47 protein-coding genes, 1 tRNA gene and 1 other RNA gene (1 of these 49 running past the window's edge) are annotated in these 57671 nt (G+C 58.0%); 18 read left to right on the forward strand and 31 right to left on the reverse strand.

Translation table 11 applies throughout. The annotated features are described in order from the left end of the window. Positions 1-50: 50 nt before the first annotated feature. From ACJO5Y_RS12325 to aceE, 3 genes are all read right to left on the reverse strand, one after another. A complete protein-coding gene (locus ACJO5Y_RS12325; RefSeq protein WP_406987548.1) occupies positions 51-1304 on the reverse strand; it encodes an NADH:flavin oxidoreductase/NADH oxidase family protein in 1254 nt (417 codons plus the stop codon). A gap of 320 nt (positions 1305-1624) precedes the next feature. After that, positions 1625-3283 carry a dihydrolipoyllysine-residue acetyltransferase gene (gene aceF, locus ACJO5Y_RS12330; protein WP_406987549.1) on the reverse strand — a complete coding sequence of 553 codons (1659 nt, stop codon included), beginning with the start codon at positions 3281-3283 and terminating at the stop codon, positions 1625-1627. Positions 3284-3293: 10 nt separating this feature from the next. Further along, complete coding sequence (gene aceE / locus ACJO5Y_RS12335; protein ID WP_406987551.1) at positions 3294-5963, reverse strand: pyruvate dehydrogenase (acetyl-transferring), homodimeric type; 2670 nt, start codon at positions 5961-5963, stop codon at positions 3294-3296. Positions 5964-6601: 638 nt separating this feature from the next. On the opposite strand from aceE, the gene ACJO5Y_RS12340 reads away from it, so the two are divergent. Next, positions 6602-7966, forward strand: coding sequence for a KamA family radical SAM protein (locus ACJO5Y_RS12340; protein ID WP_406987553.1), 1365 nt, complete (start codon positions 6602-6604; stop codon positions 7964-7966). 76 nt (positions 7967-8042) lie between these two features. Here the strand turns inward: ACJO5Y_RS12340 and trxA are convergent, their stop codons facing one another. Further along, positions 8043-8906, reverse strand: a complete 864-nt coding sequence (trxA, locus tag ACJO5Y_RS12345; protein WP_406987554.1) for a thioredoxin — start codon at positions 8904-8906, stop codon at positions 8043-8045. Positions 8907-9102: 196 nt separating this feature from the next. Here trxA and lon point away from each other — a divergent pair, with 196 nt between their 5' ends. Then, positions 9103-11553 (forward strand): endopeptidase La, encoded by a 2451-nt coding sequence (lon, locus tag ACJO5Y_RS12350; RefSeq protein WP_406987556.1) that lies wholly within the window; start codon positions 9103-9105, stop codon positions 11551-11553. A 145-nt stretch (positions 11554-11698) separates the two neighbouring features. Here the strand turns inward: lon and ACJO5Y_RS12355 are convergent, their stop codons facing one another. Beyond that, the gene (locus ACJO5Y_RS12355; RefSeq protein ID WP_036190703.1) at positions 11699-12193 is read right to left on the reverse strand and encodes a MarR family winged helix-turn-helix transcriptional regulator; all 495 of its coding nucleotides are present in this window, start codon (positions 12191-12193) and stop codon (positions 11699-11701) included. A gap of 269 nt (positions 12194-12462) precedes the next feature. Here ACJO5Y_RS12355 and ACJO5Y_RS12360 point away from each other — a divergent pair, with 269 nt between their 5' ends. The 6 genes from ACJO5Y_RS12360 to ACJO5Y_RS12385 all read left to right on the forward strand — a co-directional run bounded on the left by ACJO5Y_RS12360 (position 12463) and on the right by ACJO5Y_RS12385 (position 18524). Further along, positions 12463-13419 carry a TPR end-of-group domain-containing protein gene (locus ACJO5Y_RS12360; protein WP_406987558.1) on the forward strand — a complete coding sequence of 319 codons (957 nt, stop codon included), beginning with the start codon at positions 12463-12465 and terminating at the stop codon, positions 13417-13419. Between the two features lie 162 nt (positions 13420-13581). Further along, positions 13582-14694 carry a branched-chain amino acid ABC transporter substrate-binding protein gene (locus ACJO5Y_RS12365; RefSeq protein ID WP_406987559.1) on the forward strand — a complete coding sequence of 371 codons (1113 nt, stop codon included), beginning with the start codon at positions 13582-13584 and terminating at the stop codon, positions 14692-14694. A 162-nt stretch (positions 14695-14856) separates the two neighbouring features. Next, the gene (livH, locus tag ACJO5Y_RS12370; RefSeq protein WP_406987561.1) at positions 14857-15780 is read left to right on the forward strand and encodes a high-affinity branched-chain amino acid ABC transporter permease LivH; all 924 of its coding nucleotides are present in this window, start codon (positions 14857-14859) and stop codon (positions 15778-15780) included. Further along, complete coding sequence (locus ACJO5Y_RS12375; RefSeq protein WP_406987563.1) at positions 15780-17051, forward strand: high-affinity branched-chain amino acid ABC transporter permease LivM; 1272 nt, start codon at positions 15780-15782, stop codon at positions 17049-17051. The genes livH and ACJO5Y_RS12375 overlap by 1 nt, the downstream gene beginning before the upstream one ends. A 6-nt stretch (positions 17052-17057) precedes the next feature. Further along, complete coding sequence (gene livG, locus ACJO5Y_RS12380; RefSeq protein ID WP_406987565.1) at positions 17058-17813, forward strand: high-affinity branched-chain amino acid ABC transporter ATP-binding protein LivG; 756 nt, start codon at positions 17058-17060, stop codon at positions 17811-17813. A 9-nt stretch (positions 17814-17822) separates the two neighbouring features. Continuing rightward, positions 17823-18524, forward strand: coding sequence for an ABC transporter ATP-binding protein (locus tag ACJO5Y_RS12385; protein WP_406987566.1), 702 nt, complete (start codon positions 17823-17825; stop codon positions 18522-18524). 69 nt (positions 18525-18593) lie between these two features. Here the strand turns inward: ACJO5Y_RS12385 and ACJO5Y_RS12390 are convergent, their stop codons facing one another. Beyond that, positions 18594-19028: a hypothetical protein gene (locus ACJO5Y_RS12390; RefSeq protein ID WP_406987568.1), complete on the reverse strand. Its 435-nt coding sequence runs from the start codon at positions 19026-19028 to the stop codon at positions 18594-18596. A 327-nt stretch (positions 19029-19355) separates the two neighbouring features. Between ACJO5Y_RS12390 and ACJO5Y_RS12395 the strand changes: the two genes are divergently transcribed. The 3 genes from ACJO5Y_RS12395 (at position 19356) to ACJO5Y_RS12405 (ending at position 22622) form a co-directional block, all read left to right on the forward strand. Then, entirely contained in the window at positions 19356-19820 is a 465-nt protein-coding gene (locus ACJO5Y_RS12395) for a DUF3015 domain-containing protein (RefSeq protein ID WP_406987569.1), read from the forward strand. A gap of 88 nt (positions 19821-19908) precedes the next feature. Then, positions 19909-21777: an Lnb N-terminal periplasmic domain-containing protein gene (locus tag ACJO5Y_RS12400; protein WP_406987571.1), complete on the forward strand. Its 1869-nt coding sequence runs from the start codon at positions 19909-19911 to the stop codon at positions 21775-21777. Then, entirely contained in the window at positions 21747-22622 is an 876-nt protein-coding gene (locus ACJO5Y_RS12405; RefSeq protein WP_406987573.1) for an alpha/beta hydrolase, read from the forward strand. The genes ACJO5Y_RS12400 and ACJO5Y_RS12405 overlap by 31 nt, the downstream gene beginning before the upstream one ends. A gap of 382 nt (positions 22623-23004) precedes the next feature. Here the strand turns inward: ACJO5Y_RS12405 and pnp are convergent, their stop codons facing one another. The 14 genes from pnp to rlmE form a co-directional block, all read right to left on the reverse strand. After that, a complete protein-coding gene (gene pnp, locus ACJO5Y_RS12410; RefSeq protein WP_406987708.1) occupies positions 23005-25119 on the reverse strand; it encodes a polyribonucleotide nucleotidyltransferase in 2115 nt (704 codons plus the stop codon). A gap of 375 nt (positions 25120-25494) precedes the next feature. Then, positions 25495-25764, reverse strand: a complete 270-nt coding sequence (gene rpsO, locus ACJO5Y_RS12415) for a 30S ribosomal protein S15 (protein ID WP_406987574.1) — start codon at positions 25762-25764, stop codon at positions 25495-25497. A gap of 91 nt (positions 25765-25855) precedes the next feature. Then, positions 25856-26776, reverse strand: coding sequence for a tRNA pseudouridine(55) synthase TruB (truB, locus tag ACJO5Y_RS12420; RefSeq protein WP_406987576.1), 921 nt, complete (start codon positions 26774-26776; stop codon positions 25856-25858). Next, positions 26773-27195: a 30S ribosome-binding factor RbfA gene (gene rbfA / locus ACJO5Y_RS12425; RefSeq protein WP_406987577.1), complete on the reverse strand. Its 423-nt coding sequence runs from the start codon at positions 27193-27195 to the stop codon at positions 26773-26775. The genes truB and rbfA overlap by 4 nt, the downstream gene beginning before the upstream one ends. After that, positions 27195-29765 carry a translation initiation factor IF-2 gene (gene infB / locus ACJO5Y_RS12430; protein WP_406987579.1) on the reverse strand — a complete coding sequence of 857 codons (2571 nt, stop codon included), beginning with the start codon at positions 29763-29765 and terminating at the stop codon, positions 27195-27197. Before infB ends, rbfA begins: the two co-directional genes overlap by 1 nt. 18 nt (positions 29766-29783) lie before the next feature. After that, positions 29784-31277 carry a transcription termination factor NusA gene (nusA, locus tag ACJO5Y_RS12435; protein ID WP_406987581.1) on the reverse strand — a complete coding sequence of 498 codons (1494 nt, stop codon included), beginning with the start codon at positions 31275-31277 and terminating at the stop codon, positions 29784-29786. 42 nt (positions 31278-31319) lie between these two features. Next, positions 31320-31781, reverse strand: a complete 462-nt coding sequence (gene rimP / locus ACJO5Y_RS12440; RefSeq protein WP_406987583.1) for a ribosome maturation factor RimP — start codon at positions 31779-31781, stop codon at positions 31320-31322. A 326-nt stretch (positions 31782-32107) separates the two neighbouring features. After that, positions 32108-32192: transfer RNA gene (locus tag ACJO5Y_RS12445), tRNA-Leu, on the reverse strand. Between the two features lie 7 nt (positions 32193-32199). Next, the gene (gene secG, locus ACJO5Y_RS12450; RefSeq protein ID WP_406987584.1) at positions 32200-32577 is read right to left on the reverse strand and encodes a preprotein translocase subunit SecG; all 378 of its coding nucleotides are present in this window, start codon (positions 32575-32577) and stop codon (positions 32200-32202) included. A gap of 18 nt (positions 32578-32595) precedes the next feature. Further along, complete coding sequence (gene tpiA, locus ACJO5Y_RS12455; protein ID WP_406987586.1) at positions 32596-33360, reverse strand: triose-phosphate isomerase; 765 nt, start codon at positions 33358-33360, stop codon at positions 32596-32598. Positions 33361-33435: 75 nt separating this feature from the next. Continuing rightward, positions 33436-34779, reverse strand: a complete 1344-nt coding sequence (gene glmM / locus ACJO5Y_RS12460) for a phosphoglucosamine mutase (protein WP_406987587.1) — start codon at positions 34777-34779, stop codon at positions 33436-33438. Continuing rightward, positions 34776-35609, reverse strand: a complete 834-nt coding sequence (gene folP / locus ACJO5Y_RS12465) for a dihydropteroate synthase (RefSeq protein WP_406987589.1) — start codon at positions 35607-35609, stop codon at positions 34776-34778. The genes glmM and folP overlap by 4 nt, the downstream gene beginning before the upstream one ends. Before the next feature lie 93 nt (positions 35610-35702). Further along, the gene (gene ftsH / locus ACJO5Y_RS12470) at positions 35703-37646 is read right to left on the reverse strand and encodes an ATP-dependent zinc metalloprotease FtsH (RefSeq protein WP_406987590.1); all 1944 of its coding nucleotides are present in this window, start codon (positions 37644-37646) and stop codon (positions 35703-35705) included. A 149-nt stretch (positions 37647-37795) separates the two neighbouring features. Further along, positions 37796-38416, reverse strand: coding sequence for a 23S rRNA (uridine(2552)-2'-O)-methyltransferase RlmE (gene rlmE / locus ACJO5Y_RS12475; RefSeq protein ID WP_406987592.1), 621 nt, complete (start codon positions 38414-38416; stop codon positions 37796-37798). Positions 38417-38584: 168 nt separating this feature from the next. Here rlmE and yhbY point away from each other — a divergent pair, with 168 nt between their 5' ends. Then, positions 38585-38896, forward strand: a complete 312-nt coding sequence (gene yhbY, locus ACJO5Y_RS12480; RefSeq protein ID WP_406987594.1) for a ribosome assembly RNA-binding protein YhbY — start codon at positions 38585-38587, stop codon at positions 38894-38896. A 65-nt stretch (positions 38897-38961) separates the two neighbouring features. Here the strand turns inward: yhbY and greA are convergent, their stop codons facing one another. The 7 genes from greA to grpE all read right to left on the reverse strand — a co-directional run bounded on the left by greA (position 38962) and on the right by grpE (position 49007). Further along, positions 38962-39441, reverse strand: coding sequence for a transcription elongation factor GreA (greA, locus tag ACJO5Y_RS12485; RefSeq protein WP_406987595.1), 480 nt, complete (start codon positions 39439-39441; stop codon positions 38962-38964). 4 nt (positions 39442-39445) lie between these two features. Continuing rightward, positions 39446-42661: a carbamoyl-phosphate synthase large subunit gene (gene carB / locus ACJO5Y_RS12490; protein ID WP_406987597.1), complete on the reverse strand. Its 3216-nt coding sequence runs from the start codon at positions 42659-42661 to the stop codon at positions 39446-39448. A 97-nt stretch (positions 42662-42758) separates the two neighbouring features. Continuing rightward, a complete protein-coding gene (gene carA, locus ACJO5Y_RS12495; protein WP_406987598.1) occupies positions 42759-43883 on the reverse strand; it encodes a glutamine-hydrolyzing carbamoyl-phosphate synthase small subunit in 1125 nt (374 codons plus the stop codon). Positions 43884-44331: 448 nt separating this feature from the next. Then, positions 44332-45132 (reverse strand): 4-hydroxy-tetrahydrodipicolinate reductase, encoded by an 801-nt coding sequence (gene dapB / locus ACJO5Y_RS12500; RefSeq protein ID WP_406987600.1) that lies wholly within the window; start codon positions 45130-45132, stop codon positions 44332-44334. Between the two features lie 11 nt (positions 45133-45143). Beyond that, complete coding sequence (gene dnaJ, locus ACJO5Y_RS12505) at positions 45144-46268, reverse strand: molecular chaperone DnaJ (protein ID WP_406987602.1); 1125 nt, start codon at positions 46266-46268, stop codon at positions 45144-45146. 79 nt (positions 46269-46347) lie between these two features. Next, complete coding sequence (gene dnaK, locus ACJO5Y_RS12510) at positions 46348-48273, reverse strand: molecular chaperone DnaK (protein ID WP_406987603.1); 1926 nt, start codon at positions 48271-48273, stop codon at positions 46348-46350. Positions 48274-48413: 140 nt separating this feature from the next. Further along, positions 48414-49007 carry a nucleotide exchange factor GrpE gene (grpE, locus tag ACJO5Y_RS12515; protein ID WP_406987605.1) on the reverse strand — a complete coding sequence of 198 codons (594 nt, stop codon included), beginning with the start codon at positions 49005-49007 and terminating at the stop codon, positions 48414-48416. 242 nt (positions 49008-49249) lie between these two features. Between grpE and recN the strand changes: the two genes are divergently transcribed. Continuing rightward, entirely contained in the window at positions 49250-50929 is a 1680-nt protein-coding gene (gene recN / locus ACJO5Y_RS12520) for a DNA repair protein RecN (RefSeq protein WP_406987606.1), read from the forward strand. Between the two features lie 97 nt (positions 50930-51026). Here recN and fur read toward each other — a convergent pair whose 3' ends face one another. After that, positions 51027-51437 (reverse strand): ferric iron uptake transcriptional regulator, encoded by a 411-nt coding sequence (fur, locus tag ACJO5Y_RS12525; RefSeq protein ID WP_406987608.1) that lies wholly within the window; start codon positions 51435-51437, stop codon positions 51027-51029. 122 nt (positions 51438-51559) lie between these two features. Here fur and ACJO5Y_RS12530 point away from each other — a divergent pair, with 122 nt between their 5' ends. Continuing rightward, complete coding sequence (locus ACJO5Y_RS12530) at positions 51560-51886, forward strand: outer membrane protein assembly factor BamE (protein WP_406987610.1); 327 nt, start codon at positions 51560-51562, stop codon at positions 51884-51886. Between the two features lie 6 nt (positions 51887-51892). Here ACJO5Y_RS12530 and ACJO5Y_RS12535 read toward each other — a convergent pair whose 3' ends face one another. The 3 genes from ACJO5Y_RS12535 to ACJO5Y_RS12545 all read right to left on the reverse strand — a co-directional run bounded on the left by ACJO5Y_RS12535 (position 51893) and on the right by ACJO5Y_RS12545 (position 54309). Then, positions 51893-52174, reverse strand: a complete 282-nt coding sequence (locus ACJO5Y_RS12535; protein WP_406987611.1) for an RnfH family protein — start codon at positions 52172-52174, stop codon at positions 51893-51895. Next, the gene (locus tag ACJO5Y_RS12540) at positions 52171-52617 is read right to left on the reverse strand and encodes a type II toxin-antitoxin system RatA family toxin (RefSeq protein WP_406987612.1); all 447 of its coding nucleotides are present in this window, start codon (positions 52615-52617) and stop codon (positions 52171-52173) included. Before ACJO5Y_RS12540 ends, ACJO5Y_RS12535 begins: the two co-directional genes overlap by 4 nt. Before the next feature lie 72 nt (positions 52618-52689). After that, the gene (locus ACJO5Y_RS12545; protein ID WP_406987613.1) at positions 52690-54309 is read right to left on the reverse strand and encodes a sodium-dependent transporter; all 1620 of its coding nucleotides are present in this window, start codon (positions 54307-54309) and stop codon (positions 52690-52692) included. 180 nt (positions 54310-54489) lie between these two features. Between ACJO5Y_RS12545 and smpB the strand changes: the two genes are divergently transcribed. From smpB to ACJO5Y_RS12565, 4 genes are all read left to right on the forward strand, one after another. After that, positions 54490-54969, forward strand: coding sequence for an SsrA-binding protein SmpB (gene smpB, locus ACJO5Y_RS12550; RefSeq protein WP_406987614.1), 480 nt, complete (start codon positions 54490-54492; stop codon positions 54967-54969). 150 nt (positions 54970-55119) lie between these two features. Further along, entirely contained in the window at positions 55120-56541 is a 1422-nt protein-coding gene (locus tag ACJO5Y_RS12555; protein WP_406987615.1) for a wax ester/triacylglycerol synthase family O-acyltransferase, read from the forward strand. 85 nt (positions 56542-56626) lie between these two features. Continuing rightward, positions 56627-56991: a transfer-messenger RNA gene (gene ssrA, locus ACJO5Y_RS12560) on the forward strand. A gap of 235 nt (positions 56992-57226) precedes the next feature. After that, positions 57227-57671: the 5' portion of an exopolysaccharide biosynthesis protein gene (locus ACJO5Y_RS12565; RefSeq protein WP_406987617.1), read on the forward strand. The gene runs 152 nt beyond the window's last position; 445 of the gene's 597 nt are visible here — the first part of the coding sequence; its start codon is at positions 57227-57229; its stop codon lies beyond the right edge, outside the window.

The raw sequence follows: 57671 nt of genomic DNA on the forward strand, positions 1-57671 counted from the left end.
GGAGTTTTTTACCAGACACCCCCACCCGCGCCCCACCACCAAAGAAACGATTACTCCCCAGCCCGAAGCCGAGTCCGAACCCCACGCGAAGCCATCACCCCGATCACCTCCATCAACGAAAGCACACCCCGATCATGGGTACGCGGCGCCTTTCCCTTCCCCATACGACCAAGCTGCCGGGTATACCAACTCACTTCCATCAACGCCATATCGTCAATCAAACGGATTCCCGTCCTGATCGGCTTCACCGCACTGGTAAACGACTCACCGGCCAGAATTCGCTTCGGACAATCCGGCTCCACCGCCAGCGGCCGCGCGATACCCACCAGATCCGTAGCACCAGAGGCAATGGCATTAGCCATCCCCGTTTCCGTACGGAACCCACCGGTCACCATCAACGGAACATCCACCCGCTCCCGCACCTTCTCCGCAAACTCCAGGAAATACGCCTCCCGCGCCAACGTGCTCTCCTTCACTTCGCCACCTTCAGCGCCCTTGGCCATTGCCGGATTCTCATAATTACCCCCGGAGATCTCCACCAGATCAACCCCCTGCTCCGCCAGCGCCGCAATCACCGCCAGCGACTCCTCCTCGGTAAAGCCACCCCGCTGGAAATCCGCCGAATTCAGTTTGATACCCACGTTAAAGCCATCCCCGGTCACCTCCCGAATCGCCTTATACACCTCCAGCACAAACCGCATCCGCTTCTCAGCCGAACCACCCCACTCATCCGTACGCTGGTTATGGTGAGGCGACAGAAACTGACTCACCAGATACCCATGGGCACCGTGAATCTGCACCCCACTGAATCCCGCCTTCTCCGCAATCGCCGCACTTTTCGCAAAGCGCCGGATAATATCCTCAATCTCCGGCCCGGACAGCGCCCTCGGCGTCGCAAACATACTCCGCAACTCCTTGCGAAACGGCACCGCACTGGGAGACACAGAGTCCTTGTTCAACATCTTCGGACTCTGCTTGCCCGGATGGTTCAACTGCATCCAGATCTGATTACCCCCGACCTTTCCAGCCTCCGCCCAGGCCGTTAGCAACTCCAGATCCCGCTCATCCTCCAACACCACATTCTGCGGCTCACCAATGTGCCGGCGATCCACCATCACGTTTCCGGTAATCGACAGCCCGGTGCCGCCCTCGGCCCAGGTGCGATACAGCGTTACCAGGTCCTTGGTGACACGGTTATCGATGGTGCCCAGGGTCTCGCTCATGGCGGACTTGGCAAAGCGATTGGGAATAACGGAGCCGTTCTTGAGGGTAAGCGATTGCGAAAGGATGTCGGCGGGTTTCATGGAGGCCTCTGTAGTAACCATTCGGATGACTGTAGAGGCGATGTTGGATAGTTATCAGGGTCAGAGCATTGGCCGTTATGACAGCGTGGGCGTGTAGTTGCGGACTGTTTCCAGAAGTCTGGGAGCCAGGCCGGCGAGGCACTGTTGAAATAACTCGCGGCAAAAACGAGAGAGGCGGGGAATACGATTCAGGACTGTTGAGGGCCATGGACGGCCCGAAACAAGCGCACATGGATGTGCTCGTAGCGTGTCCTGAATCGTATTCCCCGCCTCTCGCCGCCCCCCACAACCAAAAGGCTGGGAGGCGGACTTAGCAGGACTTAAAGCAACAGAGACCGAATATCCCCGAGAAGCTGACTCAGCAGCGTCGTGAACCGCGCCGCGTCTGCCCCATTCACCGCACGGTGATCATAGGACAGCGACAGCGGCAACATCAGCCGCGGCTGGAAATCCTTGCCATCCCAGACCGGCTTCATCGCCGCCTTGGACACACCAAGAATCGCCACCTCCGGCGTATTCACAATCGGCGTAAACGCCGTGCCACCGATACCACCCAGACTGGTAATGGTAAAGCAGGCACCCTGCATCTCCGCCGGCTTCAGCTGCTTGTTCCGGGCCTTCTGGGCCAGATCCGCACTTTCCGCGGCAAGCTCCCAGAGCCCCTTCTTGTCCACATCGCGGATCACCGGCACCATCAGCCCGTGAGGCGTATCCACCGCAATCCCGATGTGAATGTACTGCTTGCGGATAACCTCCTTGCGGTCCATGTCCAGCGACACATTGAACTGCGGCAACTCCGCCAGCGCCGTGGCACAGGCTTTCAGCATGAAAGGAAGCGGCGTCATCTTCACACCCTTCTTCTCGCCGGCCGCCTTCTGCGCCTTGCGGAAGTCTTCCATGTCGGTGATGTCCGCATCCTCGAACTGGGTGACATGGGGCACGTTCAGCCAGCTACGCTGCATGTTGTTGGCCGTAGCGAACATCACGCGCGACATGGACTCACGCTCAATGTCACCGAACTGGCTGAAGTCCGGCAGCTTCACGCCGGGAATGCCGGCACCACCGCCGCCCGCCACCGTGCTGCCCTGCTGCGTCTGCTGCAGCTGGCTCTTCACATAGGCCTGCACGTCATCCTTCAGGATGCGCCCCTTCGGGCCGGAGCCCTTGATGCGGGTCAGGTCTGCGCCGAATTCACGGGCCAGCTTGCGCACCGCCGGGCCGGCGTGGACCTTGGCGCCGGGTGCGGGCGGCTCGTAGGTTGCGGACGCCGGCTCAGGCTTTGGCTCTGCCTTCTTGCTTTGCGGCTTTTCTTCACCTGAGGACTCGGCCGATTCAGAAGGCGCTTCTTCATCACCTTCTTCACCACCCTCTTCGACAACGGTCATTTCAACCAGGTCGAGACCTTCGGAGATCTTGTCGCCTTCGGACACCAGGATCTTGCCAATCTTGCCGGCAAACGGAGACGGGATCTCCATGGTGGCCTTGTCGGACTCCACGGTGACGAGCGCGTCGTCAACCTCAACCTCGTCGCCCTCGCTGACGTTGATCTCGATCACCGGTACGTTATCGAAGCCATCCAGAGCCGGAACCTGAACGGTCTCCTTGCGGGAGCCGCCAGACTTCTTCAGTGCCGGCTTTTTCTCTTCAGCTTTGTCTTCCGACTTGGCTTCGGCTTTTTCGTCCTTGCCGGAACTGTCTTCTTCACCAGCATCTTTATCGTCATCCGAGCCAGCGGCGTCGCCGCTGGCTTCCATCATGCCGACAACGTCGCCTTCCTTGACCTTGTCACCCACCTTGACGGTGATTTTGGTGATCTTGCCGGCACCGGGCGATGGCAGCTCAACCGACGCCTTGTCAGACTCTACCGTCAGTATCGGATCTTCTTCCTCAACCGAATCCCCCTGGCTGACGAGCACTTCAATAACCTCGACCTCGTCTGCACCGCCGAGATCCGGAACCTTGATTTCCTGTTCACTCATGGCGGTCTCCTTAGCTCAGCACCGGGTTCTTTTTGTTGCGATCGATTCCGTACTTGCGCATGGCTTCGAGAACCACGTCCTCCTTGATCTCACCATCCCGTGCCAGCGCCGAGAGCGCGGTAACCGCCACGTAATAGCGATCCACCTCGAAGTGACTCCGCAGTTTCTCGCGGGTGTCACTGCGACCAAAACCGTCGGTGCCCAGGGTCAGGTAGGTTTTGGGAATGTAGGCACGCACCTGCTCGGACAACAGCTTGATGTAGTCCGTCGAGGACACCACCGGCCCTTGCTGTTTCTCCAGGCATTGGGTGATGTACGCCTTCTTGGGCGTGTCGTCCGGATGCAGGCGGTTCCAGCGTTCGATGTGCAGGCCGTCACGGGCCAGTTCGTTGAAGCTGGTCACGCTCCAGACATCGCTGGCTACGCTGAAGTCTTCCTTCAGCAGCTCGGCAGCGGCACGCACCTCGTTGAGAATGGCACCTGAGCCCAGCAACTGAACCCGCGGGGTTTTCTTGCGCCCTTTGGTTTCAACGGAATCCAGCAGGTACATACCTTTGATGATGCCGTCTTCCACCTTCTTGCCTTTCGGCATGGCCGGCTGTTCGTAGTTCTCGTTCTCGATGGTCAGGTAGTAGAAGACATTCTGGTTGTCCTCAAACATTTCCTTGATGCCATGCTGGATAACCACGGCCATCTCGTAACCGTAGGCCGGGTCGTAGGCCTTACAGCTGGGAATGGTCTGCGCCAGGATGTGGCTGTGGCCGTCCTGATGCTGCAGGCCTTCACCGTTGAGCGTGGTGCGCCCGGCGGTACCACCGACCAGAAAGCCACGGGCCTGGATATCGCCAGACGCCCAGGCCAGATCGCCCACACGCTGGAAGCCGAACATGGAGTAGAAGATGTAGAACGGCACCAGCGGGAAGTTGTTGGTGCTGTAGGAGGTCGCTGCAGCCATCCAGGCCGCCATGGAGCCATCTTCGTTTATGCCTTCCTCAAGGATCTGACCTTTCTTGTCTTCCTTGTAGTACATGATCTGGTCACGATCTTCCGGCACGTACTTCTGACCTTCTGACGTGTAGATGCCGAGCTGGCGGAACATGCCTTCCATACCGAAGGTACGGGCCTCGTCCGGCACGATGGGAACTACCCGTTTACCAATGCGCTTGTCCTTGGTCAGGGCCGTGAGCAGGCGTACAAAGGCCATGGTGGTGGAAATTTCACGGCCATTGGAGCCATCCAGTAATGCCTTGAAGGTGTCCAGCGGCGGCGTCTGCAGCGGCTGGCAGTCCTTGCGGCGCTTGGGATAGAAACCACCCAGTTCCTGCCGGCGCTTGTTCATGTAGACAATTTCCGGGCTGTCCGGCGCCGGACGATAGTAAGGCACTTCCTTGAGCTCTTCGTCCTTCAGCGGCACGGCAAACCGATCACGGAAGGCCTTGAGCTGCTCGATATCGAGTTTTTTCAGGGAGTGCGCGGTGTTCTGGGCTTCACCGGCGGAACCGAAACCATAACCCTTGATGGTATGGGCCAGGATCACCGTGGGCCGCCCGCCATTGTTGTGAATGGCGTGATGGTAGGCCGCGTATACCTTATAGGGGTCGTGGCCGCCACGGTTGAGCTTGTTGATGTCCTCGTCAGTGAGGTTTTCCACCAGCTTGGACAGCTCCGGATACTTGCCGAAGAAGTGTTTGCGGGTATAGGCCGGGCCGTTGCTCTTGAAGTTCTGCAGGTCGCCGTCCACGGCTTCGTCCATCACCCGCTGCATCAGGCCGTCCTGGTCCTTCTCGAACAACGGATCCCACATACGGCCCCAGACCACTTTCAGCACGTTCCAGCCAGCACCACGGAACACGCCTTCCAGTTCCTGGATAATCTTGCCGTTGCCCCGCACCGGACCGTCCAGGCGCTGCAGGTTGCAGTTAACAACAAAAATCAGGTTGCTCAGGTTCTCACGGCCGGCCATGGAGATGGACCCCAGGGTTTCCGGCTCGTCGCACTCGCCGTCACCGATAAAGCACCACACTTTGCGATCGCCCATGTCGATCAGCTCGCGGCTGTGCAGGTACTTCATCACGTGGGCCTGGTAGATGGCCTGAATCGGGCCAAGGCCCATGGATACGGTGGGGAACTGCCAGTAATCCGGCATCAGCCAGGGGTGCGGGTAGGAAGACAGACCGTCGCCGTCCACTTCTTCCCGATACTTGTCCAGCTGCGCTTCGTCAAAGCGGCCTTCCAGGTAGGAACGGGCGTAAATACCAGGCGCGGAGTGGCCCTGGAAATACACCAGGTCAGATTCCCGCTTTTCATCACCACCGTGGAAGAAGTAGTTAAAGCCGACATCGTAGAGCGTGGCCGCCGAGGAGAAAGAGGACACATGCCCACCCAGCTCACCCGGGCGCTGATTGGCTCGAAGCACCATGGCCATGGCGTTCCAGCGGATCAGTGAGCGAATACGGCGCTCCATAAACAGATCCCCAGGCATGCGAACTTCCTGGGTCACGGGGATGGAGTTACGGAATGGGGTGGTGATCGAGTACGGTAACTCGGTACCGTCGCGGCTGGCTCGTTCGGAGAGCCTTTCCAGAATATACTTGGCGCGGTCCACGCCTTCCTGTTCAATAAGAGATTCCAGTGCATCAAGCCATTCACTGGTCTCGATGGGATCATCGTCCTGGTACATCAAACCCTCCCCTTGGCATCAAAAAAGGCCACTCGGGCCACGATCAGCGGCCTGGCGCCTGCGGTGTTATTCGCTGCGGTGAATTGCAGAACCTGTTGTTTTGGTTATTTCCGCCTGACTAGTGTCATCAAGCATAGAACAGCTTGGCCAACTTTACTGCCCGGACGCCTTTGTATTAGCGGCTTTTGGCCAAAAGGTATGAGCCTGGCCTGAAACTGCTCAGATCTCGCTCGTCATCATGTAGTTTTTTTACTACAAAACCAGATAGACATGCAACATTAAAGGCTATTAAAGGATTACCAAAACCTTTTCTTGCGATTACTTACGTAATAATGACGGGTTTTCGAGCATCAAACAACCAAGTCTAGACCAAGGTCGTAGTATTCCTATCAGAGGCAACCTATCCTTATCACGCTAAAAGAATCGCCGGCGTGACATTACTGACTTTTCGCCACCTTTTGATGTTTTTTCCAGAATTTCACAGAAGTTGTTCAATAATCCCCGCCAATACAGCAGGATTTTTTAATTAGACCTGAAAATAAATATCGATTTATGTATACTTGCTGCCCGTTTTTTAACCAGAGGAGTGTTGGCGACCCCCATCCTCCTGACATTGGCATTCAACCAGAGGGCGATCTATGAACTCCATCGTCACGTTCCCGAACCGCATCCCGACTGCCGAGTTCGAAGAGCGACGCTTCAAGGTCTATACAGACCGCCAGCTCGACAAGATTGAGGTTATCCAGAATCTCCCTGAAGACACCCTGTTCGAAATGAAGGTCGTCGCCAGCGTACTGCCGTTCCGGGTCAACGAATACGTGATCAACGAACTGATCAACTGGGACAAGGTGCCGAACGATCCGATCTACCAGCTTGTCTTCCCCCAGAAAGGCATGTTGAAGGACGAACATTTCGAACGCATGGCAAAAATGCATCGGGAAGGTGCCGACAAGAAAGAAATTCAGGCCGTTGCCAAGGAAATCCGCGACGAGCTGAACCCGCATCCCGCCGGGCAGATGGAAATGAACATGCCGGAGCTGGATGGCGAGGTTCTGGACGGCGTACAGCACAAGTACCGTGAAACCGTTTTGTTCTTCCCGGCCCAGGGACAGACCTGCCACTCCTACTGCACCTTCTGTTTCCGCTGGGCGCAGTTCGTCGGTGACAAGGACCTGAAGATGGCCAGCACTGAAGCCGAGAAGCTTCATGGCTACCTGCAGGAGCACACCGAGGTTACGGACCTGCTGGTCACCGGCGGCGACCCTATGGTGATGAAGACCAAGAACCTGGTGCAGTATCTGGAACCTTTGCTGCAGCCGGAACTCGACCACATCCAGACTATCCGCATCGGCACCAAGGCCCTGACCTTCTGGCCGTATCGCTTCGTGACTGACAAGGATGCGGATGAGCTGATCGATCTGTTTGCCCGCCTGGTCGATGCCGGCAAGCACGTAGCGATCATGGCGCACTACAACCACTGGCAGGAAATCACCACCGACATCGCCGAAGAAGCGATCCGTCGCATCCGCGCCACTGGCGCCGAAATTCGCGCCCAGGGCCCGCTGATCAAGCACGTCAATGACGACGCCGAAGCCTGGGCCAAACTGTGGAAGAAAGAAGTTCAGCTCGGCATCATCCCCTACTACATGTTTGTGGAGCGGGATACTGGCGCCAAGAACTACTTCGAAGTGCCGCTTGCCGAAGCCTTCCAGATCTACCGCGAAGCCATGAAAAAAGTCTCCGGCCTGGCCCGCACCGCCCGCGGCCCGAGCATGAGCGCCGGCCCCGGCAAGGTAGAGATCCAGGGCATCACCGAGATCAATGGCGAGAAGGTTTTCGTTCTGCGCTTCCTGCAGGGTCGCAACCCGGACTGGGTGCAGCGCCCGTTCTTTGCCAAGTACAGCGAGACAGCCACCTGGCTGCACGAGCTTGAGCCCGCCCTGGGAGAGGAGAAATTCTTCTTCGAGGATGAGTACGAAGAAATGAAGAAAGGCAACGGTTAAAACCGACCAGCCGACCGAAGAAGGGCCGCAAATCAGCGGCCCTTCTTCGTTTCAGCACAGGAAACAACCAAACCGGTCAATGCATCAGCGTATACAACTTCCGCCGATAGGTCCGCACGTCCGGGTTGTTGTTGCCCAGCTTGTCGAACAGCTCGATCAAGGTGGTCTTGGCGACCTCATCTTTGTACTTGCTGTCCGACTGCATCAGGCGGATCAGCAGTTCCATCGCCTCGGCGTTGTTTTCCTGCAGGATATGGTGCAGCGCCAATTGATGCAGGGCATGGGGATCTTTCGGATCCTGCTCCAGCGCCATTTCCAGGTCCTTGACGGGCGGTAACTCCGCGGACTGTTTCAGAAACTTGATGCGGGCCGCCAGCTGCTTGGCCTGGAATTGCAACTTCTCTTCCGGCGGAAGGCTCTCAAGCACCTGCTCGGCCGTTTCCAGATCACCCATTTCCGCTTTCAGCTGCGCCAGGTCAATCAGGACCTTGAGGTCCTCCGGATCTTTTTGGTTCATTTCCGTCAGAATCGCCAATGCGCCCTCGACGTCGCCACCTTCCCAGAGGCGGTGAGCTTTTTCGTAGGGATCCTCCTCAGGGGCTTCCACGTGCTTGTCCAGCACCTTGCGAATCTCGCTCTCCGGCAGCGCGCCATTGAAGCCGTCCACGGCCTGGCCGTCTTTTACAAGGATAATGGTGGGCAGGCTGCGTACGCCGAGCGACCCCGTCAGTTGCTGCTGCTCGTCTGCATTCACTTTGGCCAGCAGGAAGGCGCCCTGGTACTCCTCTGCCAGCTTTTCCAGCACCGGCATGAGTTGCTTGCAGGGTGCACACCATTCCGCCCACACATCAACGAGGACTGGAGTGGTTGAGGAGGCTTCCATCACTTTCTGCTGGAAATTCTCCATGTTGGCTTCAAAGATGTAGGGCGAATTGTTCATCAGTAGCACCTGAACAGGTTGGGAAAGTTCGTCGAGTTTGCCATGGTTGTGGGGGCAAACTACCGGATTTCAAGGTTTAGCACATCGTCAGGGGACGTCCTTGAAATCCCCAGAACCGACGTTACATAACCTAATATGTGAGACATCGGGGCAACAGCCTCTCCTGCCAAACTTTCCGAATGGATACTTGCACGGTATGAACGAAGACAACCGTAATGACTCTCTGGAAGAATTCGAGGAAGACGTCACCGAGTACATCGGTAAAGACGAGAACAGCAAGAACCTGGCTCTGCCCCAACAGATGATGCCCCGGCGTATGTACGTACTGCCGGTGTCCAACCGTCCGTTCTTCCCGGCCCAGGTCCAGCCGGTAGTGGTCGATCAGAATCCCTGGAGCGAAACTCTCAAACGCGTGGGCGAAACCGATCACAAGGTGCTCGGCATCTGCTTTGTCGACAGCCCGGACCCGGAACGAAACATCCCCGCCAGCGAAGAGCTGGAAATCATGGGCTGCGCAGTGAGGGTTCACCATGCTCAGCAAGAGAATGGCAAGGTTCAGTTTATTGCCCAGGGCCTGCAACGATTCCGCATTGCCCAATGGCTGAGGCGCAAACCGCCCTACCTGGTGGAAGTGGAATACCCGAATGAGCCGGACGAGGAAGCCGACGAACTCAAGGCCTATACCCTCGCCATTATCAGTGCCATCAAGGATCTGCTGCGCACCAATCCGTTGTATGGGGAGGAGGTCAAGCAGTACCTGTCCCGGTTCGGCCCGGACGACAGTTCACCGCTGGCCGATTTCGGCGCCTCCATGACCAGCGCTCGCGGCCCGGAATTACAGGACGTGCTTGATACCATACCCCTGCTGCGGCGCATGGAAAAAGTCCTGCTGCTGATGCGCAAGGAGCAGGAAGTGGCTCGCCTGCAGGCGGAAATCAGCGAAGAAGTGAATGACAAGGTACAGAAACACCAGCGTGAATTTTTCCTGCGTGAACAACTGAAAGTCATTCAGCGCGAACTGGGCATGGCCAAGGACGACAAGACCGCTGACGTGGAACGCTTCCGCGCACGCATGGAAAAACTGAACCCGCCGGATCAGGTCAGCGAACGTTTCGAGGACGAAATCGAAAAACTTCAGGTACTGGAGCAGGGATCGCCAGAATACGGCGTCACCCGTAACTACCTGGACTGGCTGACCCAGGTACCCTGGGGACAGACGTCCGAGGACCACTTCGACCTCGCCGAAGCCCGGCGGATACTGGATCGTGACCACGACGGGCTGGATGACGTCAAGAATCGCATTGTCGAATTCCTTGCCGAAGGCACTTTCAAAGGCGAAGTCAGCGGCTCGATCCTGCTGTTGGTCGGGCCACCTGGCGTAGGCAAAACCTCCATCGGCCATTCGGTGGCGGATGCCCTTGGCCGCAAGTTCTATCGCTTCAGCGTCGGTGGCATGCGAGACGAAGCCGAGATCAAGGGCCACCGCCGTACCTACATAGGCGCTATGCCAGGCAAATTTGTACAGGCGCTGAAGGACTGCAAAGTATCCAATCCAGTGATCATGCTGGACGAGATCGACAAGATCGGGGCGTCCTTTCAGGGTGACCCGGCCTCTGCCCTATTGGAAACCCTGGATCCGGAGCAGAACCGCGAGTTCCTGGACCACTACCTGGACGTTCGCATGGATCTGTCGAAAGTCCTGTTTATCTGCACCGCCAACCAGCTGGACACCATTCCCCGCCCCCTGCTGGACCGAATGGACGTGATCCGGCTCTCGGGCTACATCGCAGAGGAAAAGCTGGCCATCGCCAAGCACTTCCTGATACCCCGCCTGCTGAAACGGGTGGGGTTGCTGAAGAAACAGCTGAACATCAGCGATGCAGCCGTGAAGCAGGTTATAGAAGGCTACGCCCGTGAAGCCGGGGTGCGTAATCTGGAAAAGATGCTGCACAAAATCATCCGCAAGGGCATCGTGCGATTGCTGGAGGATCCGGAGAAACCGGTGAAGGTTGGTGTGGCAGATCTGGGGACCTACCTCGGACAACCTTCCTTCCGCAAGGAAAAATCCCTCAAGGGCACCGGCGTGGTTACCGGCTTGGCCTGGACCGCCATGGGCGGCGCTACATTGAGCATCGAAGCGTCCCGCATTCACAGCTCCCAGCGTGGCTTCAAGCTGACTGGGCAGCTCGGGGACGTGATGAAGGAATCGGCAGAAATTGCCTACAGCTACGTGTCGTCAAACCTCAAACGCTTCAAGGGCGACCCCACGTTCTTCGACAAATCCTTTGTGCACCTGCATGTACCGGAAGGGGCGACACCAAAGGATGGCCCGAGCGCCGGTGTCACCATGGCCACCGCCCTGCTGTCCATCGCACGCAAGGAATCGCCACAACAGAACATCGCCATGACCGGCGAGCTGACGCTGACGGGCCAGGTGCTACCGGTGGGTGGTATCCGCGAAAAAGTCATCGCCGCCCGCCGGCAGAAGATCAATAACCTGATCCTGCCGGAGGCCAACCGCGGGGATTACGAGGAATTACCGGGCTACCTGAAGGAAGGCCTGACGGTGAATTTCGCCAAGCAGTATAGTGATGTTTATCAGGTGTGTTTCGGGGATAAGCCCAAGAGAGGGTCGTCAGTGCATTGAGGGCTGGCCACGGGAGGACAACTGAGAGTCGGATCAGTGTCAGGGTGGGGTGCCTTTTCTGCAGGGACAAAGGTGTCTGAGCGCAGCGAGTTCTTTTCCCGAAAGAAAAGGCACCCCACCCTGACACTAGCCTCCAGCCAACGACTCAGGCCTTCTCCTTCCAGCCATCGTCCTTCAGCACCGGCCCTACATCAAGCACCGGCGAAGCATCTATATCGTCGGCGTCCATCATGTTGGCCACCCGCTGCAGCGACGCGATGATCATGGTCTGCTCCCACTCGTGCAGACTCTGGAACTTCTTGATGAAATCCTCCTGCAGGGGCTGAGGCGCACGGGCCAGAATATCTGCGCCACCCTCGGTCAGGTGCGCATGCACCTTGCGCTTGTCCCGGGTACTGCGGACCCGATAGACCAGTTGACGATGCTCCAGGCGATCCAGGATGGTGGTCACAGTCGCCTGACTGAGGCTGACCTTGTCAGCAATCGTGCCAATGGTCACTTCGCCCAGATCGCGGATCGTCCGCATGATCAACAATTGCGGCCCGGTCAGGCCCGCATGCTTGCTCAGGCGTTTGGAATGCAGGTCAGTTGCACGGATAACACGTCTCAGCGCTACCAGCACCTGTTCATAGTTGTTCACGGCACTACTCCGATCCGGGCCAGCAGCCCCATTCTGGTTGAAATCGGAGGCATTGAGCTGTTTCGAGTAAAGCACTTTGTTACCCGCCATCGGCTGAAGCCCCACTGTTCCTGCACGTTATTTATTTATACCACTAACTATTAGAGGTCTTTACTCCTGCAATTGCAAGTCGGCGTTTTTACCCATCCTGTCGGTCTTCCTGCATTTTTTCCGCCAGCCACTATGCTAAGGTCACCCTTTTCAGAAATCCCGTACACGGACAAGGTTCAATGACCACGCATTTTATCCGACAGACACTTCTGGCCAACTCCCGGCTACTGCCGTTACTCGCAGGCTTCCTGCTCACTGCGCTCATTGCCACCAGCACCCAGGCACAGCAGCCCACGGAGCCGCCCGATGACCTCAGCGCAGAAGATGTTGAGCAGCGCATTGAGACTCTTGAAAAGCCCATGTATACCCCGTTCGTGGAACTCTACCTGCTGGAGGAGAGCAAAGCCCTACGCAAGGAGATGCAAAACACGCGGGCGGAGCTCATTGAAAAGGTGGTCGACAAGGAACTGTCCGTGGCCGACAAGACCATGTCCTACGCCACCGACACGGTCACCTATTTCTTCTATCTGATCGCTGGCGCCACCTCGATTCTGGTGGTCATTGGCTGGAACTCCATCCGGGACATGCGCAACCAGCTCACCAGCCTGGCCGAAAAACGGGTCAACGAACTGGTGGTGGAATACGAAAAACGGCTGAAGTCCATCGAAGAGCAACTGCAGCAGAAATCCGACATTATCCACCAGAACCAGGCGGAAATTGAGCGCACCAACGAAGTGCACTCCCTGTGGCTGAAAGCCAGCCAGGAAACGTCCCAGCAGAACAAAATTTCCGCCTACGACCATATCCTGGATTTACGCCCGGACGATGTGGAAGCTCTGAGCTATAAGGCCGATGCGGTGCTGGAAATGCAGGAGCCGCTGTGGGCCATCAGCCTGTGTCAGCGGGCCCTGAAACTGGCGCCGGACAATGGCCACGCGCACTATCAGCTGGCATGCGCTTACGCCGAAATCGGTCGCTGGGAAGACGCCGTCGCCACCCTGAAGAAGGCCATCGACATTTCCGAGGCCTACCGCGACGACGCCTCCGTGGATCCCAGTTTCCAGCAACTACGGGATCACGACAGCTTCAAGACCCTCATTTTCCCGGATACCGAAGACAACCAGCTCGACGATTAATCCGACACCGGCACAGTCTTTGCTCCCCTATCTCCTGAATTTTCAAGGCTTGATGTTCCGGAGCAAAGACTGGCCCAACTTGCTTGACAAGCAGCGAGGTGTGGTGTTTGTTTAACTATCTGAGAACATAAGAATAACCCTGAACAAAACAGGACAGACCCAATGAGAACTTCAGTAAAGAAACTCGTAACCGCTGTTAGCACCTCCATTGCCCTGATGGGAGCTGGCCACGCCGCCGCTGAAATCAAGGTTGGTATTGCCGGACCGATGACCGGCCCCGTTGCCCAGTACGGCGATATGCAGTTTTCCGGTGCCCGCATGGCGATTGAGCGTATCAACGCCGCGGGCGGCGTCAACGGCGAAATGCTGGAAGCCGTGGAAGTGGACGATGTCTGCGATCCCAAGCAGGCGGTCACCGTGGCGAACCGCCTGGTGAACGAAGGCGTTCGCTTTGTGGTCGGCCACCTGTGTTCCAGTTCCACCCAGCCGGCGTCTGACATCTACGAGGACGAAGGCATCCTGATGGTGACCCCGGCCTCCACAAGCCCGGACATCACCGAACGCGGATACGAGCTGGTATTCCGCACCATCGGCCTCGACAGCATGCAGGGCCCGGTTGCCGGGGAGTACCTCGCCAGCCTCAACCCCGAGCGCGTCGCGATTGTCCACGACAAACAGCAGTATGGTGAAGGCATTGCCACGGCCGTTCGCGACACCCTGAAGAACGCCGGCGTTGAAATCGCCATGTTTGAGGGCATCACCGCCGGTGACAAGGACTTCTCGTCCCTGATCACCAAGCTCAAGCAAGCCGATGTCGACTACGTCTATTACGGCGGCTATCACCCGGAACTGGGCCTGATCCTGCGCCAGGCGCAACAGGCCGAGCTGGATACCGTCTTCATGGGCCCTGAAGGCGTGGGCAACAAGGACATTAACACCATCGCCGGTGATGCCTCTGAAGGCCTCCTGGTCACGCTTCCGCCCAGCTTCGACCAACAGGAAGAAAACCAGGAGCTGGTTAAAGCCTTCGAGGAAAAAGGCGAGGACCCCTCCGGTCCGTTCGTGTTGACCTCCTATACCGCGGTGCAACTGATTGCCGAAGGTATTGAAGAAGCCGGCTCGACAGATCCCTTCGATGTCGCCGAAGCCCTCCGCAGTGGCTCCTACGAGACCCCCATTGGCACTGTTGAGTACGACGAAAAAGGTGACATGAAGTCATTTGAGTTCATTGTGTACGAATGGCATTCAGATGGCAGCAAAACTCCGGTAAACTGAGCCGAAATCGTTAAAAAACGGTAACAATGAGAACACCTTCTCACCGCGATCCGGGAGAAGGTGTTTTTCTAGGCTCCTGTTGATCCTTCCCGCACCCGTGCCGGTACCCCGGAGCGTCAGGTGTGGTCAGTGGAGGGGGCAGGCTTTCGGAGTCCCATAACAATGCAAGATCTCCTTTATTTCCTGCAACAGCTCATTAACGGGCTGACGATCGGGAGCACCTATGCCCTGATCGCCATCGGCTACACGATGGTTTACGGCATCATTGGCATGATCAACTTTGCCCATGGTGAGATTTACATGATCGGCGCCTACACCGCTCTGATCGCCATCACCGGGCTTGCCGCCCTCGGTATCGCCTGGCTTCCACTGATACTCATCGTTGCACTCGTCTGCGCGATGATTGTCTCCAGCACCATGGGCTGGGCCGTGGAAAGGGTCGCCTATCGACCGGTTCGTGGACGCCACCGGCTGATCCCTCTGATTTCCGCCATCGGCATGTCCATTTTCCTGCAGAATTACGTCCATCTGGCTCAGGGTTCCCGCAACATTGGCTTTCCGGCCCTGATTGAAGGCGGTTTCCGCTTCGGCAGCGTGGACTCATTCCAGACATCGATTTCCTACATGCAGATTACGATCTTCATCACCACGCTGATCTGCATGACCCTGCTGTCCCTGTTTATATCCCGCTCGCGTATCGGTCGCGCCTGCCGCGCCGTCTCCCAGGACCTGGGTATGGCCAGCCTGCTGGGCATCGATACCAACCGCATCATCTCCGCCACCTTTGTGATCGGCGCCGCACTGGCAGCGGTCGCCGGCCTGCTGCTGGGTATGTATTACGGCTCCATCGACCCACTGTTCGGGTTTATTGCCGGACTGAAGGCCTTTACGGCGGCAGTGCTGGGCGGCATCGGCAGCATTCCTGGCGCCATGCTGGGCGGCCTGATCCTCGGCGTGGCCGAGAGCATGACCTCCGGCTACCTCAGCGGGGAATACAAGGACGTGGTGTCTTTCGGCCTGCTGATACTCATTCTTCTCTTCAAGCCTACCGGGCTGCTCGGTAAACCGGAGGTGGAAAAGATCTGATGGCTGCACATAACCTGAAACACGCGCTGTTCTGCGCGATTGTCACGCTGATCGTTGCGTATCCAATCCTTGGCTTTAACCTGGTCGCCTCGGGAACCAATATCATTCTGGAGGGGGCGACGACGCAGACTGTCATCTCGGTTCTGTTGGCCGCGGTGGTGGTCTTTCTTTTCCAACTGTTCCGCGACAACATCATGGGATTGCTCGGGAAGGCCCCGGCACTCAACCCGCTGGCCAACCGCCAGCCCATGGAACAGAGCAAACGCCTGAAGCTGGAATCCACCTTCCTGACGCTGATCATCATCGGGGCATTGATCTGGCCGTTCTTCATGTCGAGGGGCGCTGTCGACCTGGCTACTCTGGTGCTGATCTACGTCATGCTGGCGCTGGGCCTCAACGTGGTGGTCGGGCTCGCCGGGCTGCTGGATCTGGGCTATGTGGCCTTCTACGCGGTCGGCGCCTACACCTTTGCCATGCTGTCCCAGTATTACGGGGTCTCCTTCTGGTTTGCACTCCCCATTGGCGCGCTGCTGGCTGCCCTGTTTGGACTGGTACTGGGGTTCCCGGTACTCCGGCTCAGGGGTGACTATCTGGCGATTGTGACGCTCGGGTTCGGTGAAATCATTCGTATCCTGCTGAACAACATGACCACCCTGACCGGCGGTCCCAACGGCATCGGCGGCATTCCCGACCCCACGCTGTTCGGCATGGAGTTCGGTCGCCGGGTAAAGGAGGAAGGCAACACCTCGTTCCACGAAACCTTCGGCATTGCCTACAGCAGTGAGCACAAAATCATCTTCCTGTACCTGATTGCCCTGGTGCTGGCCGTGATTACCGCGCTGGTCATCCGCCGCCTGATGCGCATGCCCGTCGGTCGCGCCTGGGAAGCCCTGAGGGAGGACGAGATCGCTGCCCGCTCCCTGGGACTGAGCCGCACCGCAGTGAAGCTGTCCGCGTTCACCATCGGTGCGTTCTTTGCCGGTTTCGCCGGGACCGTATTTGCTTCCAAGCAGGGCTTTATCAGCCCGGAATCGTTCGTCTTCCTGGAATCTGCCATCATCCTGGCCATTGTCGTGCTCGGCGGTATGGGCTCGCAGATCGGCGTTATCCTCGCCGCCATAGCGGTCACCATCCTGCCGGAACTGGCCCGGGAGTTTTCCGAATACCGGATGCTGATTTTCGGTGCCGCCATGGTGCTGATGATGGTCTGGCGACCGCAGGGTCTGATGCCCATGCGCCGTATCCATATCGTGCTGCACAAACAGGAGTAACGGACGATGCTTGAAGTACAGAATCTGTCCATGCGCTTTGGCGGACTCCTGGCGGTCGATCAGGTTTCCCTGGACGTTCAGGAACACGAAATCGTGTCCATTATTGGCCCCAACGGCGCCGGCAAAACCACCGTATTCAATTGCATGAGTGGTTTCTACAAACCCACCGGCGGCAAAATCCTGTTTGAAGGCAGTGAGGTTCAGGGCAAACCGGATTTCCGGATTTCCCGCCTTGGAATGGTCCGTACCTTCCAGCACGTGCGTCTGTTCAACCGGATGACCGTGGTGGAGAACCTGCTGGTCGCCCAGCACCGACACCTGAATACCAACCTGATCTCCGGGCTGCTGAAAACGCCAAGCTACCGTGAGCGGGAACAGAAATCCCTGGACCGCGCCAGCTATTGGCTGGATCGGGTTGGCCTGCTGGAGATGGCCAACCGGGATGCCGGCAACCTGGCCTATGGGCAACAACGGCGGCTGGAAATAGCCCGTTGCATGGTCACCGAACCCAAGCTGCTGATGTTGGACGAACCCGCGGCCGGTCTGAACCCGGCGGAAACCCGGGAACTGAACCAACTGATCGTCAGCCTGAAGGAAGACTACAACGTCTCCGTTGTGCTCATTGAGCACGACATGAGCCTGGTGATGGATATTTCCGACCGGATCAACGTGATCAACCAGGGTCGCCCCCTGGCCAGTGGCACGCCGGACGAAATCCGCAGCAACGACGACGTCATCAAAGCTTACCTGGGTGAGGCCTGAATAATGTCCATGCTAGTACTAGAAGATGTCCATACCCACTACGGCAAGATCGAAGCCCTGCACGGGGTGTCCGTCGAAGTTAAGAAAGGCGAGATTGTTTCGCTGATCGGCGCCAACGGGGCTGGCAAGACAACCCTGTTGATGACGGTATGCGGCAACCCCCAGGCCACTTCTGGCCGGATCATCCTGGAGGGGCGGGATATCACCCGCGAACCCACGGCCACCATCATGCGCTCGGGGATTTCGATCGTGCCCGAGGGGCGGCGTGTTTTCTCGGGCCTGACCGTAGAAGAAAACCTTCATATGGGGGGATTCTTCAACACCAAGGCCGAAATCCGCAAGAGCCAGGATCAAGTCTATGGCCTGTTCCCACGGCTGAAGGAGCGCGAACACCAGCGAGCAGGCACTATGTCCGGCGGTGAGCAACAGATGCTGGCGATCGGTCGTGCGCTGATGAGCAAGCCCAACATGATCATTCTGGACGAGCCTTCCCTGGGGCTGGCACCCCTGGTGATCAAGCAGATCTTCGAGATCATTGGCCACTTGAGGGAAGAAGGCATCACCGTGTTTCTGGTTGAGCAGAACGCCCACCAGGCCCTGAATCTGGCAGATCGGGGTTATGTCCTTGAAACCGGCAAGATCCGGCTGCACGACACAGGCAAGAACCTGTTGGCCAATCCGGATGTGCAGAATGCTTATCTTGGTGGCTAGCTGAAACCAGAAAAGCCGGAATGTGACAACACACTCCGGCTTTTCTGTATCGGGCAATCAATGCAGTGCTTACTTCACACTCTTGATGGTGCCCTTGTAACCTTCAACAGTTACGTCAATGGTGCCGTACACTACGTAGTCGTTCTTCTTGACAGTGTAGCGAGGAGCCACAATCACGTCAGCACCGGATGCCGAGATGGCGTTGTAGGCAGCCGCTGACTTAACAGCGGATACCGGGTCCAGACCACCCAGACCGAAGGCACTGCCGCCACCGTTACCGTATTCCATGCCATCCGCAAATTCGTTGTCATCACTCATGGTGAAGAACAGAACCTTGGTGGCGGAAGACTGGCCGGTAATTTTCTCGCCAACGTCGATATCGGCCTTGATATCGGTAGCTACGGAACCATTGAGCGGAACCGGGCTGGAGCTGACGTTCAGGGAGGAGCAGCCGGTCATTGCGCCGGCCAGCAGCAGGCTGGATGCGATAAGTGCTTTTTTCACAGAATGATCTCCATGTGTTGTGTGTAAGCCTTCATGGCCGCTCGCACTATACCCAAAGAACCTTTATATAACAATATTGATCCTTTTTTATTTTAGTTAGCTATTTTTGGAATATGAACACGTGATCATATTTTTTACTCTTTCCGGGACAAATCAATAACTCACATCGCCGTAAACTTGTTTTCCACGGATTTGGACTATACTCAACGGAACGGTCACACCTGTCTCCACGGGAAATTAGTCAGGGCCGTTACCGTACCGGCTCCATAAAGGCAGACACGCCGGCACGGCAAGCGACGAAAGCTAGACCACAACAAGGAGTGGATAATGAAAAAACTGATCGCAGGTGCAATTCTTCTGGGTGCTTCATCCATGGCTTTTGCTCAGCCTGGTTGCGGCGTAGGTGCCATGATCTGGAAGGGCCAGTCCGGCATTGCCCCTCACGTTCTGGCTGCCACCACTAACGGCACATTCGGCAACCAGACCTTTGGCATGACCACCGGCACCCTGGGCTGCCAGACCAACCAATCCGTTCAATCCATGGCCATGTACATGGACAGCAACATCGACAAGGTTGCCCGTGACATGTCTCGCGGTTCTGGCGAGAACCTGGACACCCTCGCGGTGCTGTTGGGCGTAGACGAAGCGGACCGTGATTCGTTCCGTCAGATCCTCCAGGACAACTTCGCAACCATCTTCCCCAACTCCGAAACCACCTCCGGCGAAGCGGTAGACGCTATCGTAGCGCTGCTGGAAAAAGATGAGGCTCTCAGCAAGTACGTGGCTGCCTGATCTTTCAACAACAAGGGACCCACTGCGCCAGGGACGGCGCACTTCCCTGACACCTCCATCCGCCCAACCCGGATTCGACTGACTATTCATGCGCACTACGCTTCAGTACGGGCTGGCCTTGATCTGGCTGGCAGCAACAGGCACCCACACATTCGCCACACCTCTACCTGATACCGTGCGGCTTCACGAACATCCCGACTGGCTAACCCTGATCCACTACCAGCCCAACCGGTATTCCGACGGATATACCAGCCAGGCCGACGATGACGCCTTTTTTCTCAGCGAGAACGGCAAGCACTCCCCCGAAGCAGAGCTACAGGCCACCCTGGAGGCCATCACTGCCCCCGGCGAAGGCGATGCTCATGCCCGTTGCCGCTTCCCCGCCAGGGATCGCTGGCTGAGAGAACAGCTGGACCTGCCCCGAAACGAGATCGACTGCCCCGGATACGATGAGTGGAAAGACACCCTGAACACCGAAACCGTCACCCTGGTGTTTGCCGCTTCCTACCTCAACAGCCCGTCCTCCATGTTTGGTCACACCTTTATCCGTCTGGACCCGCCCCAGGACGACGAGGAAGCCGATCTGCTACTGGCGGACACCATCTCCTACGCGGCAGACGCCGAGGCCCACGACAGCGAAATCCTGTTCGCCTACAAGGGCATTTTTGGCGGCTATCCCGGCATTACCTCCATCAAACCCTATTACGAGATGGTCCGACTGTATTCCGACATCGAACACCGGGACCTGTGGGAATACCAACTCAACCTGACCCAGGACGAAGTTGACGTCATGCTTGCCCACGCCTGGGAACTTCGGGAAATCAACTTCGATTACTACTTCTTCGACGAAAACTGCGCCTATCGGCTGCTGGCACTGATCGATGTGGCGCGACCGGGCACCGACCTGCTCGACGAAGTCAGCACCCACGCCATCCCCTCCGATACCGTGCGCTGGGTGGTGGACAAGGAACTGGTGGAAGAGGTGAAATACCGGCCCTCGGCGGCAACCAGCGTGACCCATTCACTGGACCACCTGCCCGCTGATCACCAGACGCTGGCCGCCGCGATTGCCAACGGCTACGTCCCCGTGGATTCCGGAGAGGTCAAGCGGCTGCCCGACGAACAAAAAGCCCACCTGCTGGATGCCACCTACGATTACGTGCGCTACCAGAGTGAAGCCGAAGCCTGGCCACGAGAGCACGCGGCGCCACTGTCGCACGACCTGCTGAGAACCCGCAGCCAGATACGCGATGTACCCGCCCCAGACAAACCGCCCGAACCAGAGGTACGTGACGATCAGGGCCACGACACCTTCCGCTTCAGCCTCGCCGGTGGCCGGATGGGAGACCGCAACTTCAGCCAGTTGACGCTGCGCCCGGCTTACCACGATGTTCTCGACCCGCCCGCCGGATACCGGGGCGGTGCCCAGCTTCAGTTCCTGCGACTGGATGCCCGCTATTACACCGACAACGACGAACTGCAGCTGGAACAGCTCATTGGCGTGGAAATCCGCTCGCTGTCTCCCCGCAACCAGTTCTTCTCGCCACTGTCCTGGCAAGTCGGCTTCGGCGGACGCCGCACCGACACCGAAACCCACCGGGTCTTTACCCCCTACCTGGAAGGCGGCGCCGGTGGCAGTTGGAACCTCGGCGCACACGTACAGGCCTTTGCCCTGGCCACCGCCGACCTGGAAATCGACGACGACCTCAGCAAAGGCTATGACGCCGCACCGGGGGCTGATCTCGGGCTGCTGCACCAGAACAACCGCTTCAGCCTGATGGCCGGGGTAAAAACCAAAGCCTGGATCGTCGGCAACCAACACCGCCAGGATCAACTCTACACCAGAGCCGGCTGGCACTTCGGACGGGACTTCAGCCTGTTCGGCGAGTACAGCCGGGAAGACCACTACGACAGGTACCGCACCACATGGCAACTGGGACTGCACGCCTACTTCTGAAGGCGCTCACCGGCGCCGTTCTGACCGCGACACTGCTGCTGCAAACCGGCTGCAGCAGCGTGTTCTTCTATCCGGACAAAGTCACCTACATCACCCCGGACAGGCTCAACCTGGAATACGAAGACATTTTCCTGGACACCGCCGACGGCGAAACACTCCACGGCTGGTGGCTGCCCGCAGAAGCTCCTGAGAGCGACCCCAAAGGCACCGTTTACTTCCTCCACGGCAACGCCCAGAACATCAGCAGCCACCTGATGAACGTCGCCTGGCTGCCCGAGAAAGGCTACAACGTCTTCCTCATCGACTACCGGGGCTACGGCCGCTCCACCGGCGCACCCGACATAGAAGGCACCCTACACGACAGCGAAACCGGCCTGCGCTGGCTGATGGAGCAGCCGCAAACAGACAACCGCCCGATCTACCTCCTGGGCCAGAGCCTGGGCGGCGCCCTCGGCATCGCCCTGGCCAGCGAATGGGTGCAACGACAGCAACAACCGCCCCTCGACGGCGTCATCCTGGACGGCACCTTCTCCGGCTTCCACGGCATCGCGCGGGAAAAGCTCGGCAGCTTCTGGCTGACCTGGCCGTTCCAGATTCCGCTGAGCTGGACCATCACCGACGACTATGAAGGCGTGGACCATATTGGACATATGAGCCCGGTGCCGGTGATGGTTATTCACAGTGTGCGGGACGGGATTATTCCATTTCACCATGGGGAGGCCTTGTTTGAGGCGGCGGAGGAGCCCAAGGAATTCTTGCCAACGGATACGCCTCATGCGGCTACGTTTGTGATTCCGGCTTATAAAGAGGCTGTGCTTGGGTTTATGGAAGGGAGTTCCGAGTAGCCTATACCGATTGTCGGATTACGCCTGCGGCTAATCCGACCTACTTCTAGAACGCTACTTTAGCGGGCGCTGACCAAGTATGGGCAGGGGTTGGGCCTCTCTTTTCAAAAGTCTTGAGGGCCAAGGACGGCCCGAAAGAAGCGCACATGGGTGAGACAAGCGATTTAGAAGCGAAGCTTCGCGCGCAGGCGAACGACAGCAATCTGTGATTGCTGTCTGGACCCGCTTGCGGGTGCTCGTAGCGTCTTTTGAAAAGAGAGGCCCAACCCCTGCATGCACCCAACCACCAGACAACAAAAAACCCGCCAGACTCCGAAGAGCGGCGGGCTTTTTTGTCGGATTACGCCTGCGGCTAATCCGACCTACCTGAAGGGGTCACTCCTCAGGCGGAAAAATCGGTCGGCACGTCGCCTTCCTTGATTTCCTTCATGGACAGCTTCACGCGACCACGGTTGTCCACATCCAGAACCTTGACCAGAACTTCCTGACCTTCGCTCAGCTCGTCAGTCACGTTCTCGATCCGGCGCTCGGAGATCTGGGAAATGTGCACCAGACCATCCTTGCCAGGCAGGAGGTTAACGAAAGCACCGAAGTCCACAATGCGCTCAACACGACCCTTGTAGATAGCGCCAACCTCGATCTCCGCAGTGATTTCCTTAACCCGGTTAACCGCCGCCTGGGCCGCTTCCTGGTTGTCCGCGTAGATCTTCACATTGCCGTCGTCATCCAGATCAATGGAAGCACCGGTTTCGTCACAGATGGCACGAATGGTGGAACCACCCTTACCGATGACGTCACGGATCTTGTCCGGGTTGATCTTGATCGCAGTGATGCTCGGCGCACGGGCTGACAGCTCGGCACGCGGCTCGGAGATCACCTTGTTCATCTCGCCCAGGATGTGCAGACGCGCCTCGTGGGCCTGCTCCAGGGCCAGTTCCATGATCTCGTCGGTGATGCCGTTGATCTTGATATCCATCTGCAGGGCGGTCACGCCCTCTTTGGTACCGGCAACCTTGAAGTCCATGTCACCCAGGTGATCTTCATCACCCAGGATGTCGGTCAGAACCGCGAACTTGTCGCCTTCCTTGACCAGACCCATGGCGATACCAGCCACCGGCGCCTTGATCGGCACACCAGCGTCCATCAGCGCCAGACTGGAACCACAGACCGAAGCCATGGAGCTGGAACCGTTGGATTCGGTGATCTCGGAAACCGCACGGATGGCATACGGGAATTCTTCCAGGGTCGGCATAACCGCCAGAACACCACGCTTGGCCAGACGACCATGACCAACCTCACGACGGCCCGGTGTACCCACACGACCGGCTTCACCTACGGAGTACGGAGGGAAGTTGTAGTGGAACAGGAACGGATCCTTGCGCTCGCCTTCCAGGGCATCAATAGTCTGCACATCGCGGGAGGTACCCAGCGTGGCAGTCACGATGGCCTGGGTTTCGCCACGGGTGAACAGGGCAGAACCGTGAACGCTGGGCAGGACACCCACTTCGATTTCAATCGGACGTACGGTCTTGTTGTCACGGCCATCGATACGCGGTTTGCCATCGATCACCTGATTACGGACGATGGATTTTTCCACCTTGCCGAAATACTTTTTGACTTCATCCGCGGCAGGCTGGCCTTCTTCTTCGCCCGCCAGCTTCTCAACCAGCGCATTCTTGATCTCGCTCAGGCGCGCGTAACGCTCCATCTTGTCGCGAATGTTGTAAGCTTCCTCGATGGCAGCGGACGCCTCGGACTTGACGACATTCAGCAGCTCGGTATTCTCCGGCTCCGGCTGCCAGTCCCAACGCGGCTTGCCGGTTTCAGCGGCAAATTCCTTGATCGCGGACACGGCGGTCTGCATTTCCTGGTGACCATACAGTACGCCGCCCAGCATCTGGTCTTCGGTCAGGCCCTTGGCTTCGGATTCCACCATCAGAACCGCATCCTCAGTACCGGCAACAACCATATCCAGCAGGGAGGTTTCCAGCTCTTCGAAGGTCGGGTTCAGGAAGTAGCCACGCTCGTTGGTGTAACCCACGCGGGAGGCACCGATCGGACCGTCAAACGGAATGCCGGAAATGGACAGCGCGGCAGAAGCCGCCAGCATCGCGGCAATATCCGGATCCTGATTCTTGCTGGAAGACATCACCGTGGTGATGACCTGGACTTCGTTCATGAAGCCGTTCGGGAACAGCGGACGGATCGGACGGTCGATCAGACGGGAAGTCAGAGTCTCTTTCTCGGAAGGACGACCTTCACGCTTGAAGAAACCACCCGGAATTTTACCAACCGCGTAGGTCTTCTCGAAGTAGTTGACGGTCAGCGGGAAGAACGGCTGACCCGGCTTCGCTTCCTTGGCGCCAACAACCGTGCCCAGCACGGAAATATCGTCAATGGTGACGAGGACGGAACCGGTTGCCTGACGGGCAATACGGCCGGTTTCCAGAGTGACGGTCTTGCCGCCGAGCTCAAAACTTTTCTTTACGGGATTCAGATCCACGGTAACTCCTGAAATTATCTTGTCCAAATTGACTCAGCCAACCCGCCCCTGCGGGGTGACCGTTATAGCCACAGGATGTTCGCAATGTGATCCGAAGGGTAACCCGCCTGAAAGCTAACAGGCTGTTGTAAAACCCCGTGCACTGACAACCGTTCCCTACGGGAACCTCAGGCCGGGCTTTTCAACAACCTGCTATCAATTTCGGCTTTCCATTACGACAGGGAATCCCTGATGATCACTGACAAACCCACTGCAGCATTGCTGATCTGAGAAAAGCACAACTGGCGGAGTGCACAAGGCACCCCGCCAGTTGATGGCCAGTCCGGTCCAACGTCGGACCGCTGACCGTCAGGTCGTTTGACGACCGGATTAGCGACGCAGACCAAGGCGCTGGATGAGATCCAGGTAACGGTCAGCGTTTTTACGCTTGAGGTAGTCCAGCAGCTTACGACGCTGGTTTACCATCCGGATCAGACCACGGCGGGAATGATGATCCTGCTTGTTGGTCTTGAAGTGATCCTGCAGCTTGTTGATGTTGTGGCTCAACAGTGCAACCTGCACTTCAGGAGAACCGGTATCACCATCACCCTGCTGAAAATCCTTAACGATCTGTGCTTTCTCGTTGGCAGAAAGTGCCATAACTCACCTCATGGTTTGCGATGCTAATGAATACGGCCGAACCACGCATCTCTACAGCCCGGCTAGCCAGCGTTCGCGATTGATAACCGCGTCAGCTGCTCTTCACCAGTCGGCGAGGCACCAGTTTGGTGTCCTCCCCTTCCGGGAATGCTTCCGCCAACCCGATGAACCGCTCATTGCCGTACAGGCGAACGAACCCATCAACGGGCTGACCCGATATTCTAACTGGTTGTCCGTTAATTATCGATACCAGTGGCTGGCCGCTCAATTCCTGCTCCGGGAACATCGACAGGGCCGCATCCGGGGCCACCAACAGGCCATCCAGACTCTCACCACGCTCACGCATTGCTTCTAGCTGATCAACGGGCCTGGCATCCGCCAGGGTAAATCCCGAAGCCATGGTACGGCGCAATGCGGTTACATGGGCACCGCAACCAAGTGCTTCACCGATATCCTCAACGAGTGAGCGGATATAAGTACCCTTGGTGCAGCTGACCGCGATATCCAGTTCATCATCGCGCACGCCCAGCAGCGTCAGTTCGTAGATGGTGACCGGACGCGCCGGGCGCTCCACTTCAATGCCTTCACGGGCGTATTCATAGAGCGGACGCCCCTTGTGCTTGAGCGCCGAGTACATCGACGGCACCTGCTGGATATCACCACGAAACCGTTCCAATATCGGCTCCAGGGTCGCGGAATCCAGGCCAGTGGGCACGGGCTTTTCCTCAACCACTGCGCCTTCGCTGTCACCGGTTTCCGTGCGCACGCCCAGCTTCGCCGTGGCGATATAGGACTTGTCGCTATCCAGCATCATCTGGGAGAACTTGGTGGCTTCACCGAAGCAAAGGGGAAGGACACCCGTTGCCAACGGGTCCAGCGCGCCGGTATGGCCGGCCTTGGCCGCACCAAACAGGCGCTTGACCTGCTGCAGGATGCCATTGGATGTCACATCCAGAGGCTTGTCGATCACCAGGATACCGTTAACGTCACGGCCTTTGCGTCTGCGACTCAAGCGTCTCGCTCCGGATCATCCGAGGAAGTATCGTCATCGGAGACCGCAGGTTTGTCACCCACAGCCTGCCGAATCAGGTTATCCATTTTGCGGCTGTAGCCCTGAAGCGTGTCGAAGTGGAACCTCAGCTGCGGCATGACCCGCAGCTTCATGGCCCGGCCCACCTGGCCGCGCAGGAAGCCGGACGCTTTATTCAGAACCGCCAGGGATTGCTTGACCTCCGGGGACTCTTCCGTTTGCTCTTCCGTAGACAGCAAAGAGACATAAATATCAGCGTAACCCAGGTCACGGCTCACCTTGACGGCATTGACCGTGACCATGCCGAGCCGCGGGTCTTTGACCTCCCGCTGGATCAGCTGGGCCAGTTCGCGCTGCATCTGATCGCCGATGCGATCAATACGACTGAACTCTCTTGGCATCAGGCCCCCGTGGACTCGAGCTTGCGCTCGACTCTGACACGATCGAAGACTTCGATCTGGTCTCCGACTTTGACGTCGTAGCCTTTAACACCGATACCACATTCCATGCCGTTACGGACTTCCGGTACGTCATCCTTGAAGCGACGCAGGGATTCCAGCTCGCCTTCAAAGATCACCACGTTGTCACGCAGCACACGGATCGGCTTGTTACGGTGTACGGTACCTTCAGTCACCATACAGCCGGCCACCTGGCCAAACTTCGGTGATCGGAAGACGTCACGCACGTCAGCAATACCGATGATGTCTTCACGGAACTCAGGCGCGAGCATGCCGGTCAGGGCCGCTTTCACATCATCAATCAGGTTGTAGATGATGCTGTAGTAACGAAGGTCCAGACCTTCCTGTTCAACCAGGCGCTTGGCTGCGGTATCCGCACGAACATTGAAGCCAAAGATCACGGCGTTGGTTGCCATCGCCAGACTGATGTCGGTTTCGGCAATACCACCGACACCGGACGATACGATCTTGACCTGCACTTCGTCGTTACCAAGATCCTGCAGGGCCTTGGAAATGGCTTCCAGGGAACCACGTACGTCGGTCTTGAGAACCACGTTGAGGGTTTTGACCTCGTCTTTGCCCATGTTCTCGAACAGGTTCTCGAGCTTGGCCGCCTGCTGGCGCTGCAGACGCTGCTCACGCTCGCGGGTCTGACGGAACTCGGCCAGCTCTTTGGCCTTCTTCTCATCGGCTACGGCAAAGAACTCGTCACCGGCATCCGGAGTACCGTTCAGGCCGAGAATCTCGACCGGAATGGACGGCCCGGCTTCCTTGGTCTGCTTGCCGGCCTCGTCGGTCATGGCGCGAACCTTACCGAAGTAAGAACCGGCTACAACCATGTCGCCCTGACGCAGGGTACCGTTCTGAACCAGAACCGTTGCCACGGAACCACGACCGCGCTCGAGGCTGGATTCGACCACCACGCCCTTGGCCGGCGCATCCGGAGACGCTTCCAGTTCAAGGATTTCGGCCTGCAGCACCAGGGCTTCCAGCAGGTCGTCGATACCCAGGCCGGTGTGGGCGGAAACCGGAACAAACTGGACGTCACCGCCCCAGTCTTCCGGAATCACGTCCATACCCGCCAGCTCGGTCTTGATGCGGTCCGGATCGGCTGCTTCCTTGTCCATCTTGTTGATGGCGACAACGATCGGTACGCCAGCAGAACGGGCATGCTGAACCGCTTCCTTGGTCTGCGGCATGACGCCATCGTCCGCCGCTACCACCAGAACCACGATATCGGTGCACTGAGCGCCACGGGCACGCATGGCCGTAAAGGCTGCGTGACCCGGGGTATCCAGGAAGGACACCATGCCGTGATCGGTTTGCACGTGGTAGGCGCCGATATGCTGGGTAATACCACCGGACTCACCGGACGCCACCTTGGTGCGGCGGATGTGATCCAGCAACGACGTCTTGCCGTGGTCAACGTGACCCATGACACTGACGACCGGTGCACGCTTGGTCTTTTCCTTGCCCTCGAAGGAGAATTCGCTGAGAACCTCTTCTTCGAACGCATCCTCACTGACGGCTTTCGGGGTGTGCCCCATCTCTTCAGTCACCAGGACCGCGGTTTCCTGATCCAGTGGCTGGTTGATGGTGGTCATCACGCCCATACCCATCAGTGTCTTGATTACGTCTGCCGCCTTGACCGCCATACGCTGGGCAAGGTCGCCAACAGTAATGGTCTCGGGAATCTGTACTTCTCTAACCATTGGTTTGGTCGGCCTCTCAAAGCCGTGACGCTTTTCTTTGGGTTTCTTTTTCGCCCGCAGTGGCTTGCGCAGCGTGGTGTCTTCCTCGTCCTCATTGATAACCAGAGGCTCTTCAACCGGACGGTTGCGAGGTCCGCGGTGACCCGCAGACTTCTTCTTGGGCTTGCCTTCATCCGGCTCATCACCGCGCTCGCGAACCTTTTCCTTTTTCTTCTTCGGCTTGCGATCTTTGCCTTCGCCTTCTTCAGGCGGCGGGATCGGCATGTCCTCAGGTGCAGGAATGGAAACTTCTTCCTCTTCCTTCTTCTTCGGCTCTGCCTTCGCCGCAGGCTTGTCAGCGACCGGGACCGATTCTTCGGTTTGCGCTGTTTCCGCAGTCGTCGCCTTGTCGGTTTCCGGCTGGGCTGCCTGCTCTGCCGTGACTTTCGGCGCTTCCTGTGCAGCTTCCTGCGGGGCAGGCGCTTCTGCTGCCGATTCTTCCGGCTGGGGTGCTTCCGACTCCGGCGCCACTTCAGCGCGCTTGATGTACGTGCGGCGCTTGCGGACTTCTACATTCACTGTCTTGGCGCGGCCAGCTTTCAGAGTGGTGGTGGTTTTACGCTTCAGCGTAATTTTGTTCGGCTCTGCGCCACCATCACCATGGTTCTTTCTCAGATAAGCCAGCAACTGCTGCTTCTCATCGCTGGACACAGAGTCGCTCTCGGAGCGGGCTTTCAGGCCAGCCTCCACGATCTGCTTCAGCAAACGATCCACGGGAGCGCCTACGTCTGCGGCCAGTTGTTTTACCGTTACTTCAGCCATACAGGTCCTCCTCCCGAATTAGGCCTGGTCTTCAAACCAGGGGGCGCGCGCAGTCATAATCAATTGTCCTGCACGCTCTTCATCCATACCTTCAATTTCGAGCAAGTCATCAACTGACTGCTCGGCGAGATCTTCCATGGTACGAATTCCCATACCCGCCAGCTTGAAGGCCAGGCTACGGTCCATACCGTCCATATTGAGAAGATCTTCCGCGGGCTCAGAGCCCTCAAGCGCCTCTTCACTGGCCAGGGCCTGGTTCAACAGGACATCCTTGGCACGACGGCGCAGCTCAGTGACGGTGTCTTCATCAAATCCGTCAATGGCCAGCATTTCTTCCATGGGGACGTACGCCACTTCCTCAATGGACGTAAACCCTTCCTCGATCAATACGCCGGCAAACTCCTCATCCACATCCAGATTGCTGGTAAAATGCTCAAGCAGGCGATTGTATTCCTGCTCCTGACGCTCACCCGCTTCCTCTTCCGTCATCACGTTCAGAGTCCAGCCGGTCAGCTCGGTGGCCAGACGCACATTCTGGCCGTTACGGCCTATGGCCTGGGCCAGGTTATCTTCCGCTACAGCCACTTCCATGGTGTGACGATCTTCGTCCATCACGATGGAAGCCACTTCGGCGGGCGCCATAGCATTGATCACCAATTGTGCGGGGTTGTCATCCCACAGCACGATGTCCACACGCTCACCGCCCAGTTCGTTGGAAACCGCCTGTACGCGGGAGCCCCGCATACCAACGCAAGCACCTACCGGATCAATACGGCGATCATTGGTTTTCACTGCGATCTTGGCGCGGGAACCGGGGTCACGGGCAGCGCCGCGAATCTCGATCAGGTCCTCGGCAATCTCCGGAACCTCGATACGGAACAGCTCAATCAGCATCTGCGGATCGGTGCGGCTCAGGATCAGTTGGGGGCCGCGATGATCGGTGCGAATTTCCAGCAGCAGGGAACGAACACGGTCGCCCATGCGGAAAGTTTCCCGCGGAATCAGGTGCTCGCGGGGCAGCAACGCTTCGGCGTTGGCGCCCAGGTCGACGATGACGTTGTCCCGGGTTACCTTCTTGACGGTGCCGGATACCAGCTCGCCAACACGGTCACGGTAACTATCAACAATCTTGGTGCGCTCAGCTTCGCGAACCTTCTGGAAAATGATCTGCTTCGCCGCCTGGGCGCCAATCCGGCCAAAAGCCACCGATTCGATCTGCTCTTCGTGGATATCGCCCGGTTTCAGCGCAGTATCAATCTCTTCCGCTTCCTGCAGGGTCAACTCGGTACCCAGGGCCGGCACGGCATCGTTATCGACAACCAGCCAGCGGCGGAAGGTGTCGTACTCGCCGGTGCGACGATCGATGGAGACCCGGATATCGGCCTCTTCATCTTCGTAACGTTTTTTGGCAGCGGTGGCGAGCGCCAGCTCAATTGCTTCAAAAATGACATCCTTCTCGACACCTTTTTCGTTCGAGACGGATTCAACCACCAGCAAGATCTCTTTACTCATTGGATTGCCCTGCCCTTAAAAATAAACTTTGCGTCCACCGACTTATTCAAAAACCGGAACGATGTTGGCTTTCTCGATACTGTCGAACGGCAACAGGTACTCGTGATCGTCGACTACGATTACGATGTCATCGCCCTCCACGCCTTTGATCAGGCCCTGAAACTTGCGACGTCCTTCAAAAGCCATCCGCAACTTCAACTGAACCTGGTGACCGGCAAAAGCCTCGTACTGCTCAAGACGAAACAGCGGTCGATCCATCCCCGGAGATGATACCTCCAGGGTATATTCGGTCTGGATGGGATCTTCCACATCCATGACACCGCTGGCCTGCCGACTGACTTTTTCACAGTCATCTATGCCGATGCCGTTTTCGGCATCGTCAATAAAAATTCTCAACAGGGAGTGATGGCCCTGCGAGCGAAATTCAACGCCCCAGAACTCGTATCCCAGGCCTTCAACGACCGGCCGTAGTATGTCTTCCAGTTGCTTTAGCTTGGCTGACAAGGTTTTACCGTCTCCATCTCTTGATTTTCCGGACCCCAGAAACAAAAAAAGGGCTGTTGATCAGCCCTTTTTATGCACCAGGGCCTGATGCGCCAGGCCCCTTAATCAAAAAGCCCCGAACGAGTGGGGCCTTTTGTTGCAAGAACTCGCAGGAAACAAACCCATTCTACCGTTTCCTGCTGACAGACACCTGGCCTGCCAGAAGCGGACTGAACACCGTACAGAGCCCGCTCCAATATCCGCCGGAGTATAGAGACGCCGGCCAGACTGGTCAAGGACTGACCAAAAAAAACGGCCTGGAAAATCCAAGCCGTTTTTCTTCTATATGGTGCCCAGGGCCGGACTCGAACCGGCACGGCTTTCGCCACTACCCCCTCAAGATAGCGTGTCTACCAGTTCCACCACCTGGGCAACAACCTTACTCAAGCTCGGGGAGTTCGTCTTCACTTGAAGACTCCCCGTTCTCGGTTTCGCTTTCTTCCATATCCACCGGGGCATCAGACGCCTCGGAAGATTCCTGGACCACCGGAATCCCGGCTTCTCCAGCAACTTCGGCACGCTCTTTGGCGAAAATGGCCAGCGAAAAACTCGTTACAAAAAACACAACCGCCAGCAAGGTGGTCATGCGAGTCAGGAAGCTACCGCTGCCCTGACTGCCAAATACTGTCTGTGAGGCTCCGCCGCCGAAGGCCGCGCCGGCATCGGCGCCCTTGCCCTGCTGGATCAGCACCAGACCCACCAGCGCCACCGCGATAACCACGTGCACAACGACAACCAGTGTTTCCAACCAATCCATAACGACTCTCGCGAACCTTTAACTTTCAGAACCTGCCGGCATTGCCTGGCAGATACTCACAAAATCTTTTGCTACCAACGATGCCCCGCCGATCAGACCGCCGTCTATATCCGGCTCGGCAAAAAGAGCGGCTGCATTATCCGCTTTTACACTGCCGCCGTAAAGCAGGGATATCTCTTCCGCTGGCGCACCCATGTCTTCCAGAACCTTGCGGATCGACCGATGCATCGCCTGCGCGTCATCCGAGGTGGCGGTCTTGCCAGTCCCTATCGCCCAAACTGGCTCGTAGGCAACCACAATCTTCCGCCAACCGTCTCCGGATACACCCGCCAGACCTTTGCGAACCTGAGCGGATACAATCTCTTCCGCCTGCCCGGCTTCACGCTCCGCGAGGGTTTCGCCTACACAAACAATGGCGCTCAGCCCCTGCGACATCAACTGGGCTACCTTGTCAGCAACCGTTGCGTCGGTTTCAGCGAACAACTGCCGGCGCTCAGAATGACCAACCAGCGCGTAGTGACATCCGCAGTCTTTCGCCATGACGGCTGACACCTCACCGGTGTAAGCCCCGGATTCCCAGCATGCGACGTTCTGCACACCAACCGAAACCCGATCACCCGCCAGAGACTTCACATCCCGGACATACAGGGCGGGAGGAATAATAACAGCCTCCACACCATTATCAAGAGATGACACCTCTGACCGGACATAGCCAACCAGGTTTTCCACCAGGTCTGTCGACCCGTTCATTTTCCAGTTTCCGGCTACGATCTTACGGCGCATAACAGCCCCCGAATTCAAGGGAGGGCGAACTATACAGCAGTCCACCCGACCAGACAACACTCCCGCCCTACAAACTCAGGCGCGGGAATTCTCGACAACCACCGCAAGCTCTTCTGCTACGCGGATGATTTCTGCGGCATTCTGACCTTCGGCCATCACCCGGATCAACGGCTCGGTGCCGGAAGCTCTCAGCAGAACGCGACCGGTATCCCCCAGGTCAGCCTCGGCCTTTCGCACGGCAGCGGCGACATCTTCCCGCCCCAGCGGATCAAAGCGCTGATCCACCCGTACATTGATCATCTTCTGGGGCAGCTTGCTCATACCCTGACGGAGCTCAGACAAGGCCTTGCCGGAACGGCGAACAGCCAGCAGCACCTGAAGCGCCGACACAATGCCGTCACCGGTGGACGTACAATCTCTTATCACCATGTGCCCAGAACCCTCGCCGCCAAGTAGCCAGCCATTCTGGAGAAGGCGCTCCATGACGTAGCGATCTCCTACCTTGGCCCTCTCAAATGCGATGCCTTGCTCCTTCAGCGCCAACTCAACCCCCAGATTGGTCATCAACGTACCAACCACGCCGCCGTGGAGGGTTCCCGCCGCATGCCGCTGAGAGGCGATAACATAGAGCAACTCGTCCCCATCGACCTCGGAACCGTCGCGATCCACCATCAGCACCCGGTCGCCATCACCGTCGAAGGCAATCCCGAGATCCGCCTTCCTGTCCAGAACCGCCTGCTTCAGGGCCTCCAGATGGGTAGATCCAACGTCCTTGTTAATATTGAGACCATCGGGATCAGCACCAATGACCGAGACCCTGGCGCCAAGTTCACGAAACACCTTGGGAGCAACATGGTAGGTAGCGCCGTGGGCGCAATCCAGCACTACATTCAGCCCCTCAAGAGTGAATTCGTTAGGCACCGTGCTTTTACAGAACTCCACGTAACGCCCCGGTGCATCATCCACGCGGAACGCCTTGCCCAGTTCCGCGGCATCGCACACCCTGATCGGCTCATCCATCCAGCGCTCAATTTCCGCTTCCAGGGCGTCATCGAGCTTGGTGCCGTTGGCGGAGAAAAACTTGATGCCATTGTCATGATGGGGATTATGGGAGGCACTGATAACAATACCCGCAGACGCGCGAAAAGTCCGGGTCAGGTAGGCGATAGCGGGCGTAGGCATCGGCCCCAGCAACTTGACGTCAACACCGGCGGCGGACAGACCCGCCTCCAGCGCGGATTCAAACATATACCCGGACAACCGCGTGTCTTTGCCGATCAGTACACTGTTCCGCTGTCCGGCCCGCTTGAATGCCTGTCCGGCAGCCCACCCGAGGTGCAACATGAACTCGGGGGTAATCGGGGCATCCCCTACACAGCCACGAATTCCATCCGTGCCAAAATATTTTCTGTCGGTCATCGACCAGCCTCCTTCATGGCCGTCACTACCCTGACGGCGTCCACGGTTTCCCGGACATCGTGGGCGCGGATAATGGATGCGCCCTTCATGGCGGATATTGTCGCGGCAGCAAGACTTGCCGGCAACCGTTCATTGACTTCGCGACCGGTAATATGGCCCAACATGCTTTTGCGGGACACCCCCACCAGCAAGGGATGCCCGAGAATATGAAGCTGCTCCAGAGAGTTCAGTAACTGCAGATTGTGCTCAAGCGTTTTCCCGAACCCGAAGCCGGGATCAAGAATAATGTTGTCTGGCCGCACTCCCGCCGCCTCTGCCACACGCATTCGCTCCGTCAGGAACGAGCTGACCTCCCGGCGCACATTACGGTACTCGGGGTTGTCCTGCATGGAATCAGGCTCACCCTGGATATGCATGATACAAACCGGAATACCCGCTGCGGCTGCCACTTCCGGCGCACCATCGCGCTGCAGTGCCCGTACATCGTTGATCAGCCCAGCACCCAGCTTGGCGGCTTCGGCCATGACTTCAGGGGCGGAGGTATCCACCGAGATGACGGCATCCAGCTCTCGGGCAATCGCCTCCACTACGGGGCAGACCCGGTCCAGCTCCTCGGCCACCGATACTTCGGCGGCACCGGGCCTCGTCGACTCTCCACCAACGTCGATAAAAGCCGCGCCATCCGCCACCATCTGACGGGCGCGGGCGAGCGCGGCATCCGGTCGATTAAAGCGCCCACCATCGGAGAAGGAATCCGGCGTAACGTTCAGAATACCCATGACGTGGCAGCGGGCCATGTCCAACACCCGGCCGGCGAAATTCATTTCCATAGGTCATCCTTTTCAAGCAGCACACAAAAACAAACGCCGCCCGAAAGGGGCGGCGCCGTCAGATAAAACAGACTGTTATCAGGTTAGCCGCCGTCAGTGTTCGCCGGCGGGGCGACCGACACCCGGCTGCTTCCCGTCATCCGAACCTTGCGACGCAGGCGCCGACTCGGGCTCGTCAGACGACACACCACCGGTCGGACCGCTGTCTCCCCAACCTTTCGGCGGACGAGGCTCCCGGCCTTCCATGATGTCGTCAATCTGATACCGGTCAATGGTTTCGTACTTCATCAACGCATCGGCCATCAGGTCCAGCTTGTCGCGGTTTTCAACCAGCAGCTGCTTCGCCTTCTCGTAGCACTCATCAATGATGTTACGGACTTCCTCATCAATGCGTTGCGCCGTTTCTGGCGAGTAAACCGTCTGAGCCTGGCCCGCAGAACGACCAAGGAACGGCTCTTCAGCGTCAGTATCATACTGCAGAGGCCCCAGCTTCTCGGACAGACCCCAACGGGTGACCATGTTCCGGGCCAGACTGGTGGCACGCTCGATGTCGTTGGAGGCACCGGTGGTCACGCCATCAAAGCCAAGGGTCAGTTCTTCGGCAATACGACCACCGAACAGGCTGCAAATAGAGCTGATCAGGAAGCGCTTGCTGTGGCTGTACTTGTCTTCCTCCGGCAGGAACATGGTCACGCCCAGGGCGCGACCACGGGGAATAATGCTCACCTTGTAGACCGGGTCGTGCTCCGGCATCAGACGCCCGACAATCGCATGTCCGGATTCATGGTAAGCCGTGTTCCGCTTTTCCTTTTCACTCATCACCATGGACTTGCGCTCGGCGCCCATCATGATTTTGTCCTTGGCGAGCTCAAACTCTTCCATCGATACCAGGCGCTGGTTACGGCGAGCAGCGAACAGGGCTGCCTCGTTCACCAGGTTAGCCAGATCGGCACCGGAGAATCCGGGGGTACCACGGGCAATCAGGATCGGTTCCACACCGTCCGCCAGCGGCACTTTTTTCATGTGTACCTTGAGGATCTGCTCACGGCCGATGATATCCGGCAGACCAACCACGACCTGACGGTCAAAGCGGCCCGGACGCAACAGCGCAGGGTCAAGCACATCCGGACGGTTGGTCGCGGCGATGACGATGACACCCTCATTGCCCTCAAAGCCGTCCATTTCAACCAGCAACTGGTTCAGGGTCTGCTCACGTTCATCGTGACCGCCGCCCATGCCGGCACCACGATGACGACCGACCGCATCGATCTCATCGATGAAGATAATGCAGGGGCTCTGCTTCTTGGCCTGCTCGAACATGTCACGGACACGGGACGCACCCACACCCACGAACATTTCAACAAAGTCGGAACCGGAGATGGAGAAGAACGGCACCTTGGCTTCACCGGCGATGGCCTTGGCCAGCAACGTCTTACCGGTACCCGGTTGACCGACCATCAGAACGCCCTTGGGAATGCTGCCGCCCAGGCGCTGGAACTTACTCGGATCCCGCAGGAAATCCACCAATTCCTTGACGTCTTCCTTGGCCTCATCAACACCGGCCACATCACCAAAGGTGGTCTTGATCTGATCCTCACTCATCAGCCGAGCCTTGCTCTTGCCGAACGACATGGGGCCTTTGCCACCACCACCGCCCTGCATCTGTCGCATGAAAAATACGAACAGCGCGATGATGATCAGAATGGGGAAGGCAGCGACCAGCAGTTGAGTCCAGAGGCTCTGGCGCTCAGGCTCCTTGCCGATGACTTCGACGCGATTTGCCAGCAGGTCATCCATAAGTTTGTTATCGGACACCTGGGGGCGGATAGTCTGAAACTGAGAGCCATCCCCACGGGTACCCTGAATCTGCAGACCATCAATGGTGACCTGACGGACCTGTCCGTCCTGTACCATTTCTACAAACTGCGAATAATTGACCTGTTGTCCGCTGGTGGTGGGAGTAAAGTTCTGAAACACCATCAGCAGTACGGCGGCTATAATTAGCCAGAGAACCAGATTTTTTGCCATATCGTTCAAGGATCGTCACCTGTGAATTGAAAGGTTGACCGTCTTCAGGGAAACCTTTTTGAACACCTTACACCAATTGTACGCCGCTCCACCACAATCGGCCCATCCGTATCGGCCACAGGGCCCACCGGATATGCGGACCAACGGGACTTCACAAATCAGCCCCTGAAGCCCTTGCAGACCTGATAGATCTCCCGGGATCTTGCCCTGGAGGAATCAGGCTTGCGACTTACAACCGTATTAAAAGTCTTCCGCATGTCAGCCAGCAGCGCATCAAAACCCTCGCCCTGAAACACCTTGGCCACAAACACACCCCCGGGGCGAAGCACCTGTTGAGCCATATCCAATGCCAGCTCAACCAGCCCCATGGCCCTGGGGATATCAACGGCAGCCATACCACTCATATTGGGCGCCATATCGGAAATTACAACGTCTGCCTTTCGATCTCCCAGAATTCCCAACAATTCTTCCAGCACCGAGTCCTCGGTAAAATCGCCCTGGACAAAGTCCACACCGGCGATCGGATTCATCGGTAAAATATCACTGGCCACGACAACACCCTTGTCCCCGACACGCTCCATTGCCACCTGTGACCAGCCTCCCGGGGCTGCGCCCAGGTCCACAACGACCTGACCGGGGCGGAACAACCGATCCTTGTCGTCCAGCTCAATCAGCTTATAGCTGGCACGGGAACGATAGCCATCTTCCTGGGACTTTTTGACCCAGACATCATCGAAATGTTCCTTGAGCCAGCGATCACTGGTTTTTGAACGGGCCAAAACAAACCTCCGAAATAAAACAGAAACAGACGCGCAACGGAACGTCGTGATACGTGGTAATGGCCATTTCTCCACCGTTCCAATCTGTTACAATCCGTCGATTATACGGTTTTGGCGGCCATTACGCCGCTGACGTTTTGTTAATTGCATCCATTAAGAGATTACATCATGAGTCTTTCACCGGAACAGCGCCGGGAGTACCGGGGCATCGCCCACAACCTGAAGCCCGTCATCATCGTCGGCGACAAAGGCCTGTCCGAAGGACTTCAGGAAGAGCTGGAGCGCGCCCTGAACGACCACGAGCTGATCAAGGTCAAGATCGCCAGCCCCGACCGGGAAGTACGCCAGGAAGCCATTTCCCAACTGTGCAGAGATTCCGGAGCCGAACTGGTCCAGACCATTGGCAAGATCGCGGTCATCATGCGCCGCGCCCAAAAGCCCAACCCCAAGCTGTCCAACCTGCTCCGCAATAAAAGCTGAGCACATGGAAGCAACAAAAAAGCCGGCAACGAACACTCGCTGCCGGCTTTTTCATGGATGGGGCCTCAGATGTGCTCCACATCCTCGATTTCATACTCCACAGTGCCAGACGGCACGCGAATGGCAACAATGTCACCCTCGCTCTTGCCAATCAGCGCCCGTGCAATCGGTGAGGAGATCGAGATCTTGCCAGCCTTGATATCGGCCTCGTCCTCGCCACAGATCTGATAAACCACCTGCTCGTTGGTATCGACATTCAGCAGGTGTACCGTAACGCCGAAGATTACCTTACCGGTATTCTCGATGGTGTGGACGTCAATCACCTGGGCCGCGGACAACTTGCCCTCAATCTCCTGGATCCGGCCCTCGATAAAACTCTGCTGCTCCCGGGCAGCGTGGTATTCCGCGTTTTCCTTCAGATCGCCATGCTCACGGGCATCGGAGATGGCGGCGATCACCCTCGGGCGATCTTTGGACTTCAGCTTTTGAAGCTCCTCGCGGAGGCGGGTTTCACCCGCCTTTGTCATGGGTACTCTGTCAGCCATAGTCTTACTTTCCTGCGTGTAGATCCTGAAGGCGACGAACGGTGCGCTCGGGGCCAAACTTGATGGCCCGACAGAAGGCTTCGCCACCCGCCAGAGTCGTTGTATAGGTTACCTTGGACTGCAAGGCGGACTGGCGAATCTGCGCCGAGTCGGAAATGGCCTTGCGCCCTTCGGTGGTGTTAATAATCAATTGAACCTGGCCGTTCTTGATGGCATCCACAATATGCGGACGGCCTTCGCGGACCTTATTCACTCGCTCAACCTTGATACCCGCCTCTTTCAGGGCTTTCGCGGTACCGGTGGTGGCGATCAGCTTGAAGCCGGCATCCACAAGATCCTGTGCAACCTCGGCAGCTCCGGGCTTGTCCACATCGCGTACGGACATGAAGGCCGTACCCCGATCCGGCAGACGCTCCCCAATCGCCAGCGCAGCCTTGGCGAACGCTTCGTCAAAGCTGTCACCGATCCCCATCACCTCACCGGTCGATTTCATTTCCGGGCCGAGGATCGGGTCCACCGCCGGGAATTTGTTGAACGGGAACACGGACTCCTTCACAGCGTAATAGGTCGGCACAATCTCCTGGGTGAAGCCAAGTTCCGCCAGGGATTTACCAGCCATGACCCGCGCTGCCACTTTCGCCAATGACACACCAATGGCCTTGGACACGAACGGCACGGTGCGGGACGCCCGCGGGTTGACTTCGATCACGTAGATCTTGCCGTCCTGCCAGGCCAGCTGGACGTTCATCAGACCCACAACATCAAGCTCAATTGCCATCTTGCGGACGGCTTCGCGCATTTCGTCCTGCACGTCTTTTGGCAAGGTGTACGGCGGCAACGAACAAGCGGAATCACCGGAGTGAACCCCGGCCTGCTCAATGTGCTGCATGATACCGCCAATCACCACGTCCTTGCCGTCGGAGATGGCATCAATATCCACCTCAATGGCGGCGTTCAGGAAGTGATCCAGCAGTACCGGGCTGTCATTGGAAACCAGAACCGCGTTGCGCATGTAGCGAACCAGCTCGTCCTCGTCATAAACAATTTCCATCGCCCGGCCGCCCAACACGTAGGACGGACGCACCACCAGCGGATAGCCGATTTCACGGGCCGCCAGGATACCTTCCTCGTGGCTGCGCACCGTGGCGTTCTCGGGCTGCAGCAGCCCAAGCCGACCAATCATTTGCTGGAAGCGCTCACGGTCTTCGGCACGGTCGATGGCATCCGGGCTGGTGCCGATGATCGGTACGCCGGCCGCTTCCAGACCACGGGCCAGTTTGAGTGGCGTCTGGCCACCGTACTGAACGATCACACCCTTGGGCTTTTCGACGTTGATGATTTCCAACACGTCTTCCAGAGTAATCGGCTCGAAGTACAGACGATCAGATGTATCGTAATCCGTGGATACCGTCTCCGGGTTACAGTTGATCATGATGGTTTCATAACCATCTTCACGCATGGCCAGGGCGGCGTGAACGCAACAGTAGTCAAACTCGATGCCCTGACCAATCCGATTCGGACCACCACCAATGACCACAATTTTATCGCGATCAGAGGCGTCCGCTTCGCACTCTTCCTCATAGGTGGAGTACATATACGCGGTGTCCGAGGCGAACTCGGCGGCACAGGTATCAACCCGCTTGTAGACCGGGCGGATATTGAGGTCGTGGCGCAGCTTGCGCAGGCTGACCTCGGAAATGCCCAGCAACTTGGCCAGGCGGGCATCGGAGAAGCCCTTGCGCTTGAGACGCAACAGGGTATCGCGGTCGATATCGGCCTTGCCGGCGGATTTCAACGCCTGCTCTTCGCGGATCAGGTCTTCAATCTGTACCAGGTACCAGGGGTCGACGTGGGTATTGTTGAATACGTCCTCGACCGTCATACCGCACCGGAAAGCGTCGCCGATGTACCAGAGACGCTCCGCGCCAGGTACATTCAGCTCCTGCGTCAGGGTTTCCTGCCCGTCGGTCGTCGCGCAATCCACTTTCTCCTCAAAGCCTTCGGAGCCCACTTCCAGCCCTCGCATGGCTTTCTGCAGGGACTCCTGGAAAGTGCGGCCAATGGCCATGACCTCGCCCACGGACTTCATCTGGGTGGTCAGACGGGCATCGGCCTGGGGGAACTTCTCGAAGGTGAACCGCGGAATCTTGGTGACCACGTAGTCGATGCTGGGCTCGAACGACGCCGGGGTGACGCCACCGGTGATTTCGTTGCGCAGCTCGTCCAGGGTATAACCAATGGCCAGCTTGGCCGCGACCTTGGCAATCGGGAAGCCGGTGGCTTTCGAGGCCAGGGCGGACGAACGGGACACCCGCGGATTCATCTCGATCACCACCATGCGGCCGGTATCCGGGTTGATACCGAACTGCACGTTGGACCCACCGGTTTCCACACCGATTTCACGCAGCACCGCCAGCGAGGCGTTCCGCATGATCTGGTATTCCTTGTCGGTCAGGGTCTGGGCCGGGGCCACGGTGATGGAGTCGCCGGTGTGCACGCCCATGGCGTCAAAGTTCTCGATGGCGCAGACGATGATGCAGTTGTCGTTCTTATCGCGGACAACTTCCATCTCGTACTCTTTCCAGCCGATCAGCGATTCGTCGATCAGCAGCTCGTTGGTCGGGGACAGATCCAGGCCACGGGTACAGATTTCCTCGAACTCATCGCGGTTGTAGGCGATGCCGCCGCCGGAACCACCCATGGTGAAGGACGGACGGATAATGCAGGGGAAGCCGATGTCGTCAGCCACCTCCCAGGCTTCCGCCATGGAATGGGCGATGGTGGCGCGCGGGCACTCCAGACCGATCTTCTTCATGGCCTTGTCGAAGCGGTCGCGGTCTTCGGCCTTGTCGATGGTATCGGCATTGGCGCCGATCATCTCTACGCCGTGCTTTTCCAGTACGCCGTGCTTCTCCAGATCCAGCGCACAGTTCAGTGCGGTCTGACCACCCATGGTGGGCAGCAGTGCATCCGGGTTTTCTTTCTCGATGATTTTTTCGACGGTCTTCCAGGTAATCGGCTCGATGTAGGTGGCATCGGCCATCACCGGGTCGGTCATGATGGTTGCCGGGTTGGAGTTAACCAGGATGACCCGGTAACCCTCTTCCCTCAGGGCCTTACAGGCCTGGGCTCCGGAGTAGTCAAACTCGCACGCCTGACCGATCACGATGGGGCCGGCGCCCAGGATCAGAATACTTTTAATGTCGGTACGTTTTGGCATCTCTTGGTAAACCTGTCAGCAACTTAAAATTTCTTGCATCGCAATGTGCGGCGCCCGTTTCACTCAGGAAGCGTCAACCGGGAACAAACCCGGAAGCTTATCGGGCTTCCATCAACCGGATAAATTCATCAAACAGCGGCGCCACGTCATGGGGGCCAGGGCTGGCTTCCGGGTGCCCCTGGAAGCTGAAGGCCGGCTTGTCGGTGCGGCGAATACCCTGCAGGGAGTCGTCAAACAGGGATTTATGGGTCGCCTCCAGGTTATCCGGCAGGCTGGCCTCATCCACTGCGAACCCGTGGTTCTGGCTGGTGATCATCACCGTGCCATCTTTCAGGTTCTGGACCGGGTGGTTGGCACCGTGGTGGCCATGCCCCATCTTGATGGACTTGGCACCGCTGGCCAGGGCCAGCAACTGGTGGCCAAGGCAGATACCGAAGACCGGAATCTCGGTTTCCAGCACGTCGCGAATGGCGGTGATGGCGTAATCGCAGGGCTCGGGATCACCGGGGCCGTTGGACAGGAAGATGCCGTCCGGATTCATCGCCAGCACTTCGGAGGCCGGGGTCTGCGCCGGTACCACGGTGATGTCGCAGCCGCGAGCCGCCAGCATGCGCAGGATGTTCAGTTTGACGCCATAGTCCCATGCCACCACTTTGAAGCGGGATTCGGTGCGCTCACCGTAACCTTCTCCCAGGGTCCATTCGCTCTGACTCCAGGTCCAGGTTTTGCCGGAGGTGACTTCTTTCGCCAGGTCCATGCCTTTCAGACCCGGGAAGGCGTTGGCCAGCTCCAGCGCCCGATCGGCGGTCGCACCTTCACCGGCTACTACCGCGCCGTTCTGGGAGCCCTTGTCGCGGAGAATCCGGGTCAGACGGCGGGTGTCGATGTCTGCAATGCCCACGATGTTGTTTGTTCGCAGGTACTCGTCGAGGCTGCCGGTGCTGCGCCAGTTGCTCGCGATCAGGGGAAGATCGCGGATGATCAGGCCCGCGGCCTGGACGCGGCCTGACTCTACGTCTTCTTCGTTCACACCGGTGTTGCCGATGTGCGGGTAGGTCAGTGTGACAATCTGGCGAGAATAGGACGGATCGGTCAGGATTTCCTGGTAACCGGTCATGGCGGTGTTGAACACCACTTCGCCGCTGGTTTCTCCCTCAGCGCCAATGGCGGTGCCGTAAAACAGGCTTCCGTCTGCGAGTGCAAGGATTGCAGGTGTGCTCAAGGCTTGTATCCTCATCGAGTGGCGTATAAGTTCGTCACGAACAGGAACGCAAGCGCAAATTCAGGTCGCAAAAAAGCGAGAGGGAGTCTCAACTCCGTCCCGCCTTTTTGTTTCCCCGGGAACGTTTTCGGTTCCCTGACATTTTCAAAGCTACGCTTGGTGCAGTTAAACCGCCTTATTGTAAAAAATATGGCGCTTTATGTCCATCTGAAATCTACCTCCTGACGGAAAGCGCTGGAGCAAGGCGCTGAGTCCGGCAGGCGCTTGGAGTTCTGTTTTCCGGGAACCGCTACGAGCTCATCCATGAGCGCTTCTCTCAGGCCATCCATGGCCTTCGAAATTCCCGGAAAACAGAACTCCAATCCCCTACCTACGAGTTGACGTAGATCGAATTAGCCCACGTAGGTCGGATTAGAGGCGCCAGCCTCGTAATCCGACAACCCAACCCTCACTTCAACCCCAAAACATCCTGCATATCATAAAGCCCCGCCGGCTTGCCCTGCAGCCATAACGCCGCCCGCATGGCACCCTTGGCAAAGGTCATCCGGCTGCTGGCCTTGTGGGTCACCTCGATGCGCTCGCCTTCGGTGGCAAACAGGACAGTATGATCACCGACCACATCGCCGGCGCGGATGGTTTCGAAACCGATTTCCTTGCGGGTGCGCTCGCCGGTGAAGCCTTCGCGGCCATACACCGCGCATTCCTTCAGGTCGCGGCCAAGGGCATCGGCAACCACTTCGCCCATACGCAGCGCCGTGCCTGACGGGGCGTCTTTCTTGTGGCGGTGGTGGGCTTCTATGATTTCCACGTCGTAGTCGTCACCCAATGCTGCCGCGGCGGTGCGCAGCAGGTTGAGGGCCACGTTGACACCAACGCTCATGTTGGGCGCAAACACCACGGGGGTGGACTCGGCAACCACGGCCAGCTGCTCTTTTTCGGCGTCGGTCATACCGGTGGTGCCGATCACGATCATCTTGCCGTTGGCTTTGCAGAACTCAGCATTTTCCAGGGTCAGGTCCGGGAAGGTAAAGTCGATGAGCACATCAAAGTCGTCCTTCACTTCCGTCAGACTGCCAGCCAGGGTCACGCCGGTTTTGCCAATGCCACTCAGCTCTCCGGCATCCGCACCGATCAGCGAGCTGCTCGGCTCGACGACGGCTGCGCCGAGCTCCAGACCTTCGGTGCCCTCAACGGCTTCGATCAGAACCTTGCCCATGCGCCCGGCGGCGCCGATGATTGCTACCCTCATGTCATCTGTCCTCAGAATTTCATTTCGTCAAAGAAACTTTTCACACCCTCAAACCAGGAGGTTTTCTTCGGAGCATGATGAGTGCCGTTGGTGCCGTCCAGTGTTTGCTGGAACTCTTCCAGCAGCTCTTGCTGACGCTTGGTCAGATTGACCGGGGTTTCCACGATTGCGCGGCAGAGTAAATCACCTGCCGGACCGCCACGAACCGGGCTGACACCCTTGTTGCGCAGACGGAAAAGTTTTCCGGTCTGGGTTTCCGGCGGAATCTTGAGCTTCACGCGGCCATCCAGCGTCGGCACTTCCAGCTCTCCACCGAGGGTAGCATCCACGATGCTGATGGGCACTTCGCAATACAGGTTACGGCCATCACGGGTGAAGATGGAGTGCTCGCGAACGGCAATTTGCACATACAGGTCGCCAGGGGGGCCACCATCAACGCCCATCTCTCCTTCGCCGGAGAGGCGGATGCGGTCGCCGGTGTCCACACCGGGCGGAACCTTGACGGAAAGAGTCTTTTCTTCCTGCACCCTGCCCTGACCATGACAGGCCTTACAGGGGTTCTTGATGACCTGGCCCGAACCACGACAAGTGGGACATGCCTGCTGCACAGTGAAGAATCCCTGCTGCATGCGAACCTGCCCCATACCGTTACAGGTACCACAAGCTTCCGGGCGGGAACCTTTTTCCGCACCGCTGCCATCGCAGGTATCGCACTCTCTGTGACCCGGGATGCGGATCTGGACGGTCTTACCTTTGACCGCTTCTTCCAGGTCCAGCTCCAGGGTGTAACGAAGGTCGGAGCCACGGGTATTGCGGCCACGACCGCCGCCACCGAAGATATCCCCGAATACGTCACCGAAGATATCGGAGAAGCTGGCGCCGCCGCCTCCGAATCCACCGCCGGCCTGGCCATCAACGCCAGCGTGACCGAACTGGTCATAGGCAGCCCGTTTGGATTGGTCCGCCAGTATTTCGTAGGCTTCGCTGGCCTCTTTGAACTTGTTCTCGGCGTCAGTGTCATCCGGGTTACGGTCGGGGTGATACTTCATTGCGAGCTTGCGGTAAGCCCGCTTGACTTCCTTCTCGTCCGCATCCCGGGAGATCCCGAGAATTTCGTAATAATCGCGCTTGGCCATGCTTTAAAACCCTGTTTTTAAAACGCGGAAAACGCGGGAGAAACCCCGCGTTTTCCAACTGCCTGATGTACGTCAGAATTTACCGCTTGTCGTCGTCTTTGACTTCTTCGAACTCAGCGTCGACTGCGTCGTCAGAAGACTGGGCCTGGGCACTTTCTTCCCCGCCAGCCTGCTGCGCCTGATCAGCCTGATCTGCGTACATTTTCTGAGCCAGCTCGGAAGACACTTCCGTCAGCTTCTGGGTCTTGGCCTCAATGTCCTCTTTGTCGGAACCGGCCAGTGCTTCTTCCAGCTCCTTGATAGAGGCCTCAATGGACTCTTTTTCACTGTCGCTGACCTTGTCACCGGCATCGGTCAGGGTCTTGCGAACAGCGTGCACCATCGCGTCACCCTGGTTACGGACCTGCACCAGTTCTTCGAACTTGCGATCTTCCTCGGCGTTGGCCTCGGCATCGCGCACCATCTTCTCGATTTCGTCATCGTTCAGACCGGAAGAGGCCTTGATCACGATGGACTGCTCCTTACCGGTCGCCTTGTCCTTCGCGGACACGTTCAGGATGCCGTTGGCATCGATATCGAAGGTCACTTCGATCTGCGGTACACCGCGCGGCGCCGGCGGAATGTCGGCCAGGTCGAAACGACCCAGGGACTTGTTCTGCTGCGCCTGCTTGCGCTCACCCTGCACCACGTGGATGGTCACCGCAGTCTGGTTGTCATCCGCAGTGGAGAAGGTCTGCGACTTCTTGGTCGGGATGGTGGTGTTCTTGTCGATCAGCGGCGTAGCCACACCGCCCATGGTTTCGATACCCAGGGTCAGCGGAGTCACGTCCAGCAGCAGAACGTCTTTTACATCGCCGGAGAGTACGGCGGCCTGGATAGCGGCACCCATGGCCACGGCTTCATCCGGGTTAACGTCCTTGCGGGCTTCCTTACCGAAGAAGTTCTTCACCTTCTCCTGAACCATCGGCATGCGGGTCTGACCGCCAACCAGGATCACCTCGTCGATTTCGCCAACCTTGACACCGGAATCGTCCAGCGCGGTGCGACACGGCGCGAGACTGCGCTCGATCAGCTCTTCCACCAGGGATTCCAGCTTGGCACGGGTAACTTTCACGTTCATGTGCTTGGGACCGCTGGCATCCGCCGTTACGTACGGCAGGTTGACGTCGGTCTGCTGGCTGCTGGACAGCTCGATCTTGGCCTTCTCGGCGGCCTCTTTCAGGCGCTGCATGGCCAGCGAGTCGCCGCGCAGGTCGATACCGCTGTCTTTCTTGAACTGATCGGCCAGGTATTCGATCAACTTCATGTCGAAGTCTTCACCACCCAGGAAGGTGTCACCGTTGGTAGCCAGCACTTCGAACTGGTGCTCACCATCCACGTCGGCAATCTCGATGATGGAAATATCGAAGGTACCACCACCCAGGTCGTACACAGCCACGGTACGGTCACCGCTCTTCTTGTCCAGGCCATAGGCCAGGGCCGCAGCGGTCGGCTCGTTGATGATCCGCTTCACGTCCAGACCGGCGATTTTGCCGGCGTCCTTGGTGGCCTGACGCTGACTGTCGTTGAAGTAGGCCGGTACGGTGATAACCGCTTCGGTCACTTTCTCGCCCAGGTAGTCCTCGGCGGTCTTCTTCATCTTCTTGATGACTTCCGCAGATACCTGCGGCGGAGCCATCTTTTCACCCTTCACTTCCACCCAGGCATCGCCGTTGTCAGCCTTGGTGATCTTGTAGGGCACCATCTTGATATCTTTCTGAACCACATCGTCTTCAAAACGACGGCCGATCAGGCGCTTGATGGCGTACAGGGTGTTGTTCGGGTTGGTGACCGCCTGACGCTTGGCAGACTGACCTACCAGGGTCTCACCGTCTTCGGTGTACGCGATGATCGACGGGGTGGTGCGATCACCCTCGGCGTTCTCGATAACCTTGACCTTGTCGCCATCCATGATGGCAACACAGGAGTTCGTGGTTCCCAGGTCGATACCAATAATCTTGCTCATTGATTCACTCCAATTCGTTTGTTCAATCCGGTTGCGACATCGCCAATCCGATGCCTGACAAAACTGTTTCGGGCGTCAGCCCCGATCATGCTTTTCGGCGCCGCCTGTTTACTGCCTATATTGGCGCCTTAATTCACTTTTCAAGCCTGTTCATCGATTTTTGGTGCATCCTCGGCCTTGGCCACGACCACCATTGCGGGCCGAACCAGGCGTTCGTTCAGGGTGTACCCCTTTTGCACAACCGCAACGACGCTGTTCGGCTCGGCGTCTGGCGCCGGCACCATGGACATGGCTTCATGCAGTTGCGGGTCGAACGGCTCGCCGACCGGGTTGACCTGCTCCACATTGAATTTTCCGAGGCTATTCATGAACAGGTTCAGGGTCATTTCCACGCCTTCGCGGATAGACGCCACCAACTCACCGGAGGCCTCCTGACCTTCCGTGCTCTCAACCGCCTTTTCCAGGCTGTCTGCGACCGGGAGCAGTTCCTTCACGAACTTTTCCAGCGCAAACTTGTGGGCTTTCTCCACATCCAGCTCGGCACGACGACGAACGTTCTGCATTTCAGCCTGGGCCCGCAGCGCCTGCTCTTGATACTCCTGAACCTGAGCCTGCAGGGCTTCGGTTTCAGAGGGCTCGCCGGCTGAATCACTTTCAGCGTCTTCCGCTGCCTCGGCCTCGGCAGCTTTCAGCTCTTCCTCAACCTGCTCGTTACGATTCTCGTCAGCACTCATGGCTACTCCTGGTCATTCATCCGCGACCGCAAACACGGCCGGTTATACATGTCATCCGGCCACGTCGGGCCGGTTTAAAGAGGGTTGCGAACGAATATGGGGCCCCTTGCGCCGGTTTCAACCTTAACGAATGTATTTATGCGCAATTTCACACCCGTGAATTTGCAAACAGGTAAAACCCTGTATATATTCACAGTCACTGTATGTAACCACAGTATTTTTTCAGAGCGGAGGTCACCAGCATGCTCACACAGCTCACCGTTTCCAATTACGCCATTGCTGAAAGGGTCGAACTTCAGTTCAGCAAGGGCATGACCGCGCTGACCGGGGAAACCGGCGCCGGCAAGTCCATTGTACTGGACGCCCTGGGACTGGCCATGGGCGGGCGCGCCGATGCCGGCGCCGTGCGCCATGGTGCCAAGCGAGCCGACATCACCGCCTCCTTCGATGTGTCCCGTATCGACGAGGCCCGGAACTGGCTGGAGCACCACGAGCTGGACGACGAACATGACTGCATCCTGCGCCGGGTAATCAGCAAGGATGGCCGCTCACGGGCTTACATCAATGGTCAGCCCTGCCCCCTGGCGCACCTGAAAGACCTGGGCAGCCTGCTGATGGACATTCACAGCCAGCACCAGCACCAGTCCCTGCTTCGCAAGGAAACCCATCGCAAACTGCTGGATGAATACGCCGGCGTGGAAACCCTCGCTGCCGACACCCGCGATGCCTGGAAGATCTGGAGCAAGACCCGTCAGCGCCTGAACGAACGCCAGCAAAACGCCGACGAGGCCGAAGCCCGGCTGCAACTGCTCCGTTATCAGGTGGAGGAACTGGACCGCATGGCGCTGGAAGAAGGCGAGCAGGCAAGCCTGGAACAGGAACAGGAACAGCTGAGTCACGCCGACACTGTGCTCCAGAACAGCCAGCAAGCCGCCCTGCTCTGCACGGAAGAAGACAACAGCGCCGCAGACCTGGTTCGCCAGGCGCTGCAGCAACTGGAACACCTGCCCACCGAAGTGCCTGCGCTGGCGGACACCATCCAGATGCTGAACGAGGCACAGATCCAGATCAGCGAAGCTGGAGACAACCTGCGCCGCTTTGTCGAGGATTACGAGGCCGACCCCGCACGGCTGACCGAGGTGGAAGAGCGCCTGAGCGCCATCTACCAGATGGCCAGAAAGCACCGCATCACACCGGAAGAACTTCCGGAACTGCACCAGCGCCTGAGCGCCGAACTGGCCTCCCTGGATGACGGGGAAGGCAGCGTTGAGCAGCTGCAAGCCGAACTGGAAACCCAGCGCAATCGTTTCGACGAACTGGCCGGCCAGCTATCGGAGGCCCGCCAGCAGGCGGCCGCCAACCTCGACCAGAGGATCGCCGAGGAACTGGCACAACTGAGCATGCCGGCAGTGCAGTTTGTCACCCACCTGAATCGTGCCGGCGGCGGCGAGCCTGCCCCCCACGGACTCGAAGACGTGGAGTTCCTGGTCAGCGCCAACCCGGGCCAACCGGCACGCCCGCTGGCCAAAGTCGCCTCCGGCGGCGAACTGTCACGCATCAGCCTGGCCATTCAGGTGGTGGTCGCACAAACCTCAACCACACCTACCCTGGTCTTTGATGAAGTGGATGTTGGTATCGGCGGCGGCACGGCGGAAGTGGTCGGGCGGTTGCTGAGAACCCTGGGCAACGATGGCCAGGTCATGTGCGTAACCCATTTGCCACAGGTTGCAGCCCAATGCCATCAGCACCTGTTCGTCAGCAAGTTTACCGAACAGGACGCGACCTTCTCGAAAATTGAAACACTGGACGATCACGGACGGATCAGCGAAGTGGCAAGAATGCTTGGCGGTGTCGACATGACCGAGCACACCATTGCCCATGCCAAAGAGATGTTCACCAAGGGACAGGCAACCCATCACTGAGCGACAGAGCACATTCCCCTCTCGACCCTGAGAGCTGTTAGGGCGGGTTAACACCCGCCCCTTTTTTTATTCGGTCATTACTCTTACGGAAAGAAAGTTACTTACCAATAGGTTTAACGTAGAGAATCAGGCTGTGATCTATGATCTCATAGCCATGCTCTTCGGCAATTTTCTTCTGGCGTTCTTCGATAATGGGATCGCAGAACTCAATGACCTCACCGGTTTGCGTACAAACCATGTGGTCGTGGTGATCATCACCAGCCATTTCGAACACTGCGTGCCCGCCTTCAAAGTTGTGGCGAAGCACCAGTCCGGCGGCCTCAAACTGGGTCAGAACCCGGTAAACGGTCGCCAGGCCCACGTCATCCCCTTGCTCCAGAAGCTTCTTGTACACATCCTCTGCGCTGAGGTGGTGTTCCTCGGAGTTTTCCAGAATGTTGAAAATCTTTACTCTCGGCAGAGTAACTTTCAGACCGACTTTTCGTAATTCGGCGTTTTCAGATGACATGTTACTATTCACTCGTTGGTGTGCCCCACGGCTTCCGGTATGATGAAGCCGCATTTATACGGTTAGACCGTGTCACACCTGCCCTTGGCAGGCGATTTCAAGATAGAGGATTTCCCCCGGCGATGCAAAAGCTCACAGCTCTCATTCTCACTCTCATCCTGTCTGGTTGTGCTTTTCCTGGCGTTTACAAGATCAACGTCCAGCAAGGCAATATCCTGACCGACGAGGAGCTGACATCACTGACTGAAGGCATGTCCCGCAGCCAGGTGCAATCTGTCCTGGGCAATCCCCTGATGGTCAACCCGGTTGACCCCTCCCGGGAGTACTACATCTACACTTTCCAGCGCCGGGGTGGTGACATCGAAGAACAACGCGTCATCGTCTATTACGACAATGACCAGTACACCCACTACGAAGCACAGCTACTGGAAGAAACACCGGCCTACTAAGGCCGTTCAGGATTTCTTCTTCGCCCGATTAAGCCGGGCCTGCTTGGGATCGATCTTCAGCGGCCGGTACAGCTCAACCCGGTCGCCCTCCCGCAGTTCATGCGCGGCGGGTGACTTGATGGCCTTACCAAAGATCCCCATGTCATTGCTTTCAGGATCAACCTCAGGAAAGACCGTCACGATGCCTGACTGTTTGACAGCTTCCAGCGCGGTGGTTCCATCCGGCACCTCCAGGCTGATGATCTCCTGCTTGTCCGGGCGGGCGTAGGCGACTTCCACACGAATCATTCCACCACTCCTGCGTAGACCATATCCGCACGCCGGCAGAACGCATCCACCATGGTGTTGGCGGCCTGACTGAACACCGGGCCAAACGTCATACGGGACAGCGACCCGGAGAATTCAAACTCCAGCGTCAGAATCACCTTGCAGGCATTGTCATCCAACGCCCTGAAATTCCAGCGACCGGTGAGATCACGAAACGGTCCATCCACCAGGCTCATTTCGATGGTGTCCGGATGGAACAGCTGGTTACGGGTGGTCAGACGCTGGCGAATACCACCCTTGGCTACATCCAGGGAGGCGGTAACCTGCTCTTCGTCCCGGTCATGGATCTCCGCACCGGCACACCAGGGCAGAAACTCGGGGTAACGGGCAATGTCGTTGACCAGATGGAACATGCGCTCGGCGGAGTGCATGACCAGGGCTGTCTTGTCGATCTGATGAGGCATTGGAACCGGTTGTCCTGCTATCAAACATGCTTTGAAATCGCTGCCCCGGACGCTGTCACGCGGCAGCCGTATTCAGACGCTATGATAAAGGATATTGTCCTGTTTTGGGGCTTTTTCGGGGAACTGATCCCCCCCGGCATCGTCGTCATGCCTGGCGGGGCGCGCCTCACCGCTGTTGGAGGCCGGCTGCGCAGGCTCACTCTCCTGCGGGGCGTCAGCTTGCTGGCTCTTGGTGTCCGGCGCTTTGCCAGGGGTGGCAACCACGGGACTGAGCTGACGGCACCACCTTGTTTTCTCACCGCTGTCACACAGGTTGTCCAGCGAGAACAGCGTGTAGGAGATCCCGATAAACGCCACCACAACCGGCAACACCAGGCGCATCACCCAGTACCAGATACGACTGAACAGCCAGGGCGTCTTCCCCAGAATGCGGAACGACAGCGAACGGGTCAGGCACCACCCGGTGAACAACGCGATCAGGATTGCCACCAACGGAATCAGCAGCCCGCCAGTGATCAGCTCCAGCCAGCGAAACAGCGTTCCCCCCGCAAGCTGAACGTCGCCCCAGATGTTGAAAGACAGCAACGTGCCCAGGCCGGCAAACCACACCAGCGCCCCCATGATAAAGGCCGACCAGCCCCGGGGCGAGCCAGTCCACTCCCGGAACCAGCCAATCACCGGCTCCAGCAACGCCAGAGAGGTCGTCCACACCACCAGCACCACCAGCAGGAACGCCGCCGCAATAATAAACTGGCTCCCCGGTAGCGGAGCCAGTGCAACCGGCAGGGAAACAAATAACAGGCTGAAACCGCGCTCGCCATCAAAGCTGCTACCCGCCGTCGCCGTTGCGAAAATCAGCACACCGGCCAGAATGGCGATCAAGGTATCCATCAACACCACCGCCAGCACCGAGCGTTTCAACCTGACCCCGACCGGAGTGTAGGCGCCGAAGATGGACCACACACCCATACCCAGTCCGAGTGTAAAAAAAGCATGGAACAGCGCCGCCTTGAAACTGCCGAAACCCACGTCTTCCGGCCGGAACTCGAGAATCGTGGTCACCGCTCCATCCAGGCGGTCATGCCACCCGGCCAGGGCAAACAGCGCCAGCAATAACAGCAGGGAAGCCGGCACCAGCGCCCGGAAAACACGCTCCAGGCCTTTGACCACACCCTGGATGGACACCCAGACAACCAGCACAAGAAAGAACAGGTGCCACGCCATGAACATCCTGTAGTCGCGGGTATCCGATACCAGGTCCGCCAGCACAGCGGTCGCTTTCGCCTGCCCCGCACCATTGAACACCCCGAGCGCGCCAAAAAACACATAGGCCAGTGCAATGGAGCCAAACACCGCGGTATAGGAAAGCACCAGGAAGGCCGCGATAATGCTGAGGCGTCCGGCATACATCCACCAGCGCGAGCAGCGCGCACTGCGTATGTAGCCGTCCAACGCCAGCACAATACCGTGCCGGGAGTGGCGCCCCATGGCGGATTCGGTCACCATCAGCGGCAGCGTCACCAATAACAGGCAGGCAAGGTACAGCAGGATGAACAGCCCGCCGCCATGCTGGCCCGCCAGGTACGGGAACTGCCACAGGTTGGCAAGCCCCACGGTGGCGCCGACTGCGGCCCAGAAAAACGTCGATTGACGGGTCCAGGACCCGATGGGAGTCTCGTATGGTGCAGACATTCAGCATTCCGACAGAGTTGAACCGTCCATTGTAGCGGATGAATCCGCCTTGCTACGACCACCGACCGGGTCTATCACGCTGATTTCGTGACCGGTCTGGCACTCCTGGGCTACAATGCGCGCTTTCCCGGCGTGTATTATTCCCGGCAAATTCTTTATCCGAACCCGGATTATCGATTCATGAGCAAAAAGAAAACCGGACCCCAGAGCAGTACCATTGCTCTGAACAAGAAGGCAAAACACGAATATCACATCGAAGAGCGCTTCGAGGCAGGCCTTGCCCTCCTGGGCTGGGAAGTGAAATCCCTGCGTGCCGGCAAGGCACAGCTGACGGACGCCTACGTGCTGCTCAAGAATGGCGAGGCGTGGCTGCTGGGCTCGCACTTTACCCCGCTGATTACCGCGTCCACCCACGTCATTGCGGACCCTACGCGTACGCGTAAGCTACTGCTGCACGCCAAGGAAATCGCCAAGATTGTTGGCAAGGTCAACCAGAGCGGCTACACCTGCATTCCCCTGGCCCTGTACTGGAAACAGAACAAGGTGAAATGCGAAATCGCCCTGGTGAAAGGCAAGAAGCTGTTCGACAAGCGCGCCACCGAGAAAGAACGCGACTGGAACCGCCAGAAGCAGCGCATTTTGCGCGACGCCAACATCTGACTCCGGATGCGGCAAATCTGTGTCGCATCTGCACTCACTTTTACCTTTCACCCGATCGGCCTATACTCTTGGGTCCAATCGCCGATATGCCACAGGTCCGTGGCGAAGTTGTCCGTTCGGCAAATGGATTGCATCCTGAACGGAGGCCTCATGTCCCAGAGTAAAACCGCCATGTCAGCCGTGGACAAATCCTGGCTGCGCATGGACAGTCCCGCAAACCCGATGATGATTTCAACGGTCCTGATCTTTGATCAGCCGATCTCCCTCAAGCGCCTGAAACGCACCCTGCACGAACGCTTCCTGTGTTTTCGTCGCTTTCGCCAGCGCGTCGTCCAGGAGGGGGAGCGGGTGTACTGGCAAGACGACCCGCTGTTCGACATCGACAACCACATTCATCGCATCGCCCTGCCCGGCGACGGCAACCAGGACGAACTACAGTCACTGACCAGTGATCTGGCCAGCACAGCCATGGATCACCGGCGACCACTCTGGCATATCCACTACATTGACGGTTACGAGGGCGGCTGCGCCCTGATCGTCCGCATTCACCACTGCATTGCCGATGGCATTTCGCTGGTGCGTGTCTTGTTATCCCTGACCGACAACACACCGGAAGCCAAACTGAGCCGGATCGCTACCACTCATCCATCGACGGACGACTCAGTGGAGAGCAGCCTGCGGCGCTTCAGCCACCGCGTGCTGGACAGTGGCCAGACCGCCCTGGAACAGGGCAGGCTCTTCCTGCACTCCATGCGGAAGGAGCCGGGTTACCCCGTCAAGATGGCCACGACAGCGGGCAACATTGCCATGGACCTGGTCAAACTGGGGTTCGCCCGGTTCGAACCCAAGACCGGCTTACGCTCGCCCCTGAGTGGCCGCAAACAGGTAGCCTGGGCCGACCCCCTGAGCCTGGCGGAAGTCAAACTCTGCGCCCGGGCATTGCGGGGTACCGCCAATGACGTACTGCTTTGCGCGGCTACCGGTGCGCTGCAACGACACTTTCGGGAAACCGGTGAACACATCCCCGAGTGCGGCATTCGCGTCGCCGTGCCCTTTAACCTGCGCCCCCTGAAACAACCCATCGAGACCCTCGGCAACCAGTTCGGGCTGGTACTGGTCTGCCTGCCGGTGGAGGTGAACTGCCCGCGTATGCGCTTCCGCCAGGTACAGGAGAACATGAACCGCCTCAAACGCTCCTACCAGGCCCAGGTCACCTACAGCCTGCTGGACCTGTTTGGCCGCGGCCCCGATATTCTCGAGCGGCGAGCGCTGGCACTGCTGAGCAACAAGGCCTCCGCCGTGCTCACCAACGTGCCCGGCCCCAAAGAGGCGGTCTACCTGGCTGGCGCCAAGCTCGTCCAGCCCATGTTCTGGGTGCCACAAAGCGGCAACATCGGTATTGGCATGAGCATTTTCAGCTACGCCGGCACCGTGCAGTTCGGCATCACCATCGACCGGGCCATCAACGCCGACCCGAACGCGGTGATGGGCTATTTCCGCGAAAGTTTCGCCGAATTGAGGGACGTCGCCCTCCAGCGAAACGAGCACGCAACCGCGCAAACGGCCAGTTGATAGGTACAAATCACCCGGGCTGGCGGGAAAACTAAACAAGGAAGTCCTTGAAGTTGAAGGAACCGGCCACATATACTGTGGGCAAGGGGACGACATGGCTTCGACGCTGGTGGCGAACCCTTGGGTGCATGTCGAGATGGCAGCCAATCTCGTTAATCCAAAGCTGCAACGCAATAGTCGCAAACGACGAAAACTACGCACTAGCAGCGTAAGCTGCTAGTCGTCCTGACCGGGTCGCCCGTAGCCCGGAAGCAACATCTCAGGACGTCATCGCTTACGGGATGCTCCTTTAACCAGAGTTCACTGGTTAGAGGCTAAGATTTAAAGAACTCGGTTCTTGCACCCTGGCTCTCGGGTCGCTTGAACTTAAATCAATAGAGAGACGCTAAACATGTAGACCTCAAGGCTGAGTACTGGCGGACGCGGGTTCAATTCCCGCCGTCTCCACCAAACTCTCCGAAAAGCCCCTGATTTCAGGGGCTTTTTTTATGTCAGGACCAACCACACGTCCACACAAAGTAGCGCCCCATACGCGTTCCGTGCACTCAAGCCAATTCCAGGCCCTTCACCTTCCCGAGATGCCGATGGAGAATGTGACTGTCTTCCGAGGCACCGGGATGGTAATTTTCAATTTCCCAGGCAGATCATCAGCATCCGAATCAGCAGCAAGCGAGATACTCTGACTATGAAGGATGGCAACGACCCCACCACCATGAAGCAACTCCTTGACCGTATCCGGGCCTCCGGCGAAGGCGTGGAGCAGGTGTCGGTGGCGGAGATTCTGGAGGCGGTTGGGGAGCGGTCGTTCGGGCCGGTGGTGTTGCTGGCCGGGCTGATCACACTGGCGCCGCTGATCGGGGATATTCCCGGGGTGCCTACGCTGCTTGGCCTGGTGGTGGTATTAACACTGGGGCAACTGTTGTTCCAGCGACATTCGATCTGGCTGCCAAGCTGGATTTCCGGGCGGCAGGTACCCAGGGGCAAACTGGTGAAGAGTGTGGACTGGCTGCAGAAGCCGGCGCGGTTTCTGGATCGTGTGACAAAACCCCGACTGACGTTTCTGGTGAATGGTCCGGGGCTTTATGCGATGGCGCTGATCTGCATGTCGGTGGCACTGGCCATGCCGGCCA

Source organism: Marinobacter alkalisoli, from assembly GCF_045449855.1.
Classification (GTDB): domain Bacteria; phylum Pseudomonadota; class Gammaproteobacteria; order Pseudomonadales; family Oleiphilaceae; genus Marinobacter.

Excerpts from the sequence above, each read along its gene's own strand:
- ACJO5Y_RS12325 (WP_406987548.1), bottom strand. The coding sequence starts at position 1,304 with ATGAAACCCGCCGACATCCTTTCGCAATCGCTTACCCTCAAGAACGGC.
- aceF (WP_406987549.1), bottom strand. The coding sequence starts at position 3,283 with ATGAGTGAACAGGAAATCAAGGTTCCGGATCTCGGCGGTGCAGACGAG.
- aceE (WP_406987551.1), bottom strand. The coding sequence starts at position 5,963 with ATGTACCAGGACGATGATCCCATCGAGACCAGTGAATGGCTTGATGCA.
- ACJO5Y_RS12340 (WP_406987553.1), top strand. The coding sequence starts at position 6,602 with ATGAACTCCATCGTCACGTTCCCGAACCGCATCCCGACTGCCGAGTTC.
- trxA (WP_406987554.1), bottom strand. The coding sequence starts at position 8,906 with ATGAACAATTCGCCCTACATCTTTGAAGCCAACATGGAGAATTTCCAG.
- lon (WP_406987556.1), top strand. The coding sequence starts at position 9,103 with ATGAACGAAGACAACCGTAATGACTCTCTGGAAGAATTCGAGGAAGAC.
- ACJO5Y_RS12360 (WP_406987558.1), top strand. The coding sequence starts at position 12,463 with ATGACCACGCATTTTATCCGACAGACACTTCTGGCCAACTCCCGGCTA.
- ACJO5Y_RS12365 (WP_406987559.1), top strand. The coding sequence starts at position 13,582 with ATGAGAACTTCAGTAAAGAAACTCGTAACCGCTGTTAGCACCTCCATT.
- livH (WP_406987561.1), top strand. The coding sequence starts at position 14,857 with ATGCAAGATCTCCTTTATTTCCTGCAACAGCTCATTAACGGGCTGACG.
- ACJO5Y_RS12375 (WP_406987563.1), top strand. The coding sequence starts at position 15,780 with ATGGCTGCACATAACCTGAAACACGCGCTGTTCTGCGCGATTGTCACG.
- livG (WP_406987565.1), top strand. The coding sequence starts at position 17,058 with ATGCTTGAAGTACAGAATCTGTCCATGCGCTTTGGCGGACTCCTGGCG.
- ACJO5Y_RS12385 (WP_406987566.1), top strand. The coding sequence starts at position 17,823 with ATGCTAGTACTAGAAGATGTCCATACCCACTACGGCAAGATCGAAGCC.
- ACJO5Y_RS12395 (WP_406987569.1), top strand. The coding sequence starts at position 19,356 with ATGAAAAAACTGATCGCAGGTGCAATTCTTCTGGGTGCTTCATCCATG.
- ACJO5Y_RS12400 (WP_406987571.1), top strand. The coding sequence starts at position 19,909 with ATGCGCACTACGCTTCAGTACGGGCTGGCCTTGATCTGGCTGGCAGCA.
- ACJO5Y_RS12405 (WP_406987573.1), top strand. The coding sequence starts at position 21,747 with ATGGCAACTGGGACTGCACGCCTACTTCTGAAGGCGCTCACCGGCGCC.
- rpsO (WP_406987574.1), bottom strand. The coding sequence starts at position 25,764 with ATGGCACTTTCTGCCAACGAGAAAGCACAGATCGTTAAGGATTTTCAG.
- rbfA (WP_406987577.1), bottom strand. The coding sequence starts at position 27,195 with ATGCCAAGAGAGTTCAGTCGTATTGATCGCATCGGCGATCAGATGCAG.
- infB (WP_406987579.1), bottom strand. The coding sequence starts at position 29,765 with ATGGCTGAAGTAACGGTAAAACAACTGGCCGCAGACGTAGGCGCTCCC.
- nusA (WP_406987581.1), bottom strand. The coding sequence starts at position 31,277 with ATGAGTAAAGAGATCTTGCTGGTGGTTGAATCCGTCTCGAACGAAAAA.
- secG (WP_406987584.1), bottom strand. The coding sequence starts at position 32,577 with ATGGATTGGTTGGAAACACTGGTTGTCGTTGTGCACGTGGTTATCGCG.
- tpiA (WP_406987586.1), bottom strand. The coding sequence starts at position 33,360 with ATGCGCCGTAAGATCGTAGCCGGAAACTGGAAAATGAACGGGTCGACA.
- glmM (WP_406987587.1), bottom strand. The coding sequence starts at position 34,779 with ATGACCGACAGAAAATATTTTGGCACGGATGGAATTCGTGGCTGTGTA.
- folP (WP_406987589.1), bottom strand. The coding sequence starts at position 35,609 with ATGGAAATGAATTTCGCCGGCCGGGTGTTGGACATGGCCCGCTGCCAC.
- yhbY (WP_406987594.1), top strand. The coding sequence starts at position 38,585 with ATGAGTCTTTCACCGGAACAGCGCCGGGAGTACCGGGGCATCGCCCAC.
- greA (WP_406987595.1), bottom strand. The coding sequence starts at position 39,441 with ATGGCTGACAGAGTACCCATGACAAAGGCGGGTGAAACCCGCCTCCGC.
- carB (WP_406987597.1), bottom strand. The coding sequence starts at position 42,661 with ATGCCAAAACGTACCGACATTAAAAGTATTCTGATCCTGGGCGCCGGC.
- dapB (WP_406987600.1), bottom strand. The coding sequence starts at position 45,132 with ATGAGGGTAGCAATCATCGGCGCCGCCGGGCGCATGGGCAAGGTTCTG.
- dnaJ (WP_406987602.1), bottom strand. The coding sequence starts at position 46,268 with ATGGCCAAGCGCGATTATTACGAAATTCTCGGGATCTCCCGGGATGCG.
- dnaK (WP_406987603.1), bottom strand. The coding sequence starts at position 48,273 with ATGAGCAAGATTATTGGTATCGACCTGGGAACCACGAACTCCTGTGTT.
- grpE (WP_406987605.1), bottom strand. The coding sequence starts at position 49,007 with ATGAGTGCTGACGAGAATCGTAACGAGCAGGTTGAGGAAGAGCTGAAA.
- recN (WP_406987606.1), top strand. The coding sequence starts at position 49,250 with ATGCTCACACAGCTCACCGTTTCCAATTACGCCATTGCTGAAAGGGTC.
- fur (WP_406987608.1), bottom strand. The coding sequence starts at position 51,437 with ATGTCATCTGAAAACGCCGAATTACGAAAAGTCGGTCTGAAAGTTACT.
- ACJO5Y_RS12530 (WP_406987610.1), top strand. The coding sequence starts at position 51,560 with ATGCAAAAGCTCACAGCTCTCATTCTCACTCTCATCCTGTCTGGTTGT.
- ACJO5Y_RS12535 (WP_406987611.1), bottom strand. The coding sequence starts at position 52,174 with ATGATTCGTGTGGAAGTCGCCTACGCCCGCCCGGACAAGCAGGAGATC.
- ACJO5Y_RS12540 (WP_406987612.1), bottom strand. The coding sequence starts at position 52,617 with ATGCCTCATCAGATCGACAAGACAGCCCTGGTCATGCACTCCGCCGAG.
- ACJO5Y_RS12545 (WP_406987613.1), bottom strand. The coding sequence starts at position 54,309 with ATGTCTGCACCATACGAGACTCCCATCGGGTCCTGGACCCGTCAATCG.
- smpB (WP_406987614.1), top strand. The coding sequence starts at position 54,490 with ATGAGCAAAAAGAAAACCGGACCCCAGAGCAGTACCATTGCTCTGAAC.
- ACJO5Y_RS12555 (WP_406987615.1), top strand. The coding sequence starts at position 55,120 with ATGTCCCAGAGTAAAACCGCCATGTCAGCCGTGGACAAATCCTGGCTG.